Origin of the sequence: Natronococcus roseus (assembly GCF_043677095.1) — an archaeon.
GTDB lineage: Archaea > Halobacteriota > Halobacteria > Halobacteriales > Natrialbaceae > Natronococcus > Natronococcus roseus.
The window spans coordinates 828280-883221 of the sequence record NZ_JBHLJR010000001.1; the positions used below are offsets into that span (position 1 = coordinate 828280).

Annotated in this window: 57 protein-coding genes (1 of these 57 only partly in view); 18 read left to right on the forward strand and 39 right to left on the reverse strand. The window is 66.5% G+C overall.

What is annotated here, in order from left to right:
- The 4 genes from ACFEMD_RS04280 to ACFEMD_RS04295 all read left to right on the forward strand — a co-directional run.
- Window positions 1–745: the 3' portion of an amidohydrolase gene (locus tag ACFEMD_RS04280; protein ID WP_394739666.1), read on the forward strand. The gene continues 536 nt to the left of window position 1, outside the view; 745 of the gene's 1281 nt are visible here — the last part of the coding sequence; its start codon lies off the left edge, out of view; it ends in the stop codon at window positions 743–745.
- 87 nt (window positions 746–832) lie between these two features.
- Complete coding sequence (locus tag ACFEMD_RS04285; protein WP_394739667.1) at window positions 833–1480, forward strand: hypothetical protein; 648 nt, start codon at window positions 833–835, stop codon at window positions 1478–1480.
- Window positions 1481–1889: 409 nt separating this feature from the next.
- Complete coding sequence (locus ACFEMD_RS04290; protein ID WP_394739774.1) at window positions 1890–3503, forward strand: BCCT family transporter; 1614 nt, start codon at window positions 1890–1892, stop codon at window positions 3501–3503.
- Window positions 3504–3631: 128 nt separating this feature from the next.
- Window positions 3632–4993: an aminotransferase class III-fold pyridoxal phosphate-dependent enzyme gene (locus ACFEMD_RS04295; protein ID WP_394739668.1), complete on the forward strand. Its 1362-nt coding sequence runs from the start codon at window positions 3632–3634 to the stop codon at window positions 4991–4993.
- 217 nt (window positions 4994–5210) lie between these two features.
- On the opposite strand, the gene ACFEMD_RS04300 is transcribed toward ACFEMD_RS04295, so the two are convergent.
- From ACFEMD_RS04300 to ACFEMD_RS04335, 8 genes are all read right to left on the reverse strand, one after another.
- Window positions 5211–7550 carry a PAS domain S-box protein gene (locus ACFEMD_RS04300; protein ID WP_394739669.1) on the reverse strand — a complete coding sequence of 780 codons (2340 nt, stop codon included), beginning with the start codon at window positions 7548–7550 and terminating at the stop codon, window positions 5211–5213.
- 131 nt (window positions 7551–7681) lie between these two features.
- The gene (locus ACFEMD_RS04305; protein ID WP_394739670.1) at window positions 7682–8650 is read right to left on the reverse strand and encodes a sugar phosphate isomerase/epimerase family protein; all 969 of its coding nucleotides are present in this window, start codon (window positions 8648–8650) and stop codon (window positions 7682–7684) included.
- Window positions 8651–8812: 162 nt separating this feature from the next.
- Complete coding sequence (locus tag ACFEMD_RS04310; protein ID WP_394739671.1) at window positions 8813–9016, reverse strand: hypothetical protein; 204 nt, start codon at window positions 9014–9016, stop codon at window positions 8813–8815.
- Window positions 9009–10205: an ABC transporter ATP-binding protein gene (locus ACFEMD_RS04315; RefSeq protein ID WP_394739672.1), complete on the reverse strand. Its 1197-nt coding sequence runs from the start codon at window positions 10203–10205 to the stop codon at window positions 9009–9011. The genes ACFEMD_RS04310 and ACFEMD_RS04315 overlap by 8 nt, the downstream gene beginning before the upstream one ends.
- A 1-nt stretch (window position 10206) precedes the next feature.
- On the reverse strand, window positions 10207–11205 hold the full coding sequence (locus ACFEMD_RS04320; protein WP_394739673.1) for a carbohydrate ABC transporter permease: 999 nt from the start codon (window positions 11203–11205) through the stop codon (window positions 10207–10209).
- A 1-nt stretch (window position 11206) separates the two neighbouring features.
- Window positions 11207–12226 carry a carbohydrate ABC transporter permease gene (locus tag ACFEMD_RS04325; RefSeq protein WP_394739674.1) on the reverse strand — a complete coding sequence of 340 codons (1020 nt, stop codon included), beginning with the start codon at window positions 12224–12226 and terminating at the stop codon, window positions 11207–11209.
- Between the two features lie 2 nt (window positions 12227–12228).
- Window positions 12229–13707: an extracellular solute-binding protein gene (locus tag ACFEMD_RS04330; protein WP_394739675.1), complete on the reverse strand. Its 1479-nt coding sequence runs from the start codon at window positions 13705–13707 to the stop codon at window positions 12229–12231.
- A 144-nt stretch (window positions 13708–13851) separates the two neighbouring features.
- Complete coding sequence (locus ACFEMD_RS04335; RefSeq protein WP_394739676.1) at window positions 13852–14928, reverse strand: TrmB family transcriptional regulator sugar-binding domain-containing protein; 1077 nt, start codon at window positions 14926–14928, stop codon at window positions 13852–13854.
- 208 nt (window positions 14929–15136) lie between these two features.
- On the opposite strand from ACFEMD_RS04335, the gene ACFEMD_RS04340 reads away from it, so the two are divergent.
- Window positions 15137–15958 (forward strand): hypothetical protein, encoded by an 822-nt coding sequence (locus ACFEMD_RS04340; RefSeq protein WP_394739677.1) that lies wholly within the window; start codon window positions 15137–15139, stop codon window positions 15956–15958.
- A gap of 2 nt (window positions 15959–15960) precedes the next feature.
- On the opposite strand, the gene ACFEMD_RS04345 is transcribed toward ACFEMD_RS04340, so the two are convergent.
- The 8 genes from ACFEMD_RS04345 to ACFEMD_RS04380 form a co-directional block, all read right to left on the reverse strand.
- Window positions 15961–16920: a carbohydrate kinase family protein gene (locus ACFEMD_RS04345; RefSeq protein WP_394739678.1), complete on the reverse strand. Its 960-nt coding sequence runs from the start codon at window positions 16918–16920 to the stop codon at window positions 15961–15963.
- A gap of 52 nt (window positions 16921–16972) precedes the next feature.
- Window positions 16973–18397, reverse strand: coding sequence for a TIGR00366 family protein (locus ACFEMD_RS04350; protein WP_394739679.1), 1425 nt, complete (start codon window positions 18395–18397; stop codon window positions 16973–16975).
- Between the two features lie 5 nt (window positions 18398–18402).
- Window positions 18403–19818, reverse strand: coding sequence for a short-chain fatty acid transporter (locus ACFEMD_RS04355; RefSeq protein ID WP_394739680.1), 1416 nt, complete (start codon window positions 19816–19818; stop codon window positions 18403–18405).
- Between the two features lie 172 nt (window positions 19819–19990).
- On the reverse strand, window positions 19991–20605 hold the full coding sequence (locus ACFEMD_RS04360) for a nitroreductase family protein (RefSeq protein WP_394739681.1): 615 nt from the start codon (window positions 20603–20605) through the stop codon (window positions 19991–19993).
- Between the two features lie 122 nt (window positions 20606–20727).
- Window positions 20728–21555 (reverse strand): ZIP family metal transporter, encoded by an 828-nt coding sequence (locus tag ACFEMD_RS04365; protein ID WP_394739683.1) that lies wholly within the window; start codon window positions 21553–21555, stop codon window positions 20728–20730.
- 163 nt (window positions 21556–21718) lie between these two features.
- Window positions 21719–22747: a hypothetical protein gene (locus ACFEMD_RS04370; protein ID WP_394739684.1), complete on the reverse strand. Its 1029-nt coding sequence runs from the start codon at window positions 22745–22747 to the stop codon at window positions 21719–21721.
- Window positions 22748–22860: 113 nt separating this feature from the next.
- Complete coding sequence (locus ACFEMD_RS04375) at window positions 22861–23934, reverse strand: methionine synthase (protein WP_394739686.1); 1074 nt, start codon at window positions 23932–23934, stop codon at window positions 22861–22863.
- Complete coding sequence (locus tag ACFEMD_RS04380; RefSeq protein WP_394739687.1) at window positions 23931–24935, reverse strand: 5-methyltetrahydropteroyltriglutamate--homocysteine methyltransferase; 1005 nt, start codon at window positions 24933–24935, stop codon at window positions 23931–23933. The genes ACFEMD_RS04375 and ACFEMD_RS04380 overlap by 4 nt, the downstream gene beginning before the upstream one ends.
- 155 nt (window positions 24936–25090) lie before the next feature.
- Here ACFEMD_RS04380 and ACFEMD_RS04385 point away from each other — a divergent pair, with 155 nt between their 5' ends.
- The gene (locus tag ACFEMD_RS04385) at window positions 25091–25918 is read left to right on the forward strand and encodes a VOC family protein (RefSeq protein ID WP_394739688.1); all 828 of its coding nucleotides are present in this window, start codon (window positions 25091–25093) and stop codon (window positions 25916–25918) included.
- A 27-nt stretch (window positions 25919–25945) separates the two neighbouring features.
- Here the strand turns inward: ACFEMD_RS04385 and ACFEMD_RS04390 are convergent, their stop codons facing one another.
- From ACFEMD_RS04390 to ACFEMD_RS04425, 8 genes are all read right to left on the reverse strand, one after another.
- Window positions 25946–27169 (reverse strand): outer membrane protein assembly factor BamB family protein, encoded by a 1224-nt coding sequence (locus ACFEMD_RS04390; RefSeq protein WP_394739689.1) that lies wholly within the window; start codon window positions 27167–27169, stop codon window positions 25946–25948.
- Between the two features lie 53 nt (window positions 27170–27222).
- Entirely contained in the window at window positions 27223–27825 is a 603-nt protein-coding gene (locus ACFEMD_RS04395) for a HemK2/MTQ2 family protein methyltransferase (RefSeq protein WP_394739690.1), read from the reverse strand.
- Window positions 27826–28992, reverse strand: coding sequence for a mechanosensitive ion channel family protein (locus ACFEMD_RS04400; RefSeq protein ID WP_394739691.1), 1167 nt, complete (start codon window positions 28990–28992; stop codon window positions 27826–27828).
- A 79-nt stretch (window positions 28993–29071) separates the two neighbouring features.
- Window positions 29072–29911 carry a 16S ribosomal RNA methyltransferase A gene (locus ACFEMD_RS04405; RefSeq protein WP_394739693.1) on the reverse strand — a complete coding sequence of 280 codons (840 nt, stop codon included), beginning with the start codon at window positions 29909–29911 and terminating at the stop codon, window positions 29072–29074.
- A gap of 50 nt (window positions 29912–29961) precedes the next feature.
- Window positions 29962–30435 (reverse strand): universal stress protein, encoded by a 474-nt coding sequence (locus ACFEMD_RS04410; protein WP_394739694.1) that lies wholly within the window; start codon window positions 30433–30435, stop codon window positions 29962–29964.
- Window positions 30436–30559: 124 nt separating this feature from the next.
- A complete protein-coding gene (locus ACFEMD_RS04415; RefSeq protein ID WP_394739695.1) occupies window positions 30560–31150 on the reverse strand; it encodes a DUF655 domain-containing protein in 591 nt (196 codons plus the stop codon).
- Window positions 31151–31195: 45 nt separating this feature from the next.
- A complete protein-coding gene (locus ACFEMD_RS04420; protein WP_394739696.1) occupies window positions 31196–31552 on the reverse strand; it encodes an RNA polymerase Rpb4 family protein in 357 nt (118 codons plus the stop codon).
- A 6-nt stretch (window positions 31553–31558) separates the two neighbouring features.
- Complete coding sequence (locus ACFEMD_RS04425; RefSeq protein WP_394739697.1) at window positions 31559–31867, reverse strand: 50S ribosomal protein L21e; 309 nt, start codon at window positions 31865–31867, stop codon at window positions 31559–31561.
- Between the two features lie 120 nt (window positions 31868–31987).
- On the opposite strand from ACFEMD_RS04425, the gene ACFEMD_RS04430 reads away from it, so the two are divergent.
- The 3 genes from ACFEMD_RS04430 to ACFEMD_RS04440 all read left to right on the forward strand — a co-directional run bounded on the left by ACFEMD_RS04430 (window position 31988) and on the right by ACFEMD_RS04440 (window position 34967).
- Window positions 31988–33175, forward strand: coding sequence for a cystathionine gamma-synthase (locus tag ACFEMD_RS04430; protein ID WP_394739698.1), 1188 nt, complete (start codon window positions 31988–31990; stop codon window positions 33173–33175).
- Window positions 33176–33656: 481 nt separating this feature from the next.
- Window positions 33657–34343, forward strand: coding sequence for an MBL fold metallo-hydrolase (locus ACFEMD_RS04435; RefSeq protein WP_394739699.1), 687 nt, complete (start codon window positions 33657–33659; stop codon window positions 34341–34343).
- A 132-nt stretch (window positions 34344–34475) separates the two neighbouring features.
- Entirely contained in the window at window positions 34476–34967 is a 492-nt protein-coding gene (locus ACFEMD_RS04440) for a DUF3995 domain-containing protein (RefSeq protein ID WP_394739700.1), read from the forward strand.
- 13 nt (window positions 34968–34980) lie between these two features.
- On the opposite strand, the gene ACFEMD_RS04445 is transcribed toward ACFEMD_RS04440, so the two are convergent.
- Both ACFEMD_RS04445 and ACFEMD_RS04450 read right to left on the reverse strand, forming a co-directional pair.
- A complete protein-coding gene (locus tag ACFEMD_RS04445; protein WP_394739701.1) occupies window positions 34981–36099 on the reverse strand; it encodes an RNA ligase in 1119 nt (372 codons plus the stop codon).
- A gap of 68 nt (window positions 36100–36167) precedes the next feature.
- Complete coding sequence (locus ACFEMD_RS04450) at window positions 36168–36557, reverse strand: zinc ribbon domain-containing protein (protein WP_394739702.1); 390 nt, start codon at window positions 36555–36557, stop codon at window positions 36168–36170.
- A gap of 92 nt (window positions 36558–36649) precedes the next feature.
- Here ACFEMD_RS04450 and ACFEMD_RS04455 point away from each other — a divergent pair, with 92 nt between their 5' ends.
- The 3 genes from ACFEMD_RS04455 (at window position 36650) to ACFEMD_RS04465 (ending at window position 39000) form a co-directional block, all read left to right on the forward strand.
- On the forward strand, window positions 36650–37090 hold the full coding sequence (locus tag ACFEMD_RS04455; RefSeq protein ID WP_394739703.1) for a hypothetical protein: 441 nt from the start codon (window positions 36650–36652) through the stop codon (window positions 37088–37090).
- A gap of 48 nt (window positions 37091–37138) precedes the next feature.
- On the forward strand, window positions 37139–37813 hold the full coding sequence (locus ACFEMD_RS04460) for an RNA ligase partner protein (RefSeq protein ID WP_394739705.1): 675 nt from the start codon (window positions 37139–37141) through the stop codon (window positions 37811–37813).
- A 176-nt stretch (window positions 37814–37989) separates the two neighbouring features.
- A complete protein-coding gene (locus ACFEMD_RS04465; protein ID WP_394739706.1) occupies window positions 37990–39000 on the forward strand; it encodes a Bug family tripartite tricarboxylate transporter substrate binding protein in 1011 nt (336 codons plus the stop codon).
- 41 nt (window positions 39001–39041) lie between these two features.
- On the opposite strand, the gene ACFEMD_RS04470 is transcribed toward ACFEMD_RS04465, so the two are convergent.
- From ACFEMD_RS04470 to ACFEMD_RS04480, 3 genes are all read right to left on the reverse strand, one after another.
- Window positions 39042–40325 (reverse strand): MFS transporter, encoded by a 1284-nt coding sequence (locus ACFEMD_RS04470; RefSeq protein WP_394739707.1) that lies wholly within the window; start codon window positions 40323–40325, stop codon window positions 39042–39044.
- 117 nt (window positions 40326–40442) lie between these two features.
- On the reverse strand, window positions 40443–40709 hold the full coding sequence (locus tag ACFEMD_RS04475) for an elongation factor 1-beta (protein ID WP_005560032.1): 267 nt from the start codon (window positions 40707–40709) through the stop codon (window positions 40443–40445).
- Window positions 40710–40721: 12 nt separating this feature from the next.
- A complete protein-coding gene (locus tag ACFEMD_RS04480) occupies window positions 40722–40901 on the reverse strand; it encodes an HVO_2753 family zinc finger protein (protein WP_394739708.1) in 180 nt (59 codons plus the stop codon).
- Window positions 40902–41051: 150 nt separating this feature from the next.
- Here ACFEMD_RS04480 and nreA point away from each other — a divergent pair, with 150 nt between their 5' ends.
- Window positions 41052–42410 (forward strand): DNA repair protein NreA, encoded by a 1359-nt coding sequence (nreA, locus tag ACFEMD_RS04485; protein ID WP_394739709.1) that lies wholly within the window; start codon window positions 41052–41054, stop codon window positions 42408–42410.
- Window positions 42411–42547: 137 nt separating this feature from the next.
- The gene (locus tag ACFEMD_RS04490) at window positions 42548–42703 is read left to right on the forward strand and encodes a hypothetical protein (protein WP_394739711.1); all 156 of its coding nucleotides are present in this window, start codon (window positions 42548–42550) and stop codon (window positions 42701–42703) included.
- 77 nt (window positions 42704–42780) lie between these two features.
- Here ACFEMD_RS04490 and ACFEMD_RS04495 read toward each other — a convergent pair whose 3' ends face one another.
- From ACFEMD_RS04495 to ACFEMD_RS04510, 4 genes are all read right to left on the reverse strand, one after another.
- Window positions 42781–43863, reverse strand: a complete 1083-nt coding sequence (locus tag ACFEMD_RS04495) for an AI-2E family transporter (RefSeq protein ID WP_394739713.1) — start codon at window positions 43861–43863, stop codon at window positions 42781–42783.
- A gap of 109 nt (window positions 43864–43972) precedes the next feature.
- Window positions 43973–44437, reverse strand: coding sequence for a DUF302 domain-containing protein (locus tag ACFEMD_RS04500; RefSeq protein WP_394739714.1), 465 nt, complete (start codon window positions 44435–44437; stop codon window positions 43973–43975).
- A 57-nt stretch (window positions 44438–44494) separates the two neighbouring features.
- Window positions 44495–45193 (reverse strand): CPBP family glutamic-type intramembrane protease, encoded by a 699-nt coding sequence (locus tag ACFEMD_RS04505; protein ID WP_394739716.1) that lies wholly within the window; start codon window positions 45191–45193, stop codon window positions 44495–44497.
- Window positions 45194–45199: 6 nt separating this feature from the next.
- Entirely contained in the window at window positions 45200–45487 is a 288-nt protein-coding gene (locus tag ACFEMD_RS04510; RefSeq protein ID WP_394739717.1) for a DUF5789 family protein, read from the reverse strand.
- Between the two features lie 118 nt (window positions 45488–45605).
- Between ACFEMD_RS04510 and ACFEMD_RS04515 the strand changes: the two genes are divergently transcribed.
- Entirely contained in the window at window positions 45606–46469 is an 864-nt protein-coding gene (locus ACFEMD_RS04515; RefSeq protein WP_394739718.1) for a DUF7139 domain-containing protein, read from the forward strand.
- A 3-nt stretch (window positions 46470–46472) separates the two neighbouring features.
- On the opposite strand, the gene ACFEMD_RS04520 is transcribed toward ACFEMD_RS04515, so the two are convergent.
- The gene (locus ACFEMD_RS04520; RefSeq protein WP_394739719.1) at window positions 46473–46958 is read right to left on the reverse strand and encodes a metal-dependent hydrolase; all 486 of its coding nucleotides are present in this window, start codon (window positions 46956–46958) and stop codon (window positions 46473–46475) included.
- 102 nt (window positions 46959–47060) lie between these two features.
- Complete coding sequence (locus ACFEMD_RS04525) at window positions 47061–47579, reverse strand: CinA family protein (RefSeq protein WP_394739720.1); 519 nt, start codon at window positions 47577–47579, stop codon at window positions 47061–47063.
- A gap of 118 nt (window positions 47580–47697) precedes the next feature.
- Here ACFEMD_RS04525 and ACFEMD_RS04530 point away from each other — a divergent pair, with 118 nt between their 5' ends.
- Window positions 47698–48798: a pyridoxal phosphate-dependent aminotransferase gene (locus ACFEMD_RS04530; protein WP_394739721.1), complete on the forward strand. Its 1101-nt coding sequence runs from the start codon at window positions 47698–47700 to the stop codon at window positions 48796–48798.
- A gap of 102 nt (window positions 48799–48900) precedes the next feature.
- Here the strand turns inward: ACFEMD_RS04530 and ACFEMD_RS04535 are convergent, their stop codons facing one another.
- Window positions 48901–49152 (reverse strand): hypothetical protein, encoded by a 252-nt coding sequence (locus ACFEMD_RS04535; RefSeq protein WP_394739722.1) that lies wholly within the window; start codon window positions 49150–49152, stop codon window positions 48901–48903.
- A gap of 216 nt (window positions 49153–49368) precedes the next feature.
- Here ACFEMD_RS04535 and ACFEMD_RS04540 point away from each other — a divergent pair, with 216 nt between their 5' ends.
- A complete protein-coding gene (locus ACFEMD_RS04540) occupies window positions 49369–50517 on the forward strand; it encodes an ArsA family ATPase (RefSeq protein WP_394739723.1) in 1149 nt (382 codons plus the stop codon).
- Here ACFEMD_RS04540 and ACFEMD_RS04545 read toward each other — a convergent pair whose 3' ends face one another.
- The 3 genes from ACFEMD_RS04545 to ACFEMD_RS04555 all read right to left on the reverse strand — a co-directional run bounded on the left by ACFEMD_RS04545 (window position 50518) and on the right by ACFEMD_RS04555 (window position 52819).
- Entirely contained in the window at window positions 50518–50991 is a 474-nt protein-coding gene (locus ACFEMD_RS04545; RefSeq protein WP_394739724.1) for a universal stress protein, read from the reverse strand.
- Window positions 50992–51125: 134 nt separating this feature from the next.
- Entirely contained in the window at window positions 51126–52322 is a 1197-nt protein-coding gene (locus tag ACFEMD_RS04550; protein WP_394739726.1) for an MFS transporter, read from the reverse strand.
- A gap of 101 nt (window positions 52323–52423) precedes the next feature.
- Window positions 52424–52819, reverse strand: a complete 396-nt coding sequence (locus ACFEMD_RS04555) for a tautomerase family protein (protein WP_394739728.1) — start codon at window positions 52817–52819, stop codon at window positions 52424–52426.
- Between the two features lie 157 nt (window positions 52820–52976).
- Between ACFEMD_RS04555 and ACFEMD_RS04560 the strand changes: the two genes are divergently transcribed.
- Window positions 52977–54776, forward strand: a complete 1800-nt coding sequence (locus tag ACFEMD_RS04560; RefSeq protein ID WP_394739729.1) for an SLC13 family permease — start codon at window positions 52977–52979, stop codon at window positions 54774–54776.
- Window positions 54777–54942 lie beyond the last annotated feature (166 nt).

Below are 54942 nucleotides of genomic sequence, written 5' to 3' on the forward strand. Positions count from 1 at the left end.
TGGCGGGAAGGCGATGGCCCAGGGGGGCTACCTCGAGGACGTCGACTACCTGCTGGCGCTCCACATCGGCCTCGACCATCCGACGGGTGAGATCGTTGCCGGCGTCGAGAAACCGCTGGCGATGGCCCACCTGACGGCGACGTTCGAGGGGGCGAGCGCCCACGCGGGGAAGGCGCCCAACGAGGGCGGGAACGCGATGCAGGCCGCGGCGACCGCGATCCAGAACGCGTACGCGATACCCCGCCACAGCGACGGCCAGACCCGCGTCAACGTCGGTCGGATCGAGGGCGGGACGGCGAGCAACGTCATCGCCGAGGAGATCACGATCGACGCGGAGGTCCGCGGCGAGACGACGGGACTGATGGAGTACATGCGCACCGAACTCGAGCGGGTGCTGTACGCGGCCGCGGAGATGCACGATTGTGACGTCACGCCGCGGGTCATCAGCGAGTCGCCCCGCGCCGACAGCCACCCCGCCTTGCGCGACCTGATCGGATCGGTCGCCAGGGAGGTCGAGGGCGTCGAACGGGTGGTCCCCTCGACGGAGTTCGGCGTCAGCGAGGACGTCACCTACCTGATGAACCGCGTTCAGGATCACGGCGGGCTCGCCTCGTATCTGCTCGTCGGAACCGACCACCCGACCAACCACCACACGCCGACGTTCGACGTCGACGAACGGAGCCTCGAGATCGGCGTAGGAGTGCTCTCGGAGACGATCACCGAACTCTCCCGCCGACCGGTCTGACGCGCTCGCGGCCTGTCGAAGCTGTCCGATCGTCGTCACGTTGCCCCGATCAGAAACGTTAATTCGCGCGCTCCACCAGTAGCCAGTATGAGCCAGGATGACGTCCCGCAGTCGCTTCGAACCGCGGCCGACTCGGATCGACCCCGCGGGATCCTCACTCCCTCCGACCGCGACTTCTTGCTCGGCCGGAAGACGGACTACACCGACCACTCGAAAAAACAGAAGCGAAACCGGATCCGGCGCCGGGTCCGGAACGCGGTGCTCGACTTCAGTATCCTCTTCGAGTACTTAGAGGAGCGCGACCGGGAGACGGTGTTCGACCCCGACGACGAGGACCGAGACGCCTACACCCAAGGGATCACGGACATGCTCGCCTTCCTCCACCTCGGCACGATGGGGTACCACACGCCGTTCAAGGACATGCTCTCGGAGGGCGTCGGCAAGGCCGAACAGCGCCTCGCAGGCTCGAACTACCGAATGGTCAACGTCGAGTTCAGCGTCGAACCGGTCGGGCAGATCGACGTCGACGAGGTCGTCGAGAAGCTCGAGAACGAGGAGTTCGCCCAGCTCACCGACGAGGAGCTGCGGGCGTTCGTCCGACTGTTGACGATGTCCGACTCCTTCTCCCCGGAGGCGACCCGCGAGGAGATCAAGGACCGCGTCGATGAGTTCGCCGAGCGCGCTGCGGAGAGCGCGGCGGCTCGCGAGCGGAACCTCGAGGAACTCACGAACTAGCGCGCCGCCGTCTCGGTCGCGGCTCGGACGGGAACGCCGGGGCGAAATCGAATACAGTTCGTGAGTACGACGATTTGTAATTCGGACACCGGTTAATTCGGCGAGAGACGGTTCTGGCCGACAGATTTGATTATCAAACGTTATATCGTGAAGGAATGAAGATATATCTATATAATCTGCACGAGTGTTAGATTATAGATACTGTTGAGAGACTTTGTGCGGGATCCGTTCAATAAACGCAATCTGTGTATGGTGGGTACGAAAAGGAAATGTTTATGCAAGATACTGGCAATTGGTTCGGTATGCCATCGCAGCGCACGGCGAGCGGGTGGGAGGATCGACGCGGATCGAACCGGCTACTCGGCTCGAGAGCCGGAGGTGAGATCTCGTGAGTAACGGCGAGCGGGGGATGGTCGGTCGGTTCCTCGACGAGCTCGATCCGGTCGTCTTCGTCTTCGGCGCGTTGCTCACGGTCGGCGTTATCGTCGCCTTCTTCGTCGATCGAAGCTTTGTCGCCGGCGGAATCGAGACCGTTCACGGGGAGATGCTCAGCTACATGAGCTGGGCGTTGCTGGTGATCGTGTTCCTGATCGTCGTCTTCCTGTTGTACCTGATCGTCGGCCCCTGGGGGAAGCTCAAACTCGGTGACCAGGATCCGGAGTACAGCTTCCTCTCGTTTTTCGCGATGCTGTACTCGGCGGGCTTCGCCGCGGGCGTCGTGTTCTGGGGACCGACCGAGGGGCTGTTCTACTACGACGATCCGAATCCGCTGTTCGGAGTCGAGGGCGGAAGCAGTGAGGCGATTCCGCTCGCGATCCAGCAGACGCTGTTTCACTGGGCCTTACCCCAGCTCGCGGTGTTTACGATCATGGGGATCGCGATCGGCTACTTCGCGTACAACTACGACAAGGTCCCGCTGCGGGCCTCGTCGGCGCTGACGCCGATCATCGGGAAGGAGAACCTCGACGGACCGGTCGCCAAGGTCGTCGACATCCTTGCCGTCTTCGCGACGATCGGCGGCGTCGCGACCTCGCTCGGGTTCATCGGCAGCCAGTTCGTCAGCGGCCTCGAGTACCAGTGGGGGCTGAGCTTCGGCGACACCGGCATCCTGCTCGTCGTGACGACGATGACGATCCTGTTTACGATCTCGATGGTGCTGGGGATCGACAAGGGGATCCGCCGGCTCTCGAACTTCAACATGGGGCTGTTCGTTGTGATTATGCTCGCGACGTTTATCCTCGGGCCGTCGATGTTCCTGCTGTTGCTCGGCTCGCAGGCGATCGGCGGGATGATCAGCGACTTCGTCGCGATGAGTCTCTACACCGGCGCCGGCGACGGCGGCACCGGCTGGGTCGAGAGCTGGACCGTCTTCTACTGGGCGTGGGCGCTCTCGTGGTCCCCCTTCGCCGGACTGTTTATCGCCCGGATCTCGAAGGGCCGAACGATTCGCGAGGTCGCCTTCACCGGGATCGTCGCGACCTCCGCCGCGACGGTTCCGTGGTTTACGTTCGTCGGCGGTACCGCCGTCTTCCTGCAGGACACCGGTGGTGCGGACTTCAGCGAGGTTATCGCGGGTGAAGTCGGAGCGGAGGTCTCCGGGTTCATCCTGTTCGACGCCCTCCCGCTCGGCGCGATCTTCATGGTCGCGTTCCTCGTGCTCGTGACGACGTTCTTCATTACGTCGGCGGACTCCTCGACGCTCGCGGTCTCGATGATGACCACGGGCGGCAAGGAGTCCCCGTCGACGATCAACCGGGTCTTCTGGGGGGTCGTCCTCGGACTGACCGCCGCGATCCTGATGATCCTCGGCGGCGAGGGCGGCGCCGGCGCGCTCGAGCAGGCCGTCGTCATCACCGGCGCGCCGTTCGCGATCGTCTGTTTCCTCGCGATGCTGTCGCTGATCAAAAACCTGAGCGGCACCAACGGCCGCGTGTTGCTCCAGGAGGAGACGGTGATCGTCGGCTCGACGGAGCGTCGATCGGACGATCCGACGACGACCGCGGAACCGGGCGACGACGACTGACGGAGCCGCTCGAGCCGTTTCTTCGATTGATTGCGCTCCTTCGTTCGGTGTGCCGATTCGATTCTCATTTCTCGACTCCCGCCCCATCTATAACAACATTTAATGTACGACGTACACATTATCTGTGTATGGATAGGGACACTGCCGAACCGAACGTGGACGCGTTCCCCGGCCCCAACGCCCAAGAGTGGGTCGAGTTCCACGGGGAGAACGCGGCACCCAGCGAGTACTCCCACGAGTTCGTCTGGGACGTAACCCGCGAGGCCGACGGACCGTTCGTCACCGACGTCGACGGCAACGTCTTGCTCGATTTCACGTGCCATATCGGCGCCGCGCCGCTCGGGTACAACAACGAAAAGATTACTGACAAGCTCCGGGAGTTCGACCTCGTCGAACCGATGAAGATCGCCGGCCAGGACATGTACTTCGGCGCGGGTCCGACTCCCGAGAAGTCAGACGTTCCGGGCTCGAGCCACCTGATGGAGAAGCTGGTCGACGTCTCGAGCCAGTACGGGATGGATACGGTCTTCCTCTCGAACTCCGGCGCGGAGTCGATGGAGAACGCGATGAAGATCGCCCACGACCACCGGGCGCCCGCGAAGTACGGCGTCGCCTTCGCCGGCAGCTTCCACGGGCGCACCTTCGGGACTCTCTCCATCACCAAATCGAAGGAGGTCTACACGCGTCACTACCCCGAGATAAGCGGGATCGAGACAGTGCCGTTCTGCGCCGATCGTGGCTGTGACGCCGCCAGCTGCGACTGTGGCTTCTTCGCGAACGAAGGCTCGCAGCTTCGGAACTCGCTGTCCCCCGAGGGCGGCCACATCAACCCCGACGAGATCGCGTTCCTGACCCTCGAGCCGATCCAGGGCGTCGGCGGTTACCGGTTCCCCAGCGAGGCGTTCATGCAGGAGGTGGCCGACGTCACCGACGAGTACGACATTCCGCTGATCGTCGACGAGATCCAGGCCGGGATCGGCCGTACCGGAAAGATCTGGGCTTCCGATCACTACCCGATCGAGCCCGACGTCATCTCTGCCGCGAAGGCGCTGCGCGTCGGCGCGACCGTTTCCCGGTCGGAGATCTTCCCGTCCGAAAAGAACCGTCTGGGCTCGACGTTCGGCGGCGGTGACCTGCTCGGTTCGATGATGGGCGCGTTCACCCTCGAGGCGATCGACGAGTACGATCTGCTCGAGAACGCCACCGAGCGCGGCGAGCAGGCAAAGGAGTTGCTCCGGGACGAGTCGCCCGACCACGTCGTCGACGTGCGCGGGAAGGGTCTGATGCTCGCCGTCGAGTTCGACACCCCCGAGCGCCGGAGCGCGGTCGTCGAGGAATCCCTGCGCCGCGGACTGTTGACCCTCGGCTGCGGGAAGAAGACGATCAGACTACTTCCGCCGCTCGACTCCAGCGTGCGCGAGATCGACCTCGGGATCGGGATCTTCCTCGAGGCGATCGAGGCCGCGGGGCGGAGCGCGACGGTCGCGTAACGGAGCCGATCGGGTTCCTTGCCGTCCGATCGGCGGCCCCGATCCGGAGGTGTTGCTCGCAGTTCTCCACGGAGAAGAGCAGGTCGAGCGGCTCGAGGCCGTCCGGAAGACGAAGCCTCCCCTGATCGAGCTTTGTTCGGCGACGTCCGCGAGACCGACGGTTTCGCTCGATGACGAGACGCCGAAGGCGTCTCGAACCGCTCGGCCCCGAGGCGGTTTACGCCGCCGGAAGCGTGAACGTAAACGTCGTCCCCTCGCCGGGTTCGGACGTCACCCGGATCTCGCCGCCGTGGCGCTCGACGATCCGCTCGCAGAGCGCGAGTCCGATCCCGGTTCCGGGGTGTTCCTCGTGACCGTGGAGCCGTTCGAACACGTCGAAGATACGATCCTGCTCGTCGACCTCGATGCCGATCCCCTCGTCGCGGACCGCCACCGTCCAGGTTTCGCCGGCGCGCTCGGCCTCGACGCGGACTCGCGGGGGCCCGTCGCCGGAGTACTCGATCGCGTTGCTCAGAAGGTTCTGGAAGAGCTGTCGAAGTTGGGCTTCGTCGCCCCGCACGCGGGGAAGCGATTCCGCCGCGATTTCGGCTCCGCTCTCGTCGATTTTCATCCGGAGGGTATCGAGCGTCTCCTCGAGCACGCCGTCCAGTTCGACGGGCTCGAACGGCTCGCCTCTCGTGTCGACGCGCGCGAACTCGAGCAGCCCGTCGACCATCTCTCGCATCCGATCCGCGCCGTCGACGGCGAACTCGATGAACTCCTCGGCATCCTCGTCGAGTTCGTCGCCGTACCGACGCTCGAGCAACTCGAGATAACTTGTGATCATTCGCAGCGGCTCCTGGAGGTCGTGGGAGGCCGCGTAGGCGAACTGCTCGAGGCGCTCGTTCGACTCTTTGAGCTTCCGCTCGTACTCTTTTCGCTCGGTGATATCGGTGAGCGTCACGATCGCTCGAATCACGTCGCCGTCGGCGTCTCTCACCGGCTTGCCGTGCTCCATGATAATCCGACTATCGCCGTCGAACGTACTGATCTCGTATACGTTGGGGTCCATGACTGATTCGCCACGAAGCACCTGGGCCATCGTCCACTCCTCGGGGTCGACGGACTCGCCCGTGTCGGTCCACACCGCCGAGTACTTGTCGTACTCGTCGACGGACTCCGCGTCGAACACGTCGCCGCCCCAGATCTCCTTGGCGACGTCGTTAGCCTTGAGCAACGAGCCGCCTCCGTCGGCGACGACGGCGCCGACGGGCAGGACCTGAAACAGCGTCTCGAGCTGCCGGGATTGGCTTTCGGCCTCGAGCTCGGCTCGCTTTCGCTCGGTGATATCGGTGAGCGTCCCGGGGAACGTCAGCGGGTTCCCGTCCTCGTCGCACTCGACGTGGCCGCGAGCGACCACCCATCGGAGTTCGCCGTCCGCGTTTCGAACGCGGTACTCCGCCTCGTACTCCCCACAGGTCTCGACCGCGGTCTCGATTTTCTCCCTGACGCGGTCGCGGTCGGCCTCGTGGATCGAGGAGACGAAGTTCTCGAGCGGAACGCCCTCGCGGGCGGCGTCGGGATCGACCCCGAACTGATCGGCGAACGACGCGCCGACGATCATCCGATCCTCGGGGACGTGCCATTCCCACGTGCCGACGGCGCCGGCTTCGGTCGCGGCCTCGAGCCGCGATTTCGCGTCCTCGAGGTACTTCGCGTTCTCCTTTTGCTCGGTGACGTCCTCTACGACCCCGATCGCACGAACCGGCTCGCCGTCGGTGTCGTAGTAGAACTCGCCCTGGGCCGCGATCCACCGCCGCTCGCCGTCGGTTCGGAGGATTCGACAGTCGAACTCCCACGTCCCCGTCTCGAAGGCGTCCTCGAAGCTACGCTCGACGAACTCCCGATCGTCCGGGTGGACGTGCTCGAGAAAGGTCTCGAAGCTCCAGTCCTCGCGGGGATCCTCGTAGCCGAAGATCCGATCGTGCTGGGGCGAACGGACGGGCGACTCCCGGGTCTGGAGATCGAGCTCCCACATGCCCAGCTCGCCGGCCTGGAGCGCGAGCCGCAGCCGTTCCTCGCTCTCCTGTAGATCCCGCGTTATCTCGTAGCTCTCTCCCTCGTACTCGAACTCGCGGTGCTGTTGGCGCCAGTCCAGCTCCGTTCGGTTTCGGCCGGCGATCTCACGAACGGTCCCGACGGCACCCCGCAGGGACTCGTCCTCGCCGAACGGGTTTACTCGAACGTCACAGAGCACCAGGGTCTCGTCGACGGTCCGGATGGGAACCTCGAGGAGCGCGCTCTGTTCGGCGGGGTTCCTCCGGAGTCGCTCTATTTCGCGCTCGATCGCCGACCCGTCGGTGCCGAGGACCTCGGCGATCTGCTCCCCCAGAAGGTCGTCGTACGCGTACCCCGTTAACTCGCCGAGAACGTCGTTCACCGCGACGAAGCGGCCCTCGACGTCGAGCTGAAAGATCCCGTCGCCGATCGTGTGAAGAAGCGTCCGGTACCGCTGATGGGCCCCGTCTTCGGCCGCATCGTCCCAGAACGCCATCCTGGATCCGCTCCGCTTACTCATATGGTCTCAAACCCTGCGCGGCAGATAAGCCCTGTGCGCGAGCGAGAAGGCTCGACCTTCGGCCGTAGACCGTGTCTGCGTCGAACGGGGCGCTCTCCGGCGGCCGAGCCGCCGATCGAGCGGCGGGGCGTCTACTCGGCCCAGTACGCCTCGCCGGGCTGTTCGCGGAAGACGGCCCGCTCGAGGATCTCGACCGCCTTCTCGAGCCCCTCGCGGGAGCTGGTCAGCGAGTCCTCGTGTTCGATGCTCAGGGTGCCGTCGTAGCCGACCATCCGCAGCGTCGAGACGACGTCCTTCCAGTGGCTCTCGCCGTGGCCGTAGCCGACCGACCGGAACAGCCACGAGCGGTTGGGTTCGTCGTCGTAGGCCGTCGTGTCGAGGACGCCCTTCTCGCGGGCCTGCTCCTCGTAGACCTTCGTGTCCTTGGCGTGGAAGTGGTGGATCGCGTCGCGTTCGCCGAGGTAGCGGATCGCGTCGGTGATCGAGATGTCCTGCCAGTACAGGTGCGAGGGGTCGAAGTTCGCGCCGACGCGCTCGTTCGTTGCCTCGCGCAGGCGGGCCATCCCGTGTGGTTCGTAGACCAGCATGTTCGGGTGCATCTCGATCGCGATGTCGACGCCGTGATCGTCGGCGTACGCGGCGAGGTCGGACCAGTAGTCGACGGCGACCTCCCACTGGTAGTCGTGGGCGTCGGCGTGCTCGGTCGGCCACGGCGCGGTGATCCAGTTCGGCACCTCGTCGTCGGGGCCGCCCGCGGGGAGCCCGGAGAAACAGGTCACGACCCCGACGTCGAGCTGGTCGGCGAGCTCGATCGCCTCGCGGAGCTCGGTGTCGGCCTCCGCCGCTTGGGAGTCTTCGGGGTGCAGCGGGTTGTTGTGGGTCGCGAGCGCGCTAATGTGCATCCCGAACTCGGAGAGCAGCTCCTCGAGCTCGAGCTGGGCGTCCTCGTCGTCCAGGTACTCCTCGCGAGCGAGGTGGTCGTCCCCCGGGAAGCCGCCGACGCCGGGTTCGATTGCGTCGACGCCGATATCCGAGAGGTACGCCAGGGCGCCCTCGAGCGATTCGTCCGCGAGCGGTGGGGTGTGTACGCCGATATCCATACGGGCAGACCGTCGTGACGAGAGTCAATAAATCCGGGTGGAGTAAGATCCGCGGATAGCGGATAGACGGCCTATGAAACGGCGTTTCCGGGAAAATGCAGCTAGACGTTCGGTCTTCGCACATCGCTCGAACCGGGGTCGAAAACGGGTCCGGTCAGCCGTTCAGTACAGCTGCTGTTCCTGCTCGTTTTGCTCTTGCTCGCGTTCCTGTTTTGCCTGCTGGCGCTTGCGTCCCCGCCGATACTGTCTGATGCCGGGGATGACCTTGTTCTTGACGTCCAGACCGAACGAGACGATCCCGTAGATCCAGAAGAAGAACAACACGAGAAAGCCCCCGTAGTAGACGACGGGGACGAGGCTACTCATGTTGTCCCCGCGATTCGGCCGCCGCCCTCGTTCGCTCGGCCTCCGAAAGATCGACGATGCCGTGTGCGAGCGCGTCGCCCGACGCGGTGTCGAACAGGTGAATCTTCGAGCGATCGAGCACGATCGAGACCGACTCGTCCTCGCCGATCTCGGTGTCGGGGTCGACGCTCATCAACAGCTGGTTCGAAGCGCCGGCGGCCTCGTCGCTGGTCATCGAGGAGCCGCTGGTGCCGTCCAGCGTGAGGTAGACGAAGATCTCGTCGCCCATCGGCTCGAGCACGTCGGTCGTCGCCTCGATCACTTCGGAGGGTGAGCCGACCTCGTCCTCGTTTCTGGTGAGGTAGATGTCCTCCGGACGGACGCCGGCCGTGATCTCGTCGCCGGGACTGATTCCGAGCTCGGTCGTGTCGAACTCGAGATCGTAGTGTTCGGTCGTCAGCCCACCGTCGACGAGTTCGCCGTCGGTGAAGTTCATCGACGGCGAGCCGATGAAGCCGGCGACGAACAGGTTCGCGGGCTGGTTGTAACAGACCAGCGGCGGATCGATCTGCTGGAGCTGGCCCGCGTTGAGGACGGCGATCCGATCGGACATCGTCATCGCCTCGGCCTGGTCGTGGGTGACGTAGATGATGGTCGTATCCAGCTGCTTGTGCAGGCGCTGGAGTTCGGTCCGCATGTGAACCCGGAGCTTGGCGTCCAGGTTCGCGAGCGGCTCGTCCATCAGGAAGACGTCCGGGTTGCGGACGATCGCCCGCGCGATCGCGACGCGCTGTTGCTGGCCGCCCGAGAGCTCGTTGGGCTCGCGGTCGAGCATCCCCTCGAGCTGGACGATTTCCGAGGCGTTGTCGACTCGTCGATCGATCTCGTCCTGGTCGTACTTGCGCAGCCGAAGTCCGAACGAGATGTTCTCGTAGACGTCCATGTGAGGGAACAGGGCGATGTTCTGGAAGACCATCGACACCCCGCGGTCTTTCGGCGGGAGCTTGGTGACGTCGGTCTCGCCGATCCGGATCGTTCCCTCGCTCGGTTTGGTGAGGCCGGCGATCGTCTCCATCGTCGTCGACTTCCCGCAGCCCGAGGGACCGACGAAACAGACGAACTCCCCGTCCTTGATATCGAGATTCATCTCGTCGACCGCGACGACGTCTTCGTACCGCTTCGTAACGTTGCTGAGTGATACGCGTGCCATGTTATTCCTTGAGTCCTCCCGCAGTTAGTCCGCTAACGATTCGTTCCTGTGCGACGATCACGAGGATCAGGATCGGGATGACCCCGACGATGCTCGCCGCCGCCATGAGGTTGAAGTCAGTTGTGTACTGGTCCTGGTAGCTCAGGATCCCGCCGACGAGCGGCGACCAGTTCTCGGGGACGTTCTCCAGGGCCATGATCGAGCTGAAGAAGTACTCGTTGTACACCGCGATGAACGTCAACACGGCCGCCGTCGCGACGCCGGGTGCCGACAGGGGCATGATGACCCGGAATAGCGCGCCGAGGCGCGTGGTTCCTTCGACCCTCGCGGCGTCCTCGAGCCCGTCGGGAATCTGGGCGTAGAACGTGGTGAGGATGAAGATCGCCAGCGGCAGGAACAGCGCGCTGAAGGGCATGATCATCGACCCCGGCGTGTTTACGAGCCGCGGCGGCTCGAACAGCTCGATCCCGAGGAACGGAACCACGATGGCGTTCCCGAGAAACGCGTCGAACAGCGGGATCAGAAACGCCGCCGGTGGGAAGTACGACACCATCAACACGCCGAGCATGAGCGGCCCCTTCCCGGGGAAGTCGAGCCGCCCGAAGACGTAGCCGGCGAGGCTCGCGACCAGCAGGACGATGATCGTCGTGACCGTCGCGAGCACGAAGCTGTTGAACACGTAGAGGTGGAACGGGATCTGCTGGAACACCTCGACGAACGCCTGCGGGTTGAACCCCTGTGGATGGGGGAACTCGATCCCGATAACCGGAAGCGACCAGTCACCGGTCAGAATCTGGCTGTTCGGCGTCAGCGCCAGCACCAGTAGCCAGTAGAACGGGAACAGCGTCGTCACGAGGAAGAAGCCACACGCCACGTAGAACAGCGCCCGATAGAGGCGAGCGCGCTTCTCGTCGTCTCCGATAACGCCTTTGGTCCACTTCGCGATAACGCCGTCTTCGGCGTCCTCGGAGTCAGACCGTTGTTCGGTTGTCGTAGCCATGTCAGAATCCCTCCTTGTACTGTCTGTAGATCACGATCATCGCGAGGATGCCGATGATCCCCGCCGTTACGAACGCGATCGCCGACGCGAGTCCGCGATGCGTGTTGAACGTCTCGACGACCATACACGACAGCGACGGCACGACCGTACAGCTCGAGGTGATGTCGATCAGGCCGTAGATTCGCATCGCGTCGATCGTCCGGAAGAGGACGGCGATGGCGACGGCGGGCAGAACCAGCGGCAGCGTGATCAGCTTGAACTGCTGCCAGCGGCTCGCGCCGGCGACCCTCGCGACGTCGTAGAGGCTGCGGTCGACGCTCTGGAGGCCGGCCAGGATCAGCAGGGCCATGAACGCCGTCGTCTTCCAGATGTCGGCGATGGTAACGATGATCAGGGCGCTCAGCGGATCGTTGAGCGTGTTCGTCGGCGCGAGGATCCCGACGTTTGCGAGATACTCCGTCAGGAACCCGGTGCTCGGGTGGAACATCAGGTAGAAGATCATCCCCTGGATGACCAGCGGGATCGCCCACGGGATGATGATGGCGACGCGGACGAGGCGTCGGCCGCGGAACTCCTGATCGAGGATCAGCGCCTGCCCGAACCCGATGACCGTCTCGAAGAAGACGCTCACGATGGTAAACACGAGCGTCACGACCAGGGCGCTACGGAACCAGCCGCCGACGTGGACGAACGGGAAGCTCGAGGACGTGCTCACGTCGGGCAGGAACATCGTCGACCCGGGGAAGTCGGGGTCGCGGGCGCCGGTGAACATGTCGACGTAGTTCTGGAGGCCGACGAACTCCGGGTCGCCGGTTCCCAGCACGTTGACGTACATCGACAGCTCGAACGTCCGCAGGAGCGGATAGAGCGCGATCGCACCCAGGATGACGAATACGGGCGTCAACAGCAGGTACGCGAACGCGGTTTCGCCGAGATTCTCGAGCCACCGGGTGACCGCGACCAGCGGTCCCGAGCGCCGAGATTCTCGGTTTGCGGTATCCGCCTCTTGTTCCGTACTCATGCTTACGACTCGCTTTCTTCGAGCGCTTCCTGAAGATCAGCAGCGGCGTCTTCGGGGCTTACGTCGCCGGCAACGGCCTGATTGAGCTGCTCTGCGATGATCTCCGCCTGCGACGGCCACTGCTCGGTGACGGGACGAGGCATCGCGTTCTCGCCGGCGACGCGCAGCGTCTCCATGTAGTGACCGATCGGTCCGACCTCGTCGGCGTCGGTCGCCTCCTCGTCGTCGAACAGGTCCGGCTTCGGCGGCAGCCAGGCGACGACCTCGAGCATCCCGAGGTTGAAGTCGTCCTCGGTCATCGCCTGCATGACCTGCACGGCCTCCTCGGTGCGTTCGGAGTTCGGGTTGAGTCCGATGTGCCAGCCACCCTGTGCGGACGTGGTGCCGCCCGCGCCAGGCTGGGCGGCCTCGTCCTCTTCGACCGCGTAGGGGATCGGCATCGCGCCGAGGTCGTCCTCGTCGTCGAAGGGGTAGTCGTCGTCCTCGAGCGTCCCGGGAACGATGTACGGCCAGTTGCGCAACATCGCGGCCTGGCCCGACGAGAACGGCTCGCGGGCGCCCTCCTCGTCCCAGGAGGTGATGTCGGTCGGGGCGATCCCGGTCGGGTACTCCTCAAGCGTGTCGTCGTCCTGTTCGTCCGCGACGAACGTCCGCATCATCGCGAGGGAGTCGATGAACTCCTCCTCGTCGATGGTTACAGGACGGTCGCCGACGGGACCGCCGAGGTTGTCCTCGCCGCCGAAGTACGCGCCGCCCCAGGAGGTCATGACCTCGTTGAAGCTACAGCAGGAGGTTCCCTCGTAGATGTCGAACTGGGTCGCCAGTCCGACCTCCGCGTCCGAGGAGTCGACCATCTCTTCGGTGATCTCGGCCCACTCCTCCCAGCTCATCGGCTCGGTCTCCCACTCGTCGAAGTCGTCGTCGTCGTAGCCGGCGTCGCGGGCGTAGTTCTTGTTGTAGTACAGGCAGCCGTAGTCCGGGAACAGCGGCAGCGCCATGAGATCGTCCGTCTCGGGATCGCGGGCCGTGTCGACGAACGCCTCGAAGTACTCCTCGTCGATGAGTTCCAGCGTTTCGTCGTCGAGCTCCTCCGAGAGGTTCGCGAGGTAGCCGTTCTCGATGAGCACGTTCGTCCAGCCGGTGTCACACATCATGAGGTCCGGCTCGCTCTCGCCGGCCTCGATCAGCTGCGAGTAGGTGTCTCGCTGGTCGCCGGTGTCGTCCGACTGGGAACTGAAGCTGATCTCGATGTCCTCGTCTAACCCGTTCTCGTAGAGCAGGTCGGGCATCCCGTCTTCGACGTCGTCGATGGTAGTCGATCCCATCGCGATGACGACGCCCTCGCCGTCGTCGCCGCTGTCGCCGTAGATACAGCCGGCGAGGCTGACCGTCGCGCCGGTCGCACCGGCCGCGGCGACGAACGTCCGCCGCGAGACGCTGGATTCGGATTCGGTACTCCCCCGTGAATATCTACCACTCATGAACGAGAATATTGAATTGTACCTATTTATAATTGCTGGGTTAGTACAACGGCTGTAGTTAACTTCTCTCGGCCGCGCCGAGGAACAAGGCCGAATCGATCCTCGAGCCGCCGCGATGCGGGCGATCGGTCGTGCCGATCGCGGTTACACTGATGGATCGATCCCGATTCGGACCGCCTCGACGTCCTCGATTATCGCTCCCCAACCGCCGACGGTGTAGCTTTCGGTCCCGCTTTCGAGCGTGAAGCCGGCTTTCCCCGCGAACTGCGTGATCGGTATCGACCCTCCATCGTCGCCGGACGTTCCGGAGTAGGCGATGTCGGTGATCGTGCCGGAAACGGTGATCTCGCGACCGGTGTCCGTCTCGAACCCCTCGACGGTGGCCTCGACGCGCCGATCGTCCTCGAGCAGCGGTTCGATCCGACGCAGACACTCGCGGATGTCGACGTAGGTGGTCGGGGGTCGATCGTCCCGCGCCGAGTAGACGGGCTCGTAGACGTCCCAGAGACAGGTGCTAAAGTACCAGTAGAAGACGTAGGTGTGGGTGCGGTCGTTGACGAGAACGCCGTACTCGTTCGCCGAGTGTCTGTTCGGGGCGAAACACGTCCAGGCTCGATCGACGAGCGCCACGAACGGTGCAGGGATCCGACGGTACCGAGCCTCGGTACACGTACTGGCGAGGCGTTCGGTCGACGGCAGCGACGACTCCTCGGCCGTTTCGGGGAACAGACACACCTTGACGTCGGCGCCGTTCTCGCGGGCGGCCTCGAGTGCACCCTCGAGCGCGTCGAACTGGGCGGGAGTGAGTCCGATCTGCACCTGGTGGTCGGCCGACCGGACGAGTTCGTTCGCCCTGGCCAGGACGGTGTCGAACCGTTTGACGATGCTGACGGCGTGGTCCTCGATGTCGGGACGGGTCCATCGGGTTTCGATCTCGTCGGCCGCGCTCTCGAGACGGGTCGCCCGCGACCGGAGGTCCTCGAGGACCTCCGTGGGGTCACGCGCCCGCGCCTGAAGGCTCTCCTGTTCGTACGTTTCGACGTAGCCGCGTTCCTCGAGCCCCCGGAGCACGTCGTAGATCCGCGGGTCCGGCACCGAACTCGCCTGGGCGACGTCCGTTGCGGACGCCGAGCCCCGTTCGAGGAGGGTCACGAAGGCGTCGGCCTGGTACGGGGAGAGTCCCGCCTCCTCGAGGGTCGCCACGAGCTCGTCGGGATTCATCCGGCGACCACCGGACGGGCCACTCGTCGAACGAATCGATCGGCCGGGAATCCGCGTCGAATGCTCCGCGAGCAGCCATTAGCCCCCCATCGAACGCGCCCCCTGTATCGTGTGACCGATCGTCGCATAGCAGTGATATACAACAGTAATTGTAAAAAAGACTCTCGTTGTCGCTACACTGAAGACGATCGGGTCGGAACGCGACCGTATGACCTCTCTCCTCGAGCGGATTCGACGGCCCGAGTACACCGGTTCGAACCGGTGTTGGCCCTGTACGATCACCAACGGCGCGCTGGTCGCGGTCGCCGCTACCGCACTCGCTCTGATCCGCCGCCGCCGACTGGCCGCCGCGGTCGGGATCGCCGGACTCGCCTCGATCGGGCTTCGGGGCTACGTCATCCCGTACACGCCCCGCTTCGCGCCGCAGCTCGCGGCCGCGCTCTCGCTGGACCCCCACGACGCCGACGAGCCCGGCTCGCTCTCGGGAGTTTCCGACGGCGACGAGGCCGGCGACGACGCGGTCTCCGGCGAGGGGGTTCTCGCCGCGCTGGTCGAGGCGAACGTCGTCGTTCCCGACGGCGAGGAGCTGCGTCTCGAGCCCGCGTTCAGATCGGCCTGGCGCGACGAGATGCGGTCGCTTCGCGACGACGACCTCGAGGCACTCGCCCGGCTCGCCGATCGACACACGGCGCCCGAAACCGACGTGTGGGTCGGGAGCAGCTTCGGTCGGTCCTACCTCGTCCTGCAGGGCGAGGCCGGCGGCATCGTCACCCTCCGTCGAGAGATCGCGGTCGCCGAACTCGGCGCTGCACGCGCCCTCGAGTCGCGGGCCGACGACCCCGCGATCCGGCGCGCGGCCGGCCGACCGCTGCGCTCGCTGCTCGAGACGTGTCCGCTCTGTGAGGGTACCCTGGAGATCACGCAGGCTGCCTGCTGCGGCGAGGTTACGCCGATCGGATCGCTACCCTCGGAGAAGCTGTACTGCCCGGACTGTAACGTCCGGCTGTTTACGTTCGATCGGGAGCAGTAGCGCTACTCGGCGTCTCTGATCGCCCGAACCGCCTCGCGATCCGGCAGCGCCGTCATCGCGCCCGCGGCCGTCGTTGCCGTCGCGCCGACGGCGTTGGCGAACGCGAGCGTCTCCTCGAGATCGTCCCCGTCGGAGAGCGACGCGATCGCGCCGGCGACGAAGGCGTCGCCCGCTCCCGTCGTGTCGACGACGTCCGCTTCGTACCCGGGGTGGCTGGCAGTTCCGGACCACGGCGCGTCCTCGTCGGCGACGGCGAGCGCGCCCTCGCCGCCGCGAGTCGCGAGAACCGTCGACGGTCCCGCCTCGAGAGCCAGGACGTCCCGGGCCATCCCTTCGACGTCGTCGCCGGCGAACCCGAGCGCCTCGAGCTCCTCCTCGGCGGCCTTCAGCACGTCGACGTGTGCGAGGGCCTCGCGAACGACCTCGCAAAACTCGTCGTCGTCGGGCCACAGCTCCGGTCTGGCGTTGGGATCGAACGAGACCGTACAGTCGTTGGCGGCGGCCCGCTCGAGCAGGTCAAGCGTCGCCTCCCGCGAGGAGCCACTGGAGAGGGCGACCCCGCCGGCGTGGACCCACTCGAGTTCTTCGAGTACCGCGTCGTCGATTCGGCCGGGCTCGAGGCGGGTGTCGGCGGTGTCGTCCCGGTAGAACGAGAACTCCCGATCTCCCGTCTCGTCGTGGGTGACGAACGCGAGCGTCGTCTTCGCGTCGGGATCGCGATCGAGAAAGCGATCCGGGAGGCCGTGTTCGTCGAGGGTTTCGACGAGGTAGCGGCCGAACGGGTCCTCGCCGACGCGGGTCCAGAACAGCGGCGTCCGCTCGAGGCGCTCGAGCGCGACGGCGACGTTCGCGGGCGCGCCGCCGGCCCGTCGGTCGAAGCGCTCGACGCTCGAGATCGGCCCCGGATGCTCGGGGAGAAAGTCGATCAGCGTCTCGCCGGCGACCAGAATGTCGCGAGTCATGTGCCCCCGTTCGTCCGCCGGGTGATAATGTGTTGCGAAGCGGGGCGCCCGGTCAGAAGATCAGTAGCAGGCCGATCACGACGACCGAGACGTACGCCGTGACGACGGCGGCGTAGGTCGCGAACTCCCGCCAGTCGAAGCCGTAGATCGAGAGCACGCTGGCGAAGAGGAACGCGAGCCAGAGGTTCGAGACGCCGGCGCCGTACATCGTCGCGACCAGCGCGGGCACGCCGTCGATTCCCGCCGCCGCCACCGCGGGCCCCTGGAGCAGCCAGAGCGAACCGGGGTCGGGCACCAGCAGGCCGAGCGCGAACGCGGCGACGTAGGAGCCGACGTACGGCAGCCCGGTCGCCGCCAACGCGTCGCCAAGTGGCGCGTACAGCGCCGCCTCCGTCAACAGCGCGAACGTCGCCGCGTACAGCAGGAACGGGATCGCCATGTGGTTGGCCCACCGCGTCGCGTCCTCGGTCTTCTCGCGAAACGCCATCGGCGGCCCCTGCACGGCGAGTCCGACCACGACCAGGCCGAACGCCAGCCAGGGCAGGGTCAACGCGCCGCCGGTACCGAAGTGCCACCCCAGCGAGGCGATCCCGATCGCGACGATGATCCACGTGAGCGACTCGGCGTTCTCGAGGCGGTCCCCGGGCTCCCAGTCGACGGGATCGCGAACGGGCGCGTAGTGGTCGAAGGTCTCGCTGATCGAGCCCTCGAGGATCCGATCCCGGTCCTCAAGCGGTTCGATCTCGCCGTCGTCGTCGGGCGCTAGCCACACCAGCAAGAGCGGCAGCGTCAGGACGAACAGTATCGTTGGAGCGAGGTTCGCCGGGTGGAGGAGGAACTCGCTCATCCCGATCGTCCCGGCGTCGTCGACCATGAAGTTCGCCAGTCCGGTGTCGTCGGCCGCGATCAGGGCGCCGGGGCTCGAGGGCCCCTGGTTGGCGACGACCAGCGCCAGCAGCCCGCCGGTCAGCACCGACGGGTAGTGAACCGCGGTGCCGCTCTCGCGGGCGCGCCGACAGAGCCGCTGGCCCAGCAGGATGCCGCCGATCAGGCCCAGCGCCCAGTTGAGCCAGCCGAGCGCGAGCGAGACGGTCGCCGTCGCGTAGATCACGCCCGCCTGACTCGTCGGCAGCGAGGCCGCGAGCCGGTCGAAGGCGGCGCCGACCCGCGGCGACTCGACGGCCGAGGCGCTGAGGATCCAGTAGAGGAGCAACAGCATGTGCAACGCGAACAGGTCGTAGACGTAGAACCCGCCGCCGAGCAGCTCGAGCTGGGTCGTCGCCTCGAGTTCGGGGACAGTGACGACGATCGCGAGGACGGCCAGCAACAGCGCGCCGACCAGCGACTCGGGGAAGTACTTCCCGAACGTCGGAACGAACGCGGTCCGGAGGTCGGTCTCGCTTTCGCGGTCGGCCTCGGCAGTGTCGGCCCCGTCGGCGGGCAGTTCGTTCTCCGCCGAGGTTGGCTCTCCCGCCATCGGGATCACCCGAGCACCCCGATCATGAGCGCACCGGTCCCCATCACGACCCCCGAGAAGACGAACAGCACGGCGACGTAGCCCATCATATCACGGATGGTGAGTCCGGCGATCCCGAGCACCGGGATCGCCCAGAACGGCTGGATCATGTTCGTCCACTGGTCGCCCATCGCGAACGCGATCATCATGTGGTTCATCTCGGTGCCCTCGATCGACTGGGTCGCCGAGGCGTAGATCTCGCCCATGACGACCCACTGCCCGCCCCCGGAGGGGACAAAGAAGTTGACGATCCCGCCGGAGACGAACACGAGCGCGTACCACGTCGTGTCGGTGGCGTACTGGGCGGCCGTGTTCGCGATCAGTTCGACAAGCCCCGAGAACACCATGATCCCCATGATCCCGCCGTAGAACTGGAACTGGATGATGATCTGGCTGGCCCCGCGAATCGCCTCGTGGAAGACGTCGATGTAGCTTCGCAGCGACATGTGTGCAAGAAAACCCAGCCCGAACATCGCCGTGATGAGGACGTTGATGTCGAGGACGTCCATGAACGGCTGGGTCGAGAACAGATAGAGGAGGTAGGCCCAGATAGCGGCGCCGACGCCGACACAGACCAGCGTGCTGTCGAGCACGGCCGCCTTGAGCCGCGAGTCCCGCAGCCGGTGGGGGCGCTCGCCGACGTCGCCGCCCTGCGCGCCCTCGCCGCGGGCGGCCCGCAGCTTCTCCTCGGGGACGGTCGTGACGTTCTCCCGATCGGGCGCCATCAGCGGCATGAGGACGACGACGACCGCGACGATGGCGGCGATCATCACGAGATTGATCGGGTGGAAGATCGTCTCAGAGACCGGGATGACGCCCATCGTCTCCTCGGCGAAGTGGCCGTCGGTCGCGACGAGCAACAGCGCGGCGCCGGACAGCCCCTGGTGCCAGGGCAACAGCCCCGCGTAAGCCGTCGCGACCAGTAGCGGGTAGTGGACGTCCGTTCCCTGTTCGGCCATCGCGATCCCGACCTCCCGGGCCAGGATCGCACCGGCGACGAGGACGACCCCCCAGTGGAAGAGTCCGAACAGCTGACCACAGAGCGCGACGACGAAGATTGCCTGGGTCTGACTGTTCGGGACCGAGGCGATCCGCCGGAGCCCACGCTTGATCGGCGGCGAGTCGGCGAGTGCCCATCCCGTTAACAGGGCGAGGGAGGCCTGCGTCGAGAACGTGATGACCTCCCAGAACCCCTCTCCCCAGTGGGTCGCGACGCCGACCGGCCCCTCGTCGGTGACGACCACCGCGATGACCATCGTCAGCAGCGTCAACAGTAGCGCGAAGATGAACGCGTCGGGTAGAAACCGCTTGATCAATCTGCTCGAGACGTCGCCCAATTGCGTGAAAAAGCGCCCGACGACGCCGGACCCTATTGTACTCATCGTTCGCTCCGGACGGCCGCCTTCCGAGTCCACCACGCGGAACCGGCTCGACGATAGCGATCGTGATTCGGCACTGTCATCTGTTTGCTACCGTCTCACGGAGCCGGAAAAAGGTGCAGCCTGATTCGGAGTGTTGCCGGCTCTCCGATCCGAAATTGGCGGGACGTCCGACCTACTCGAACCCGCCTCGGTGGGTGATCTCCTCGAGCCGTTTGCGACCGCTCGGCTCCTCGCGCTCCCGGAGCTTCTCGGGCAGCGTCTCGGGCGACGCGCGCTCGCCGATCGCACACATCGCCTCGACCTCGTACTCCTCGGGGACGTCGAGTTCCTCGGCCGCGCGCTCGTAGTCGAAGCCCGCCAGCCCGTGGACGGCCAGCCCGCGGCGAGCGCCCTCGAGCGCGAGGTTCTGCCAGGCGGCGCCGGTGTCGAAGGAGTGGACGGGCGCGGGCTCGCCGTTGTGGTCGAAGGTGGTCTTCGAGACGATCACGACGAGGACGGCCGCGTCGGTCGCCCACTCTTCGTTGCCGCCCAGCAGCAGGTCGGCGAAGGTGTCCCACTCCTCGTCCTCGCGGCTCGCGTAGCAAAAGCGCCAGTGCTGGTTGTTGTATGCCGAGGGCGCCCACCGGGCGGCCTCGAACAGCGGCAGGTACTCCGCTTCCTCGAGCGGTTCGCCGGTCATCGCGCGCGGCGACCAGCGGTTGACGAACAGCGGGTCGATCTCGTGGTCGGGCTCGCGGTGGTCGGCGACCTCGTCTCGGATCTCGCGTTTCTCGACGAACTCCTGCATACTCGAGGGAAGACGCTCGCGACACATGACCGTTCCCGGACGCTCGAGTCACCCGGTGACGGTCACGTCGTCGGAACGCGTTCACGGTTGTCTCGCCACCTGTTACCGCTGGTCGAGCCGCCTCACCCCAGCGAGATATCGAGGTACAGCATCACGATCACGCCGAGGATCGTCCCGAAGGTCGCGACCCGTTCGTACCCCGTCGCGTGCGTCTCGGGGATGATCTCGTCGCTGATGACGAACAGCATCGCGCCCGCGGCAAACCCCATCGCGTAGGGGAGCAGGGCGCCGACCGAGTAGACCGCGTAGGCGCCGAGCACGGCCATCGGAATCTCGACGATGCCCGCCCGAATCCCGGCGAGGACGGCGTAGAACCGCCTGTCCAGCCCGGCGTTGACGGCCGCCAGCGACACCGCGAACCCTTCCGGGACGTTCTGGATCCCGATCGCGAGCATCAGCGGGATCGCCGTCTCGAGGTCGCCGCTGCCGAACCCGACGCCGACGGCCAGCCCCTCGGGCATGTTGTGCAGCGTGATCGCGAGGATGAACAGAACGACGGCCGCGAGTCGCTCGTCGTCGACCGGCAGGTCGGTCCCCGGATCGGCGGCGTCGCGTCGCCGTCGGCCGGTGAGCAGGAAGTGGGCGTGGGGGACGAGCAGATCCGACCGATCCAGAAACAGCGCCCCGAGTGCGACGCCGACGAGGACGGGAATCGGGTTTCCGTCCGAGTAAGTCTCGATACCGGGGATAATGAGGCTCGTGAAGCTCGCGGCGAGCATAATCCCCGCGGCGAAGCCGAGCGCGGCGTTCATCGCCCGCTGCGAGGGGTTTCGCCAGATGAAGATCAGCGACGCGCCCAGCAGGTTGAGCGAGGCGATGACGAGGCCGCCGACGAGCCCGTGGACGATCGGGTCGGTGCCGAACAGCCCCGTGAACGAGTCGACGACCACGCGCTACCGCCCTCGTTTCGTGTCCTCGTCGACGGATCGGCGACAGCGAGCGCCCGATCCCCATCGTTGCTTTCGGCGAGCCATGGCGAACACGCTACACCCTCGAGCGGAAAGAAACCATAGGCACGTCGCACCACACGCGAACGGCGTGCCGCGCGGCGCGCTACTTCTCCCAGTCGATCGCGTCCGTTCGTTCCGCCTGTCGGAGGATGAACGGCCCGAGCGAACCGGTTCGCTTCGAGATGGTCGCGATTCGCAGCACGTAGGCCGCGAGGAGGAAGAAAGGGACGAGCGTGATCGTCGTGCTGGCGCTGACGACCCACACCATGTTATCGACGCCGAGGAACGTCCCGGGGACGGAGTCCGGCTCGAGGTACAGCACCGTCGCCGTCGCGACGACGACGCCCGGCAGCCCGGCGTACAGTATCGAGCGCGTGAGGTGGACGAGCTCCCACTGGAAGTACAGCGACTTGAAGTGCTCGAGCGCCGGACCGAACAGCCGCAGCACGTCGATCAGCTCGTCGAAGGTCTCCAGTTCGTCGTCCGCGAGACTGCCCTCGTGCTCGTGTCGGAGCCGCCGCACCGCGTAAATCTTCCAGGAGTAGTTGTAGTTCAGTCCCGACCGTAAGACACTGAACTCGCCGAACTCGGACGTCTCGAGCTGGGAGTCGATCTCCTCGGAGTTCCGGCAGACGTTCTCGACGAGCCGATCGGTTCGGTTGCGAAGCGTCTCGTCGGCGTTGTCGGCGACGGCCTCTTGAAGCGCCTCGGCCCGTTCGCTACTCGTCTGGACGAGCGCCTGCAGGAACTGGGAGGGGTCGGGCGGACCGACCGTTCCGAACAGCTCCTCGACGCTACGCCGGTACTCCATCGCCTCGTTCATCCACGCCTGCTGATCGCCCAGCCGGCCGAGCTCCTGAGAGAGCACCAGCTGATTGATCGAGACGACGAGCGTTACGCCGGTGAGGAGAGCGGCGATCAGCGCCTGAAACGCCGTATCTACCGGCGACCCGTTCGCCATCATCTCCCGAAGCGGCAGGGCGACTGCTCCGAGTCCAACGAGGGTTGCGAAGGTCGCGGCCGAGAGGAATCCCGCGAGCAGCCACCGGTTCGCGTCAAGCAGGATCCAGTGGGCGATCCGGCTCTCGCCGGTTCGTCCCCTGAGCGTGTCCGTCGACAGCGGATTTTCCATATCGACCGTTCGCTCTCCGACGGAAAAGCGGTTGAGCTTGGAAGCGGAACCCGTCGGGTGTCGAAACGGTTCGATTCAGTCGACGAAAAGACGGATTCGAACGGACCGCGTCGTCAGTCGTCGGCGGGCGCCGGCTCGCCGCGTTCGACGTCGATCTCGCCCGCGTCGAGGGCGGCCTCGACGTTGCGGGCGGCCTCGACCATGTTCGCCATCTTGCCGTAGGCGACCTCGCGCGGAAGGAGCTTCACGCCGCAGTCCGGCGAGACGACGAGCTGTTCGGGCGGGACGACCTCGAGTCCCTTCTTGATGTTCTCCTCGATCTGCTCGACGGACTCGACCTCGCCGACGTGGACGTCGGTGACGCCGAGCGCGAGATCCGCGGTGAACTCGGGGTCTTTGAACACGTCGAGCTGGTCGTAGTCGCCGTTGGCGAGCTCGAGGTCGAACTCGTCGACGGGGAACTCCAGAATTTCGGGGTAGATGCGGGAGTAGTCGCCGTAACAGACGTGCAGTCCGATGCGGACCTCATCGGGGACGTCGGCGACGATGTGCTCGAGGGCCTCGCCCACGATCGCGTGGTCGTCCGGCGTCGTCGCCAGCGCGGGCTCGTCGATCTGGATGTAGCGGGCGCCGGCGTCGACGAGCTTTTCGATCTCCTCGTTGACGAGGTCGGCGAGCGCCAGCGTGAGCTCGTCGTCGTCGTCGTAGGCCTCGTTAAAGGACCAGTTCGCCAGCGTGTAGGGGCCCGTGATCGGGACCTTGACTGGACGGTCGCTCGCCTCGGCGACGAACTTGTACTCGTCGACGAGCCAGCTCTCCGTGTACTCGACCTCGCTCACGACGGAGGGTTTGTCGAAGTAGTTGTGCCCCCACACCTTGACGGGACCGTTGAATTCGTAGCCCTCGATGCGGTGGGCGAAGAACTCGACCATCTCGTTGCGGCGCATCTCGCCGTCGACGACGACGTCGAGGCCCGCGCGCTCGTGTTCGTTCGTGATGAGCCGCGAGGCGTCGTCGAGCGCCTCCTGGTAGTCGTCGTCGTCGAAGCTGTGATCGGGGTCCTGGTAGAGCTCCTTCGCGCGGTTGAGCCACTTGGGCTTCGGGTAGGAGCCGACGACGGTCGACAGTAGGAAGTGGTCGTTTTCGTGATTCTCCGGTCGGAACTGGTCCTTGTTCTCGTTGCTCATGCTGCTTTCACCTCCGCGAGGTCCGCGGCTTCGGCGAGGACGGCGAGTTTCTCCTCGAACTTGGCGTAGGGGAGGTAGAACGTTTCCGTGTTCGTCGTCAGGTACACCGTCTCGAACTCCGAGACGGGAACCTGGTCGTACACCCAGTCGACGCGGTCACGGATCGCCTCCGCGTCCTCGACGAGCGTGTTCTGGCCGTCGGCCAGCCCGAGCGAGAGCTGGTCGGTCGCGCCGTACTCCTGGAGGTTGTAGACGTTGTCGTCCTGGTTCGCGACGAAGTCGAAGCCGACCGCGTCGATGTCGGCGTCGAGCAGGTGAGCGTATACCTTCTCCTCGAGCGCCCCCCAGTAGGGCTGGACGACGACGTCGGCGTCGGTCGCGCTCGCGACCCGATCGATCGCCTCGCTGGCGCGCTCGTCGACGCCGTCCTCGGGGGCGTTCTCGACGAGCGACGGCTCGAGCAGGAACAGCGTCTCGTGGTCGGGGAAGGCGTCGACCTCGCCGGCGAGGAACTCGCCGACCGCGGCGAGGAAGTCGGCGTCGTCGCCGTAGTGCTCGTCCGTCGCGAGGTCAGCCAGGGAGTAGGGGCCCGGCAGGACGGCCTGCAGGTCGTCGTCGCCCGCAAGCTCCGCGGTGGCCTCGAGTTCCTGGGCGACGTCACCCGAGAAGTCGAGGTCGCCCTGTACGACGGGGTCGCGGTAGAAGTTGTTGTTGTCGTAGTAGCGGACGATTCCCTGGGTGTCGACGGCGTCGTGGACGGCCAGCGGGTGAGCGAGCATGTCGTCCCAGCGAAGCTGGCCCTCGCTGACTCGGTCGAGGCCGGCCTCCTGCTGTACCTCGATCACTTCCTCGCGCCCCTCGTCGTAGGCCGCGGTGATCTCCTCGCCCTCGTCGCCGCTGACGAGGTCGCCCTTCTGGTGACCCTTCAGGTCCGAAAGGTCGTCTTTCGCCCAGTCCGGGAGCGGGAAGAGCCCCGGTGTGGTCGAGACGTATTCGGTCATCGTGGACGCGGCTAGGCTATGCCGGGGCTTAATATTTTCCATCCGACCTAATACGCCAGAGTAATTTCACACGTTCTCGGGAATGACTGCATTCCCACTGCGGAACTCTCGAGGCCCGAACGAGGAACTATACTCCCGGCTTGCGGACAGTCAGTATGGCTCTCACCGTCGATCACGTCCCCTTCGCGTTCGCGGACCTCGAGGCGATCACCGCGGAGTTCGAGCGACTCGGCCTCGCGCCCGACTACGGCGGCGCCCACGACAACGGCGTCACCCACATGTCCTTCCTCGGCTTCGACGACCGCTCGTACGTCGAACTCATCGCCGAGCGCGACGAGGGCGACCACGACTTCTGGCCCGAGCATATCCGCGCCGACGCGGGGCCCGCGGCGTGGTGTGTTCGGGTTCCCGACGTCACCGAGGAGTGCAAGCGACTGCTCGAGCGCGGCGTCCCGGTTCGCGGCCCCCTGCCTGGCGCTCGCGAGCGCGAGGACGGCACCCTCGTCGAGTGGGACCGCGCGGAGTTCGGCCGACCCGATCGACGGCTCCTGTTCCCGTTCGCCATCGCGGATCGAACGCCCCTCTCGTACCGAGTCGAGCCCTCGCCGAGCGTTGCCGACGGGCCGCTCTCGGGGATCGGTCAGGTCGTCCTCGCCGTCTCGGACCTCGAGGACGCGATCAAGATGTTCGAGGCCGCCTACCGGTTCCCGACGCCCGTTCGCGACACGGTTCCGGGACTGGGGACCGTCGCCTCCGTCCCCAGCCAGCCGGTCGCGTTCGTCGCAGGTGCAGAGGACTGGCTCGCCGAGCGACTCGAGCGCTTTCCCGACGGCCCCTGTAGCTGTCTCCTCGCGACGGACGACATCGCGGCCGCACGCGAGACGTATCCGCTGGGCGACCCCCTCGAGTGGCCCGACGGTCGCGTCGCCTTCTTCGACTCCGAGCTACTGGGCCGACGGCTGGGGGTCGTCGAACGGGTCTGAGAACGCCGAGCCGCACTCGAGTCGGCGCTACTCGAGCGCCAGCAACGCGACCTCGCCGTCGACGTCCGCAACGACGTAGAGCACGCCGTCGTCGAGTACCGGTCCGCGACCGACGGCGCCCTCGAACTCGCGTTCGAACCGAACCGCAGGGCCGTCGCTCGGATCTCCGGTCGGCGCGGGGTCGAGCGCCCAGAGGCGGTCGCCGCCGACGAACACCGTCTCGCGGCCGACAGCCGGCGCCGTCCGGCTCGAGTCGCCGATCCCGAACTCCCAGCGCTGCTGCCCGGAGTCCGCATCGATCGCGCGCAGCGTGCGTCCGGCGACGGCGAGGACGAGGTCGTCCGCGACCGCGAGTCCCGTCGAGACCTGTCCCGTTTCTGCGGACCAGGCCGTCTCCGAGACGGTATCGCCGGCGTCGTCGACCGTCAGCGCGTACGTCTCGCCGTCGTGACACGGGACGTAGACGACGTCCTTGTCCGCCGTCGGCGGACCGCTCGGGCGGGCGGGCAGCTCCCACCGGGCGTACGCGACGCCGCGTTCGCCGATCGCGTCGACCTTCCCGGGCTCCGTCGCGACGGCAAAGCCGTGAACGCCGAGAGCGGCCGGGTGATCGAGGAGCTGCCCGAACACGTCGCGTCGCCAGCGTTCGGATCCGTCCTCGGGATCGAGCGCCAGAATCCGTTCACCGATCCCACAGAGCACCCGGTGACCGCTAATCGTCGCCGGCGCCGTCACGTTACCCGGCGCGTCCAGCTCTCGGCTCCAGATTTCGTCGCCGGTGTCGGCTTCGATGGCCGAGACGCCCTCGTACGTCGAGACGTAGGCGGTTCCCTCCAGAATCAGCGGCGGTTTCTCCACGTCCTCGAGCGTCCACAGCTCGGTTCCGTCGTCGGCGTCGAAGACGCGCAGTCCCCGGTTTCCGACGAAGTAGACGCGCCCGTCGGCGACGATCGGTTCGGCGAAGCCGATCTCCGGGACGTCGACGCGCCAGCGCTCCGAAACGCCGTCGACCGGCGCCTCGCCGTCCCCGACGGCTCGCGTGTTGGCTGCGTTACAACCGAAACTCGACCACGAGCCGTCAGCTCCGTGGACGTGGCTGGTCGGGTCGGGGAGTCCGTCGACGCCCGACTCGGGCGGCTCTCGTGGCTCGGGCGATTCGCCAGTCTCGTCGCTCGCAAACTGCGAACAGCCGGCAAAGAGCGCACTGCCGGAGCCGGCAGTCACGAGAAACGCGCGTCGCGAGGGAGTCATCGTGTCCCCCTGCTGACGTAGGGAGCAAGTGTCTTCTGCTCGCCCGAGAACTGTTACCGAAACAGCTCGAGCACCGTCAGCGTCTCGAAGGGAAAGGAGTGATCGGCGACGGCGGCGGCGCTGAACCCTTCCTGGCCCGCGCGCTCGACGACCGCGTCGACGTCGGTGAGGCTGCTGACGAGCAGGTAGACGGAGCCACCCGGAGCGAGCACGCGGGCGACGCTCGAGAGGAACGGGTCGATGATCGCCCGGCCGTCCTCGCCCCCCGACAGCGCCCGTTCCATCCAGTCGTCCCACTCGGTGTCGGGCTCGGTCGGCAGGTACGGCGGGTTGAACGCGACGACGTCGAACGCGTCGTCGACGAACGGCGAGACCAGGTCGGCGCGAACCGCCTCGAGTCCCTTCTCTCGCTCTCGAGCCTGGCGAACCGCGTAGGGATTGAGGTCGGAGGCGATTACCCGCGCATCGGTCTCCTCGGCGATTCGGTCGGCGACGTAGCCCGAGCCCGTGCCGACCTCGAGGACGGTCCGTCCGCTTTCGTCGCCGCTGTACGAATCGCTCGAGAGCCGCTCGCAGACCGACTCGGCGAGCAACTCGGAGTCCTCCGCCGGTTGATACACGTCCGTCTCGAGTCCGCGTCGTTCTCCGAGCTCCATCTACTTGCCCTCCTGTGGTGAGGTCCGCTGTCGATCGTCGGTCGACTCCCGATCCGTCTGCGCCGCCGCCTCCGGGTCGTCCTCGTTGGCGACCCGGAAACCGCCGGTTTCGGCCCGTCCCGTGAGTTCGCGCTGCGGGTACGGGATCTTGATCCCCTCGCGCTCGAACGTCGCCTTGATCGCGTGAATCGCGGCCGTTCGGGCTTCGGCGTGGCGCCTCGCGCTCGGCTTGTCGATCCAGAAGCGGACGCCGAAGACTACCGACGAGTCGCCGAACGACTTCGTGACGACCTGTGGCGAGGGCGCATCGATCGACTTCTCGAGGTCGGCGACCGTCTCCACCGCGAGCTCGCTCGCGCGCTCGACGTCGGCCGCGTAGTCGACGCCGACGTCGATCTCGACCCTGAGTCGTCCCTGCTTCGAGCGGTTCGTGACGACCTCGCTCGCGATCACGTCGTTGGGGATCATGATGAACTCACCGTCGAACGACCGAATGTGGGTGTTGATGATCGAGATGTCGGTGACGATTCCCTGATCGCCCTCGACCTCGATCCAGTCGCCGATCTCGAACGGTCGGGCGAACATCAGGACGAACCCGGCGAGGATCGTCCCCAGCACCTGCTGGGCGGCCATCCCGATGATGATCCCGAGGAAGCCGGCACCGACGAGCAGCCCACCCAAATCGTCGATCCAGAGCGCGAGGATCACGATCACCGACACGGAGAGGATGATCACCTGCGAGAGCCGGTGGGTGACCTCGCGCTGATGGTCCGTCACCGCCGACGCCGAACCGAGTACCTCGTCGATCAGGCGGTGGACGACCCGCGTGACGATCAGCGCGGAGACGGCGATGACGAACGTGACGACCGCGCGAGCGACGGCGTCGCCGCCGATATCGTACTCCGTGGCGATAAACCGGAGCTGGTCGGTCTGTCCCCAGACGCCGACGATCGTCGCGAGCGCGAGCAGGAAGGTCCCGACCAGCACCGCCGTCGAGACGATATCGCTGTACAGCGGTCGTATGCGCTCCTCGAGCCGTTCCTGAAGCCGCTGGAAGGAGAGCACGACGGCGACGAGCGCACCGATCGCTACGAGCGTCACCGCGATTCGGAGCGGCGTCGCCTGGAAGACGTCGGCCAGCCAGTCGAGTCCCGTCGTCTCGGTCATCGTTCCGTTCTCGAGCGAGTCGGCGATCCAGCTACCTGTATCCGTCGGTCAGTTCGTTGCGTGAGCCGTTCCGATTGGATTAGCCGTCCGCCGGTTCGCCGACCTCGAGGGCGAGCGTCGCCAGTTCGGCGAACTCCGACGGCGTCATGGCGTCGGCACGCTTCTGCAGGAGGTCGTCGTCGGCCGCCTCGACGACCGCGTCGGGCGCACCGAGGTTCGTGATGTGGGCCGTGTTCCGGATCGCGTTCCGGATCGTCTTCCGGCGCTGGGTGAACATCGCCTTCACGAACCGCAGGAAGAAGGCCTCGTCGTCGACCGCGTAGTCGGGCTCGCGGGGCTCGAGCCGAACCACGGCGCTTCGGACCGCCGGCGGCGGCGAGAACGCTTCTTTGGGAATGGACTCGACGAGTTCGGGCTCGGCGTAGTGCTGGGTCGATACCGAGAGCCGCCCGTACTCCGACGTCCCCGGATCGGCGACCATCCGCTCGGCGAACTCCTGTTGAAACATCAGGACGAGCGGGCGCTTCTCGGGCAGCAGCCGGAACGTGATCTCGCTCGAGACGCCGTAAGGGAGGTTCGACACCGATGCCGAGAAGTCGGGCAGATCGACCTCGAGGGCGTCGCCCTCGAGCACGGTCAGTCGCCCGTCGTCGATCTCCTCGGCGAACTCCTCGCGGAGGAAGGCAGCGAGCTCGCGGTCGCGCTCGACGACGGTCACCGCGTCGGCGACGGCGAGCAACCGATCGGTCAACGCCCCCGTTCCGCCGCCGATCTCGAGGAGGTGGCTCGTCTCGGCGTCGATCTCGGCGAGGTAGGTCGGCAGGCGATCGAGCACGCGGTCGTCGACGAGGAAGTGCTGGTCGCGGTCGGGATCGCCGCGAACGCCCGCGCGCGCGATCAGCCCGTCTGGATCTCTCATTGCCAAGGCTAGTGTCGGGCTCGGTGTAAACGCACCGTCTCGAGCCGCGTTCAGGAGCGGTCGCGGACGTAGGTAACCGGACAGGGCGCGTTGAGCATGATCTTCTGTGCGGTGCTGCCGAACACGGCCTTCCCCGCCGGCGAGCGCTTCCGGCCGCCGACGACGATGTTGTCGGCGCCGGTCTCCTCGGCGATCCGGAGGATCTCCGACTGACGGTTGCCGACCGAGGCCCTGATCTCGACGTCGATCCCGGCCTCCTCGAGTCGATCGACGATCTCGCCGACCGGCTGGGTCTCCTGTGCTACCTTCTCCGCGGGCAGATCCCGGCTCTGGATGTCGAACCCGATCTGTGCGACGGCGTCGGGGTAGCTCTGTACGTCGTCGTCGTACTCGTCGGAGCCGACGACGTGTGCGACCACGACCGTCGCCCCTGCCGGCTTGGCGACGTCGATTACGTGCGTGACGAGGTCGTCGACTCGGTCGCTGTCACCCGTTCCGACTGGAAGCAGAATCGTCGAGAGCATTGGTACTGGTTGACTCGGTTATCTCTTAAAGATGGGGGTATCGGATACGGAGGGTACAGCGCGGTGGAGCCCGTATTTCGCTCCGTTTGCCGTCGGGTGCAAAACTCGTCCCAGCGCCCGGTGATTACTCCTGTTCCTGCTGGCGGCCGACGAACGTGCGGTACTTCAGATCGTCGTCGCGGAGCTCCTCGAGGATGCGCTCGACGAGGATATCGCTGGGGTCGTGGAGACCCGAGACGCGTTCGGAGAGCTCCTCGAAGCTCTCGAAGGGCTTTCGCTTCCGTTCGTCGAGGATGCCGTTTCGAAGCTTCTTGCCGATCCCCGGCAGCAGGTTCAGCTGGTGGAGCCGCAGCGTGATCGGCTGGGCGTCGTTGTAGAAGTCGACGAATCGCTCCTCGTCCTCCTCGACGAGGTCCTCAACGACGTACTCGAGTTCGGTCTGTGCACCCGATGAGAGCGCTCCGTACTCGACCTCCTGGCAGTCGACGACGACGTCCCGTTCGTCGGATGGTTCGATCACGACTTCGCTCCCGATGGTGAGTCGGGTGTCCTCGTCGAACGCGACCTGGTAGAGTCCGAAGTCCTCGACGTCCAGTGCGTACCCCGCCGGCGACTTCGCGTACTGCGGTCGGCCGTCGCCGGAGAGCCCGTGTGCGAGGTAGTCCAACACGACTGCGCGTCGAACGTCCGTCTCGTCGCTATCGACTTCGCTCATTGGCCGAGGGTACGGCGACGTTACACTTAAAGAATCGGCCCGCCGTCAGGCGTACTTCGCGACGACGTCGAGGATCTCGTCGAGTTCGTCGCCCGACAGCGAGTAGCGCTGCTGGGCGTACACCGATCGGAGCTCGTCCCGGTTGCGGGGCAGGAGGTCGGTGATCTTGTAGGCCGTCGGCTCGTCGACGTACTCGAGTTCCTGTAAGTCCGCGACGAGTTCGCGAGACTCCTCGGGCTCGAGGACCGCAAAGCGGTTGGCGTGTTCGATCGCTCGCGCGAGCTCGTAGCGCAGCTCGCGGTCCTCGTCCATCGCGCGCTCGGTCTCGATGTCGGCGAGCAGTTCCTTCGTTTCCGAGACGGTCAGGAACTCCTCGTCGACGATCTCTTTGAAGATCGTCATCGGTTCTCAGACCTGAACTTCGTCCTGGTCCTGTGCGCGGAGGTGGGCGGCGGTGACGATCACGGTCTTGTCCTTGCCGCCGTCGGTGATCTGCACCTTGAAGGCGTTGCCCTGTTTCCCGACGACTTCGCCGGTGAGACCGTCGAAGCGCGGGTGGAAGCGCCCGTTCTGGATGCTCGGGTCGATCTTCAGGTGGACTTTCTGTCCCTCATCGTACTGCTGAATCGCTCGCTGCGGCGGGGAGGCGCCGCGGCTTCGCGGATCGTTCGAAAGCTTGTCCCGGGTTCCCTGGCGAGGTCCATTAGAGTTCGGCATAGTCGTACGGCTCCCTTACCTCGTGACAGTTATAAAACGCACGTTTGTTCCTCGAGCGGGGCCGTCGCCGACCGAGAGCGAACGGCAAGAGTAACCCTCCCCGACCTCGTTGGGCCGGATATGGACGACGACCCCGCAAGCGACGAGCACGACCGCTTCCGGTTCGAGACCCGATCGATCCACGCCGGACAGGAACCCGACGCGGATACCGGTGCGCTGATGACGCCGATCCACGCCAACTCGACCTACCAGCAGGACGCGCCCGGCGAGCACCGCGGCTACGAGTACTCCCGGACCGGCAATCCTACGCGTACGGATCTCGAGGCGAACCTCGCCTCCCTCGAGAACGCCGACTACGGCCGGGCCTTCGCCAGCGGGATGGCCTCGATCAACACGGTCCTCAACCTGCTCGAGGCCGGCGACCACGTCGTGACGGGCAACGACGTCTACGGCGGCACCCACCGGATCTTCACGCAGGTGTACGAGGACTACGATATCGACTTTTCGTTCGTCGACATGACCGATCTCGACGCCATCGAGTCGGCGTTCCGCGAGGAGACGGAACTGCTGTGGCTCGAGACCCCGACCAATCCGCTCATGTCGATCGTCGACGTCGAGGGCGCTTCCGAGATCGCCCACGCCCACGACGCGCTGTGTGCGATCGACAACACGTTCGCGACGCCGTACCTCCAGCGCCCGCTCGAGCTGGGCGCCGACATCGTCTCGCACTCGCTGACGAAGTACCTCGGCGGCCACTCCGACGTCGTCGGGGGCGCCCTGCTGACCGACGACGCCGATCTCGACGAACGGTTCGGCTTCTACCAGAACGCCGTGGGCGCGACGCCGGGTCCCTTCGAGTCGTTTCTCGTCCTCCGGGGGACCAAGACCCTGCCCGTCCGGATGGATCGCCACTGCGAGAACGCCCGCGCCATCGCGGAGTGGCTCGAGGACCACCCGGACGTCGATCGGGTCTACTACCCCGGGCTCGACTCTCACCCCGGCCACGAGATCGCCCGCGAGCAGATGGACGACTTCGGCGGGATGCTGAGCTTCGAACTCGACGCGAGCCTCGAGGAGACGAGCGAGGTCGTCTCGGGTACGGAAATTTTCACCCTCGCGGAGAGCCTCGGCGGCGTCGAGAGCCTGATCGAACAGCCCGCGCCGATGACCCACGCCGCAATTCCACGCGAAGAACGGCTCGAGGCCGGACTCACCGACGGCCTCGTTCGCGTCTCGGTGGGGATCGAGCATGCCGACGACCTGATCGCCGACCTCGAGACGGCCATCGAGTCGGCACTACACTCATAGCAGAGAGTCGGACGCGTTCGTTGTCGTACGAATCGTTGTTAGGAGCAGGGGAATCACGTCTCGAACGAATCGGCCACTCCGCGTCGCGGCGGCGCACGCTGGGCGACGGCGAACGAACTGTGAGCCGTCGCTCACACCCGTGCGAGGGATGAACGAGGGAACGAAGTGACCGAGTGAATCGGCTGGGGAGGACGTGGGAACCCCTGTGTTCGTGCGAGGTGGACTGTTGTCGTCGTGCGTATCGTGAGCGCCTTGCCTTTTCGGTCCCGCTCGGTGGTGGGTTAACCAGGGCTGCAGACTTGCGATCGGACGCTCCGCTCGCAGTTCGTAACAACGAATCCGATAATCCGGTTTCGAACCAGGTTCGAACGACGAGATCGCACTCCCAGCCGCCGTTTCCCTCGAGCCGACGTCCGTCTTCGCAGACCGAGACGCCTCGGCGGACACAACGCTTTCCTATCGTCTCGTCGAACCGCGAGCCATGAGTGCCGACAGCGAGGACCCCGGCGTTTACCTCCTGCCGATCACCGTCGACTACGGCGGGCGCGAGCTGACGATCACCCCGACGGCCGTCGAGACCGACCGCGGCCCAGTCCTGATCGACGTCGGCCCGCCTGGCGCCGTCGACGGGCTTCGAACACACCTCCGCGGGCTGGGGTTCGAGCTCGAGGACGTTTGGCTCGTGCTCCTCACGCATCACGACGGCGACCACGTCGGCGGGCTCGGGGAGCTGCTCGAGCGGGTCGATCCGATCGTCGCGACCCACCGCGAGGAGGCGCCCTACGTCACCGGCGACCGGGACCCGATCAAGGGCGACCTGGACGTGTACCGACCGGCTCCGGTCGATCTGGAACTCGGCGGCGGCGCCCGGGTACCGACGGTCGCGGGGCCGATGGAGATCGTCGAGACGCCCGGCCACGCCCCGGGTCACGTCTCCCTGCACTTCTCCGATCACGACCTGCTGCTGGCCGGCGACGCGCTCGTCGCGGATGGCGAGGAACCGCTGTCGGGCCCGAAACCGGAGTTTACGCCCGATATGGAGCGCGCAGCGGAGTCGGTCGGCCGGCTCGCCGACCTCGAGGTCGAGCAGGTCGTCTGCTTCCACGGCGGCCACGTCGAGGCCGGGAGCGAGCGACTCGCGGAGATCCACGAGGAACTGCGCGGTTAATCGAGACCACGGAGCACCGGGGTTCGCCCGAAACGCCCGTCGAGCGCAGCGACGTCGTCGGCTCGGCGTGACCGTCGAACACGCCGCCGACTGATAGCGCTATGCTCCTCGCTCGAGTAGCGGGACGACGACGTGGCGTCTCACCGCTCGTCGACGGTGCGGATCGCGTACGCGGTGGCCGGGTGGTGGGTCGCGTTCGCGGCGCTCAGCTTCTACTGGGCGGCCGGCGGAACGATCGGGGTCTCGACGCTCGGCGAGGGTACCGGGGCGCTCGCGGCGGAGCGAGAGCCCTGGTTCGTCGCGACGGTCGCGGCGACGGGCGTCCTGAAACTCGTCCCCGCCGTGCTGGCGCTCCCGCTGGTCCGACCGTGGGGAGATCGGATTTCGCGCCGGGTCCGCGTCGTCGCGGTCGGCGGACTGGGCGCGCTCTCAGTGCTGTACGGTACGGTCGGGATCGCGGCGAAACTGCTCGTGCTCGTCGGCGTCGTCACTCCCGCCGGAATCGACGCTCGAGAGTTCTGGGGCCACCTCCTCGTCTGGGATCCGATCCGGGTGCTCGGCGGCGCGTTGCTGTGCGCCGTGGCGGTGCGCTCACGCCGAGAGCCGAGCGACGAACTGCACTAACGTCGCCTCGCCGTTACTCCGTGACGACGTGGCCCTCGAGGTAGTTTTCGATTTTGTCGTTGCTCGACTGGACCCGCTTGCGGAAGGTGAGGACCCGATCGCCGTCCTCCCGGCGGTCGGCCTCGATCTCGAGGGTCAGTCCCTGCTTGCGGAGGTGCTCGAGCAGCGCCTCGACCGTTTCGGAACTCGCGCGGACGGTGTGGCGCTCGCCGACCGTCCCGCCGTCGTTGACGGTGTCGATGGCCTCGCGCATCGACAGTAGGATCGCCTCGCCCAGTTCGTGAGCTCGCTCGCGGGCGTCCTCGTCGCTCCCGTCTACCTCGATCGTTCGGAACCCCTCCCGCAACAGCCGTCGGAACATGAACGGCTGTCCGTAGTCGAACGGCAGCGAGAACGCGTACGCGAGGTCGCTGCGGGTCGAGGCCGACGTCGTGTACTTCAGCAGCGTCGTCGCGTCGGGCGAGCGCATCACGACGCCCTCCCGGCTCTCGGTCTCGAGGTCCTCGACGATCCGTAACACCTCGTCCGCGGCCTCGTCGGCGTCGTAGCTGCCGAACAGCCGAGTCTGGGGGACGCCGTACCGATCGTAGCGCTCGCGGCGCGCTTCGACGGGGAGGGGGTCGCCGGACTGCCGATCCCGCCAGTCGAACGCCCGAAACGCGAGCGAGTCGACCTCGGGGTAGTCGTGGGCGGTGTAGGGATTCTCCGGGCCGATCATCTCGCCGCAGACCATCGCCTCCGGGTGGTCGTCGAAGAGGTCCTCGAGGTCGACCAGCCGCCCTATGATCCGCGTAGTAAAGGGACAGACCATCCCGCTGCGGGTAAACGCCAGTCGCTCGCCCTCGATGCGGACGACCCGGACGTTGTAGCCGTTGAGCTTCTCCTCGACGACGACTCGATCCTCGAACTGGGTCGGGATTCCCGTCTCGAGGACGAGGGTGCGGGGCACCTTCGGGAACCCGCGGACGACCTCGCCCCCGATCAGGACGGTCCCTCGCTCGATCCCGCGGCGGTAGTCCGGGACGTGGCGGTACTCCCGGCCCTCGTAGCTGCGGTCCTCGAGATGCTCCTCGAGGCCCTCGAACGCGGATTCGCCGATCCCGAGCGGCCTGTGGTACTCGGCATCACTCATCACGAAGGAGTACTACGGCGAGCGAGATAACTGACGGGGCGGTCGAGGGGAACGGACGATCGGGCCGGCTACAGCTCCAGCCCGCAGTGGGTACACGTCGTTCGGTCCGGATCGTTCGGGGCGCCGCAGTCGGCGCAGTTCACCGTCGCACTGGCGGCTTCGTTCCGCATTTCGGCTCGAACCGGCGCGCCGCACTCGCCGCAGTACCGGACCGACTCCGCGGGCTCGGCTTTGTCGGCGTCGAACTCGAGGGCCGTCCCACAGTGTGTGCAGTAGTTCGGCCAGTCGGCGTCGTCGTTCCCACCTCGCCGTCGCTCCCGATACACCTGTACGACGCCGACGACGAACAGGGTTCCGAACGCGACCCAGCCGATCGGACCCAGCGCGAGAAACGCCGCGAACAGCACGTAGGCGAGCGCGAGGAGGCCGATTGCCTGGAGGGCGGTGTGAACGCTCATACCGATCGTGTCGAGTCGCTCTCAATAAGTTTTCCTTCCGAAGGGGGTCCCGAAGCGGAATTCTCATCGGTGCGCGGCGACAACTCGCGGCCATGCGAATCGAACTCCGCGTCTGCCAGCACTGTCTCGAGGGCGACCACGGCAACGAGCGTCGCACCGAGGTCATCAACGATATGGTCGCCTGCGCGGAGCGAATCCGCGAGCACAAGGAGGTCATCGACCTCGAGGAGGTCGTCATCCGTCGGGTGACCGAGACCGATCCCGGCAAACCCGAGTCGCTGCCGGTCGTCTCGGCGACGATCCAGGACGATCAGATCGTACTCAACGACCTCCAGCTCGTCACCGAGGGCCCCGACGGGAACATGCTCATGTACGTCGATCCGCAGGACATCATGACCGTCCTCGCGGGCAACGTCGACGAGATCAGCAAGGCCGTCCACGAGGACGTTACCGTCGACCTCTCCTCGACCAGCGCCGAGATGATCTCGGAGGCCGATCTCGGGGCCCGGGGGCCGAACACCGACGAACCCTGATCCGGCTGCGAACCCAGCTATTTCTCCCTCGAGGACGTACCCCCGTTCATGTCCGTCGACGCGTTCAAGCAGCGGTTCGTCCTCGACACGTCGCTGTTTCTCACCGAGGAGATCCGCCGGGACGGCGAGTCGCTCGAGGACGCGGTGATCCGGCTGCTCGAGCTGATCGCGAACGCCCGCCTCAACCTCGGCATCTCCTGTTACGTCCCGCCGACGATCCACGACGAGCTGACGACGATGCTCGAGGCCCGCGGCGTGAGCGAGGAGGTCTACTCGAAGTTAAACACCTGGGTGATCCGCAAACACCCCGATCGGTACGCCGTCTCGATCCCCGCTAACGTCGTCTACAGCTTCGTCGACGAGATGAGCGGGCGGGTCGATCGCGGGTTACGGGTCTCCGAGCGGGCGGTCCGTCGCGCCGAGGATAGCGCCGACGAGCTCCTCGAGGACCACGAGCACAAGACCGAGGTCGACGCGGTGATCTCCGAACTGCGCGAAAAGTACCGCGACGCGATGCGTACCGGCGTGCTCGACTCCCGGGAGGACTTCGACCTGCTGATCCTCGCCCGCGAACTCGAGGCCGGCGTCGTCACGGAGGACCGGGGAATCATCGACTGGACGGAGGATTTCGGGCTGCGGTACATCCGCGGACGGGAGTTTCCGGACCTGCTCGAGCAGTACCTCACGGCGGTCGATTCCGACTCGAAGCGGACGATCGACTGACCAGCGGCTTCACGGCTCGGCCGTGTCATACGAGACCGTGGGATATCTACCCTTGGGCAAAACTATCAAACGTTCGTCCGCCTACAACTTCTTCCAATGGTCGTTCGTGTACGAAATAGCTGTAACTCTTGCAGGTGCGATCACCCTTATCACCGCTTCGGCGGCTACGGTCGGTCGTGAACCGACGCAATCTTCTGAAAGGTATCGGTGCAACGTCTGCGATCTCGCTTAGCGGTCTCGCGGGCTGTCTCGACGACGAGTCGGGTGACGGGGAGTTCCCCTCGGACTCGCTTACGTGGATGATCCCGTGGTCGGAGGGGGGCGGGACGGACACCTACGCGCGCCAGCTCGAGCCGCTGATGAGCGAGGAGCTGGGCGAGCCGATCGAGATCGACAACAGGGCCGGCGCGGCGAGCCTGCTGGGCATCGAGTGGCTCCACGGCCAGGACGACGACGGCTACACGTTCGGGACGGCCAACACCCCCAGCTGGCAGTTCGCCTGGCGGATGGAGGACGTCGAGGCCTGGGAGCCGACCGAGTTCGAACCGATCGCGTACTTCGGCGTCTTCGGCTACACGATCATCGTCAACGACGACTACGAGGTCGAGGACTACGCCGACCTGCAGGACGCCTACGCCGACGGCGAACTCGAGAACTTCGCGGTCCAGGGGGTCGGCCACGACAGCCACGTCGCGGCCTACCTGCTCCGGGACGACTACGACCTCGAGTGGGACAACGTCGTCCCCTACGACGGCGGCGGCGAGGTCAACGAGGCGGTCATCTCCGGCGAGGCGCCCGCGGGCATCGCGACGAACACCTCCGCGATTACGGCCGAGGAGTCGGGCAACGTCTCGGCGGTCGTCAACCTGATGGACACCGAGCTCGACGCCTTCCCCGGGATCGACCAGATCACCGACTACGGCGACAGCATGGCCTACCTCACCGAGTTCCGTCAGACCCAGATCGCGCCGCCCGGAACGCCGGAGGACGTCCGGGAGGAACTCGAGGCCGCGACCGAGCACGCCGCGACCCACGAGGAGGCCGAGGAGTGGGCCGAGGAGACGGGGAACATCCTCGAGTTCGGCGACATGGACGACGCCGCCGCTGATATGGAGGGCGCCCTCGAGGAACTCGAGGAGAACATCGACTTCGAGGAGTTCCAGCAGCAGATCGAGGACGACGAGTAGCCCCATCGATCGCGACGGCACGTCCGTCCACGTCGCTTTTCTCACTGCGATCGAGCCCGCTCCCGCACCATGAGCCAGCACGCACAGCAGAAGCCGACGGCGACCGTCGCCGCGAGGATGCCGAAGGCGATCCGGTAGCCGAACTCGGTGTAGGCGACGGTGCCCTCGACGGTCTCGCCGGTCTGGTAGGCGTCGAGGGCTATCCCCATCACTGTCGGCAGGATCGTGCCGCCGACGAACCCCGCAGTGTTGACGGTCGCGGTTGCGATCCCGCTCGCGCTCGGCGGGTAGCGTTCCTTGACGACTGACAGCGACAACATCGCGGCGCCGAAGAGGAACCCGCAGGCCAGATAGGAGACGGCGACGACGGCGAGCGGCGGCTGACCGAAGACGGGGACGGCGGCGAGCGCGACCGCGAACAGCCCGATCCCGACGGTCATCGGCAGCAGCCGTCGTTCGATCCGATCGGAGAACCAGCCGATCGTTGTCGGGCCGAGCAACACGCCGACCGACGCGAGGAGGGTGAAGTAAGACGCCGTCGTCACGTCGAGTTCGTAGACGACGACGATGTAGGGGACGCCCCACATCCCGACGAGGGTCAACATCGCGCCGTTGCCGGCGAAGAAGACGATCGACAGCAGCCACTGGTCGAGATCCCGCGCGAGCGTCCGCAGGTGGTTACCCAGCTCCGCGAGCGTGATGTCGGGCTGTTCGGGGACGCCCTCGATCGGTTCGAGTCCCGCGGCGGCCGGGGACTGGCGCGCGAGAACGAAGACGGCCCCGGCGGCGACGGTGCCGACGACGCCGAGCGCGAGGATCGTCGATCGCCAGCCGAACTGACCGACGGTGACGGCCAGCGGCGTCGTCGCGAGGATCGCCCCGAGGCCGGCGATACTACCGGTCAGCCCGGTCATCGTCGCGAACTCGTCGGGACGGTACCAGTTGGCACAGAATCGCAGGATCGAGACGAAGATGACGCCGCTGCCGAGCCCGATGAGCGCCCGCGAGGCGAACGCCGCGAGGTAGCTCCCGCTCAGGGCGAACCCGACCGCGCCCAGGCTCAGGACGATCCCGCCGATCGAGCCGACGTAGCGGGGGCCGAGCCGGTCGGCGAGGACGCCGGTGGGAATCTGGATGGCCGCGTAGATGAGAAAGAAGGAGGCGTGGAGCGTTCCCAGCTGGGCTGCGCTGGTCTCGAAATCGACCGTCAGCTCCTCGGAGATGACGGCCGTCGAGAGCCGGTGAAGATTGACTAGCAGGAAGACGGTCGCCAGCGCGGCCCACGCCAGCCATCGCCGCTTCGTCGGGTCCGACAGAACGTTCACGCCGGAGGGGTTTCTCGAGGGGTAAAGTAAGCGTTCGGAGACCCGTCGGTCTTGCCGATTCGCGAGCGCGGCGGCTCCCGGGTTTGCGGTCGGAAAACGACTATCGCTCGAGTCGGATTAGATGCGGCCGACGTTCTCGACGCCGACGCTCTCGACGCCGTCGACTTCGGAGAAGTTCTCCTCGACGGCTTCCGTGCCGCCCGAGCCGTCGGGGACGATGACGGTCGGGTAGAGGGCGATGAGGCCGAACGCGACGTCCTCGCGCTCGACGCCGTTGATTTTGGCACCCTCGGGGAGGGCGCTCTCGAGGCGCTCCTGGAGCGCGTCGAGGTCGATATCGGGGCTGTCCGGCATGACCTTGATTTTGGCAGCGACTTTACCCATTGTAGTAGTACCTTATGGTCCCATGAATCCGCAGTCAGGACACTCGTAGAGGTTGCTCTGCTTGCGGCACTTGGCACAGCGGAAGACGCGCGTGCCGCAGTCGGGACACTTGAACGCGGCGGCGTTCGTGCCCGCGATGTTGATTCCACAGGAGACACAGGAGCGTCTGTCCTGCCCGTCCGTCGTACTCATACCCCTCCCTTTTTGCCCGTCGTTTTTAACCCTTGCGAGGTCGTTCTCGCCGGGCGAAACCCCGCTCGAGGCGATCGCCTCGTCCGCTACTGCCGATCGAAGGCGAGTCGAACTCAACATTCAAACCCGTGTAGGACGAACTCTCCTCGAATGCGCCTCGACGACTACATCGAGAGCCTCGAACCCGACGAGGAGGCAGAGCGACGCCGGCTCGCGAAGGAGAAGTCCTACGCGATCACCGACCACCTCGAGGAGTTCGAGCGCAACTTCGAGCGGGCGCTGTCGGGCGACAGCCTCGTGGGGTCGACCGCACCCTCGATCTTCGTCGGGCGCTCGAACTACCCCGACATCCCGATCGGGGTGCTCTCGCCGGTCGGAGACGAGGGCGCGGCCGAGGAGTACGTCACGGACGGCGACTGGTACCGGCAGGGGTACGGGATCGACGACGTGCTCCAGCGCCGGACCGGACTCCTGAACTCGAACAAGCGCGCGAACGTCGACTCCCCGAGCATCGCCAGTCGGCTGGCGCCGACCGTCCACGACAGCTGGGACGGGTTCGTCGGCGTCCAGCGGGAGGTCGCCATCGCCGACCGCCCCGTCGACCTCGAGATCGGGCTGGACGACAAACCGGATCTCGGGCTCGAGCCGGGAACCGACGTCGCGACCCCTCGCGGTCCCCGCGTGAACGCCCGGAACGCCGAACTGCGGGAGAATCCCCACGTTCCGCGCCCGGTCAAGAAGACCCTCGAGGACGACGACTGGCAGGCCCAGGGCGCGATGACCTACCTCTACCGGCGCGGGTTCGACGTCTACGAGATCAACTCGATCCTCTCGGCGGGCGCGCTCGGCGAGCGCGACCAGCGCCGGCTCGTCCCCACGCGGTGGTCGATCACGGCCGTCGACGACACGGTCGGCCAGTTCCTGCGCGGACGCATCCGGAACGAGCCGAGCATCGACGAGGTCCAGGTGCGGGTCAACGAGTACATGGGCAACCGCTACTGGATCGTCCTGGCGCCCGGCACCTGGGAGTTCGAGCTCGTCGAAATGAAGGCCCCGGGCAGCATCTGGAACCCCAATCCGGACGACGAGGTCTGGCTCCAGAGCGCCAGCGAGGGGTATGAGGGACGGACGAGCTACGTCGAGGAGACCGCGGGCGCCTACTACGCCGCTCGCCTGGGGGTCCTCGAGTACCTCGAGTCGATCGGCCGCCAGGCGAAGTGTCTGGTGCTCCGGGAGGTCAGCGACCGCTACTGGGCGCCCGTCGGCGTCTGGCAGGTCCGCGAGAGCGTCCGCAACGCCTTCGACGGCGTCCCGGGCGAGGCCAGCGAACTGTCACTCGAGGGCAGGGAGGGCCTCGCCGGGAAGTACGGCGAGGCCGAAACCTTCCACGATGCGGTCGCCGGCCTCGCGCCCCAGCTACCGATCTCCGCGGCTCGGCTCCGGCGCAAGTCCGAACTCGCCGCGGGGCTGCAGTCGAACCTGAGCGCCTTCTCGAGCACCGACGGCTGATACGGATTGCTGTAACGATGTACCGGCGCAACCGCGACCCGTGCGGCGGTTGCGCCGGTAATGACTTACAGTAAACCGTATGAGTCGCGAGATTCCGAAACCCCTTCCTCTAAGCGGACGCCGAACGTAGACGATCCATGCTTCCGTTCCTCGGTCCCGACCTCGTCCCGATCCTGGCGATGCTCGTTCTTCTCGTCGGGGTTCCCGCCTTCGTCGTCGTCGTTCTGGCGGTGGTTTCGGGGTACATTCGACACGACGCGGAGCAGCGACTGGCCGAACTCGAGGAGGAGTAGTCCGGGTTTTCGTCGACGGCGACCAGCCGGTCAGGAATCGGCGCTCGTACCCGTCGATCCGCTTCACCGATCGGGGGTCAGTCGTCGGCCGTCCCGGGATCGGCACCGGGAACGTCTCGGGAGGTCGACTCGAGGCGGACGTCGTCGGCCGTAAGCGCGGTCTCGTTGAAGACGTTCAGTCCGGCCTTGAACACGGCGAGCAACACGGGTCCGAGGAACAGGCCCATGATTCCGAGCAGGTAGATGCCGCCGATGACGCCGATCAGGACGACGGCGGGGTGGAGGCCGGTACGGCGGTCGACGAAGATCGCCCGCAGGTAGTTGTCGACGACCGAGAGCACGGCGAGCCCGTACAGCAGCAACGCGATCCCAGGAAGCGGGCCCGCCGTCATCAGGAGGTAGGCGACGGCGGGCCCCCAGACGAGCCAGACGCCGATCGCCGGGAGGAAGGAGACGACGACCATGACGATCGTCCAGAAGGCGACGTTGGGGACGCCGAGCAGGTAGAAGCCGAGCCCGCCGAGCAGTCCCTCGACGACGGCGACGAAGACGTGGCTCTTTATCACCGCCCACGTGACGACGTCGACCTCCGTGAACAGCTCGTCGCGCACCTCGTCCTCGAGCGGGGCCACCGCCGCCAGCCAGCCGACGAACGTCCGCCCGTCGGCGAGCAGGTAGTACAGCAGGAAGACGAGGACCAACAGCCCGAGGCTCAGTCGGATGCTCGCGTCCACCAGCCCGACCAGCTCACCCAGCATGACGTCGACCGCGTTGTCGAACAGCCCGTTCACCTCCGCGACCAGCTGCGCGCGGGTCGCCGCGACCAGTTCGGGATCGATCCCGAGTCCGATCGCCCACTCGCTGGCGGTCTCGATGGCGGCCGCCTCGTCGAACCGGTTCAGAAAGGAAAATACCGTCTGTACGGTGACGATCGAGAGATAGAGGATCGGGATGACCGCGGCGACGATGGCGACGCCGGTGAGAGCGAGCGCCGACGGTCGAGAACCGATTCGTCCCTCGAGCCGTTCGTGGGCGGGGTAGAGCACGAACGCGAGCAACGCAGCGGCCAGCACGTACTGTAACAGCGGCGCGAGGATGAGCGTCGTGACCGCCGCGAGGGCGAGAAGGAGGAGGGCGAAGAACGTGGTTCTGACGTCCATACGCTACGCACGTCATGAATGTATGTAAATCTTGACCTTCAAGAATACTAATGTAACGTCCGACGGCCGTCGTACGGTCGTCGGACGTGCGGTACGGTCTCGAGCCGGCTCAGTCCGTCGTCTCGGCGTCGACGGAGTCGAACTTCTCGAAGGCCTCCTCGGTGAGGTCGCCCGTGGTGTCGACGATGTCGGCCCACTCCTCGTTGTCGGGGGCGATGTCGAGCAGGCGCGCGATCTTCATGATCGAGAGGTGGTACACTCGCTGGCGACCCGGTTCCTCCTCCCAGACGATCACGTTACACGGGAAGAGCCCGCCCATCCGCATCGTCTGGTCGAGCGCCCGGTCCGCGATCTCGGGGTTGCAGGCCCCCAGCACGTAGTAGGGATCCCGGTCGGCGTCGACCTTCTCGTTGAGCAGTTCGGAGGGGGAGAACTCGACGGGGATGCCGAAGCCGACCTCCTCGCAGATCTCGCGGACGTGTTCGATCGCCTCCTCGTGATCCATCTCGAGGACGGCCTGTTTCTCGCCGACGTCGTCGGGATCGATCTCGGCCGGATCGATTGGGAGACTCATATCAGGACAGTCGGTCGGGAGCCACAAAAGCTCCACCGTCGCGGCTGCCGTTCGTCCTCAGATCGGGATCGGCAGCCACTCGAGGTACTGGAGAAAGCGCGTCGGGTCGAACAGCGGATCGTGCAGGACCAGCCAGTCCAGCAGGACGAGCCCGGCGCCGTGAGCGATCACCGACGGGAGGATGGAGTTGGACTTGTAGTCGACGGCGCCGAAGAGGATGTCCGTCGGTCCCGACAGCAGGAACTCGAGGGGTGGTTTCGACATGTGGTGGATCATGTAGACGACGGGGCTGATCAGGACGGCCTTGAACCCGATCTCCCGGACCCCGACACAGAGCAGTCCCCGATAGTAGGTCTCGGCGGCCAGCGCGAGCGCGAACAGCTGGATCGCGTGAGGGACGAACTCGCCGGGCGCGGCCGAGGTCTCCCACATCGGATAGAAGGCCCGGATCGTCGGGAGCGTCGACCCCACGAGGTAGAACGGGAGGACGAAAAGCGAGAGCAAGACGGCGTTGCGGACGGCGGTTCGGTTGACGTTCCAGCCGATGTGATTGCCGTGGGTGAGCCCGAGAACGAGCGGACCGCCGATCAGCAGGATCGAGTCGACGACGACGCGACGCTCGAGTTCGCCGGGCACCAGCTGCATCCACAGCAGGGTGAGGACGGCCCCGGTCAGCAGCGACTTCTGGAACCAGCTGAGCCCGTCGAGCCGGTCCGGAAGCCAGTCGACGCCGCTCCGTTCGCCCTCGGCCGACACGGGTGGTTACTCCTCGGCGGTCGGGACCGGGCCGGTGCCGATGACCGAGCGAACGTGGCGCTCGAACTCCTGGTGGCGCTGGAAGTAGGTCTCGTCGACCTCCTCGAGCACCGTCGAGAGCTCCCGCGGGCCGTCGGGCGTTCGGATGACGCTCTCGCCCTCGAGGCGGTCGATCTCGCTCTTTTCTCTGGGCCAGAAGAGCCGCGAACTGATGCGGGCCAGTGGGGCTCCCTCGACGGGCGTTCGGTCGCCGAGTTCGACGGCGGGCTCGTCTTCTCCCTCGTCATCGCTCATGACCGGACGTTTTCGAGCCCGGCGATTCAACCTTTCGTTTCCCCGGGTTACATACCTCTCTAGAATATGACCTATGTCTGACGTTATTGTTTTGTCACTGAAGTTCAAATATACGTTCATGACCAGCTTGACGGAAGTCTACCGAGGCGACGCGCGGGCGGGGCCGGGTCGCCGACGGCGACACGCGGGAACGGCGCTCGTCGCCGTCGGCGCCGCCCTCGCCGTCCTCGGCGTCGTCGTCGCGGCGACCGAACTCCTCGACGGGGCCGTCGCCGCGCTCACGGACTGGGAGATGGCGATCCAGTACGCGACCGTCCGGATCGCGGGCGTCCTCGCCGGGATCGGCGTTCCGGTCGCCCTCGTCGGGCTCTTCCTCGTCCTGCCGGCGAGTCGCCGCGTTCGGGCCACCGGCGCGGTCGGCGCCGGGCTCTGCCTGCTCGGCGTCGCGCTGTTCTGGCTCGCGTACCCCTACCACTGGCGCGGGGTCGGTGCCGACCTAACCCTCGAGGTCGCCGCGATATACCTCCTCGGGCTGTTCGCCGCGGTGTGGTGTCTGTTCGTCGGTGTCGTCAACTTCAAGACCCGCAACGATCCCGGCGGGGCCCTCGAGCTGAACGTCACTCGCCACAATCGGACGATTGTGGAGCGACCCACCGATGACGACGCGGATGGACTCGGCGGGATCGGCGTTCTCGGAGCCCAACCCGACGGGGAGATCGAGCCCCGAACCGATGCACGTCGGGACGGCGGTCCGGCCGAGACCGCCTCGGCGGCGGCCGCTACCGAGGGGACCGACGCCGAACTGATCGATAGCGGGGACGACCGACCCCGGGCGCCGACGGACCGCTACTGTGGGAGCTGCAGCGACTTCGAGTACGCCCGCGCTCGCTCGACGGGAGAGATGGTTCCCTACTGCACCCGCCACGAGCAGGCGATGACGGGCATGGACGCCTGCGAGGAGTGGACGCCGAACCGCCGATAGTTCTCAGAGCCAGAGCCCCAGCTCCGCGACGTCGAACCCGCGACGGGGAAGTTCGTAGAGCAGGAGGACGGCGACCGCGAGCTCGAGTCCCGTCACGAACAGCGTCACCAGATCCGCCCGACTGCTGCTGACCGGGACCCCAGTCGGCAGGTCGAACTCCCGGCTCGAGAGCGGGTAAAACAGCGCGATGCCGCGTCTGCTCCCCGTGACGTCGAGGACGTAGTGGGTCAACACGCCGATCCAGACGTAGTGGAGGTTGCCGAAGACGAACGGGAAGGCGACGAACAGGCCGAGTACGGGAAGGTTGTGTAGCGTCTTGCGGTGGCGGCCGAAGGCGGTGTCGACGTCCGGGAAGAGCGCACCCAGCGTCACCGGGACCGTGATCGCGACGACGGACTCGAGCGTTCCCAGATCCCCCGCCGGCTCGAGCAAAATTCCGAGCCCGACGCTCAATAGGACGGCGTTGAGCACGTGCCCCCGTTTGTTCATGGGGGACGTCGCGGGGGGACCCTCGAATAGTTTTCTCTCGCGGACGGTCAGCAACGGTGAGGAATCATCCCGGTTCGCCGCGCCGCAGTCGCCGCGCGGTCGCTACCCCCGAACGTCCTCGACGGCGGCGAGCAGGTCCTCGAGCGCCCGATCGACGGTCTTGGCTCGTACCGTCGCGCGGTCGCCGTCGAACTCGTAGCGAGAGACCGTCGCGAACGAGGACTCGCTGCCCCACGGGCCGGCGTAGGCGATTCCGACGTAGACCGTGCCGACGGGGTCGTCCTCGGTACCGCCCGTCGGGCCGGCGACGCCGGTCGTCGCGATCCCCCAGGTCGTGTCCGTCGCGTCGCGGACCCCCTGGGCCATCTCGCGGGCGACCGGTTCCGAGACGGCGCCGTGCTCGTCCAGGGCCTCGCGGCTGACCCCGAGGTGGCGCCGTTTGGCGTCGTAGGCGTAAGTCGTCAGCCCCGAATCGAAGTAGTCGCTGGCTCCTGGCACCGCCGTGATCGCGGCGCCGATCAGCCCGCCCGTACAGGACTCGGCGACCGCGAGCGTGTCTCCGGTCTCCCGCATCACGTCGGCGACGTCCATCGGCAGTTCGCGGTTGATGTCGTCGTTCATGGGTGACTCGAGGCGTCCGGCGGGTTTCAAATCCCGGGTTGCGTCGGCGCGGGCCCCCTCGAGGTCGGCTCGAGCGCGCGACGAAAGAACGACGATGTGCGAGCACCCAGTGGGCCGCATGGAGTACGAGACGCCGCTGTTCTTTCGCGTGATGCAGTACGCCGACCGGGCCGACCGGGACGTCATCGACATGGTCAGCGGGAACCCCGACTGGGAGCCCCCGGAGGCGCTGCGGGAGGGACTGCGCGAGTACGCCGACCTCGAGCCCGATCAGTTCCAGTACCCGCCCAGCGAGGGGCTTCGAGAGCTGCGCGAGGAGATCGCCGCCCGGCGGAACGTCGACGTCGAGCAGGTCGTCGTCACCAACGGCGCGGGGGAGGCGAACTACCTCGCGATGGCGCGAGCCCTCGAGCGCGACCGCGGCGACGAAATCGTGCTGACCGACCCCGTCTACCCCTACTATCCCGGGAAAACGACGATGCTCGGCGGCCGTCAGCGGTTCGTCGCCGCCGACGAGGCGGGCCAGCTCGACCCGGCCGACGTCCGCGAAGCGGCCAGCGAGGAGACGGCCGCGATCGTCGTCAACTCGCCGAACAACCCGACTGGGGCGGTCTACCCCGAGGAGACGGTGCGGGAGCTCGTCGAGATCGCCGAGGAGTACGACGCCCTGTTGGTCAGCGACGAGGTGTACGACCACTTCGACCTCTCGGGGCGGTTCGCCTCCGCACTTGGGGTCGACTCCGACCACCGGATCGTCACCAACGCCTTCTCGAAGTCGATGGCGATCACGGGTTTCCGGGTCGGGTACGCGATCTTCCCTCCCCACCTTGTCGGGAACGCCAAGAGTCGTCACATGCTGGTCAACGTCGCCGGCAGCCGCCCCTCGCAGTACGCGGTGCTGCGGGCGCTCAGGGAGACCGAACCGGTGTACTACGAGGAGAGCCGGGAGCTGCTGGCCGAGCGCGTCGAGACGTTCACCGACGCGCTCGAGGCCGCGGGCGCCGACTACACCACGCCCCAGGGGTCGTTCTACGTGATGGCCCGCTTCGGGGGCTACCCGGGAACCCTCGAGAACGTCGAGCGGCTGATCGACGAGGCCGGCGTTGCGGGGATGCCCGGCGAGGCGTTCGGCGACTCGCGATCCGAGTGGCTCCGCTTCGCCCTCGTCACGCCCCGCGTCTCCGAGGCCGCGGAGCGACTCGCGGCGTACTTCGAGTAGCTACCCGTCCGAACTCAACTACCTATTGTAGAATAGCTCTAACAGCTTCACATCGCAACTGTCGCTCCGAGGGCTCGAGTACCGCAGAGAAAACTCGGTCGTCTACCGCAGGGAGCCGCTCCAGTCGCAGTCCGCACACGCGAACAGCCCCGCGCCGTTGACGGTCTCGCCGCCGCAGTCGGGACAGTCCGTCGAACCGGCAGCGCCGACCGCACCGGTCGGGTCCTCGGGTCGGAGGACGCCGCGGGCGTTCGCCTGCGGAAGGGTCAGTCCCCGTTCGTCGCCGTCGTAGGGGAACGGGAGGTCGTTCGTGGTCGATTCGTCGGGTCGTGGTTCGGCGAGTTGTGCGTTCATGATCGGGACGTTCGAAGCGCCACCACCAGCTTCGGACACGTGTCCCGATGCTGTCACCGGCCTTAAATGCTGCTACTAATATGGGCATACAGATAAGGATACCCTCAACACCTTATATCGAAGTAGCCGTGTTAGTATTCTTCATGAGTCATTGACCCGTACGACCCTTCGCTCGAGACCGACGGGTACTCGTGTGCGCACGGGAAACCGGTCCGCATGAGCGGAATCGACGTCGAACCGGTCGACGAGACAGGAGCGGACGACGCGGAGGGGACCGACGACGGGGACCACACGATCGAGGTGACGCCGACGGAGTCGGTCGACGAGCGGGAGACGGTCTCCGTTCGCCCGTCCGACGAGGACATCGAGGGACCGGACTACGTGCTCTACGGCGGAAAGGGCGGGGTCGGGAAGACGACGATGGCGGCCGCGACCGCGCTCGACAGCGCCCGCGGCGGCGTCTCGACGCTCGTCGTTTCGACCGATCCGGCCCACTCGCTGTCGGACACCTACGAGACGGAGATCCCGTCGGAGCCGGGCCGGATTCGAGAGGATATCCCGCTGTACGCCGCCGAGATCGACCCCGAGGCCGCCGTCGAGGACGCCGGCTTCGCCGCCCAGGCGCAGGCACGGGGCGAGGGGGGCGGGATGTTCGGCGGTCTCGAGGGGATGTTCGGCGAGGACTCCCCCATGGAGTCGCTGCTGGGCGGGCCGATGCCGGGTTCCGACGAGGCCGCCGCGATGCAGCTGCTGCTCGAGTACCTGGACGACGATCGGTTCGAACGGGTCGTCGTCGACACGGCGCCGACGGGCCACACGCTGCGCCTGCTCCAGCTGCCCGAACTCATGGACACGATGATGGGCCGCATCATGAAATTCCGCCAGCGAATCGGCGGCATGTTCGACGGGATGAAGGGAATGTTCGGCGGCGAGGAGATGCCCGACGAGGAGCCGGACCTGCAGAACTTGGAGGAGCTGCGCGAGCGCATCGAACGACTGCGGGCCGCGCTGCGGGATCCCGCCCGGACGGACTTCCGGATCGTGCTCGTGCCCGAGGAGATGAGCGTCCTCGAGTCAAAGCGGCTGCGCGAACAGCTCGAGGAGTTCGGAATTCCGGTCGGCACCGTCGTCGTCAACCGCGTGATGGAGCCCCTCTCCGACGTCACCGACGACGTCGAGGGCGACTTCCTCCAGCCCGACCTCGAGCGCTGCGAGTTCTGTCAGCGCCGCTGGGACGTCCAGCAGTCGGCGCTGACGGAGGCCCAGGAGCTGTTCCGCGGCACCGACGTCCGCCGGGTGCCGCTGTTCGCCGACGAGGTCCAGGGCGAGGGGATGCTCGAGGTCGTCGCGGCCTGTCTGCGGTAGCTACTGTTCTTCCTCTTCGGCCGCGGGAACGGTCGTTACTGGCCGATCGCTGTCGAGGATCACGCCCTGGGCGACACTGCCGAACAGCACCTTCCCGACGGGCGAACGCTTCTGGATCCCGATGACGATCGAGTCGCTGTCGCGCTCCGTGGCGGCCGCGAGGATCGTCTCGGCGGGCTCGCCGACCGACTCGTGAACTTCGTAGTCGACGTCGCTCGCCTCGAGCAGCTCGGTCGCGGTATCGACGGCGTTGGGAAGTTTCGTCCGATTCCGGAGGTTTTCATCCATCTGCTCGGCGTACTCCTCGGAGAACCCGCCCGCGGCCCACTCGGCGTCGGGGCTCGACACCCCCTCGTGGACGTGGAGGACGTCGACCGTGATCTCGTCGGTCGCGTGGGGTAACTCGAGGACGGCCTCTGCCTGTGCGCGAGCGCGGGCCTCGCTGTCGTCGATCGGCAACAGAACGCGGTACATGGCCGGGGGTTCGCCCGCCGAGCCCATAGTGGTTCGTTCTTCGACTCGGATCATACGGACTCCCGTCCGTCAGTTCCCGGCGCGACCGCAGGACGGTTCGCGGTCCCGCCGGGAACCCGGCGCGGCAGGCCGTATCAATCGTCCATCGCGGGGTCGTCGATCGGCGGATCGCTCCGGATCGCGACGACCAGCAGTCCCGCGGCGACGACGCAGCCGGCCCCCAGCAGCCACCACGAGGCTCGGTAGCCGACGACGTCGGCGAGGTAGCCGAACGCGGGCGGGGCGACGATCGAGCCGGCGACCAGCGCGAGCTGCCCGCCCGCGGTCGCCCCGCCCATCTCCTCGCTGCCGACCAGCGTCGCCATACAGGAGTAGTAGACGCCCGTGTTCCCGAGGACGAAAAAGCCCAGCGCCGCGAACGCGACCGCGGAGCCGATCGGACTCGAGGTCGCGGCGACGACGGCGAACAGGACGGCGCTGGCGAGCGCCTGCACGATCAGGATCGAGCCGATTCGTCGCTGAGGATCGCCCGGAAGCGCGTCGCTTAGCCACCCCGTCGCGAGGCGGCCCGCGCTGCCGAACAGCTGGACCGTCGCGAGGACGACCCCGCCGAAGGCGACCGAGGCGCCGACCTCCTCCTGGACGAACAGGACGGTGTACCCGGTCGTCGTGAACAGCGCCGCACCGAGGAAAAAGCCCGCCGCGACCAGCCAGCGGTACGGCCGGTTCCGCGAGAGCGACCGGAAGTCGGGGTACTCGGCGGTGCCGCCGCCGCCGGAGCCGTCGTACAGCACCGCGAAGAGGACGGCGACGACGAGGCCGACGCTGGCGGCGACGAGGAAGCCCGCCTGCCAGAACAGCGCGCCGGCCAGCCCGGTCACCAGCAGGGCGCTGATCCCGCTACCGGCGGTGACCCCGACCTGCTTGATCCCGACCGCGAGGTTCTGCCGGCCCGCTTCGACGTTGTCGTAGACGGCCTTGTTCGTCCCCGGGATCGCGCTCGCGTACGTCGAGCCCAGAAAGAACGCGGCGACGAGCAGCAGGGCGACTGACGGCGCGCCAGCGACGAACGTCGCGCCCGCGGCGAGTCCGACGAGCCCGAGCACGAGCGAGCGGTACTCGCCGAAGCGATCGATCAGCGCCCCGACCGGGAGCAAAAAGACCGCGTAGCCCAGCGTCAGGGCGGTGACGACGAACCCGACCTGAAACCGGGAGAGGCCGAACTCCGCGCGGAAAAAGGGCGTCGCCGCGAAGACGGTGTAGTAACAGATACTCGCGGCGACCTGCCAGAGCGCGATCAGCGAGACCGTCCGCCAGTATGACCGATCCATCGACCGCGCCTTTCCGACGGGGCCGCTTTACCGTGACGGAACCGGCGGACGGCGCGGTGTTCTCGAGTCTCGACGCGCCTCGAGCCCTCAGCCATCCTCGCTCAGTCGTCCTCGTCGTCCTCACCGTCCCCGCTCCACTCGCCGCCGACACGATCCACGCCCATCATCGCCTCGCCCTCGTGTTCGGTGAACACCACCTTCATGTTCTCGTCGGGGATCTCGAGGGCGTCGCCGGCGTAGGCCATCGTTTCGAGCGCGAACGCTCGCTTGCGCTCGAAGGAACGGCCGCGGCGAATCTCGGCGTCGAGAAAGAGCAGCGGTCCCTCGACCTCGCGGCCGAGATGCATCGCGGAGGGCTCGTGCTCGCGGATCGTCACCGCGACGTGGCCCGCGGTCGTCGCCATCTCTTCGGTGTAGAGCGCCGTCACCCGTTCTGCGAACGCCGACCGTTCGTCCGCCGACAGCGACCGAGTTGTGTCGAACTGTAACAGGGGCACGACTCGAGTTCCGCCGGCTCGGGGATGTAGGTTTCGACGAGCGCCGACCGACCCGCGAACGGTTATCCGTCCGCGCTCGGCGGGTGTTGTTCGGTGGTAACACTCCGACGGCCGAATCTCGGCGTTTTTTAATCCCTGATTCGAAACGCTCGAGCAGATGGTATCGAACGCTCTCGACAGGTGTCAGCTGGCTATACAGCGGTTCTGGGCGTACCTGTGGTTTCTCAACACGCAGACGAAGGCGTACGTCACGCTCGACGGACGGGCGATCGCCGAGGACTTGGACGCGCTCCCGCCGGAGAAACGCCGCGTCGCGGAGCGGGCGTTTACCGACGGGGGCCGGGATCCGACGGACGACCCGGAGGACGGCAACGGTGGCGAAAGCGGCGGCTCGAGAGGTGGTGACGACGACTCGCCGTTCGACGTCGGCGGCGAGTACAAGCTCCGACAGAAGATCGGCTTCGTCCTCGGACCGGTGCTGTTCGCGCTGATCCTGCTCGGCCCGACGCCGGGCGATCCCGCGGGCTTCGAGGGACAGGCGGCGGGGGCCGTTACGGCCTGGGTCGCCGCCTGGTGGGTCACGGAGGCGATCCCGATCCCCGCCACCTCGTTGCTGCCCATCGTGCTCTTTCCGCTGACCGGGGCGCTCCCGGTCGCGGACACGACGCCGTCGTACGGCGATCCGCTGATCTTCCTCTTCATGGGTGGGTTCTTCCTCGCGATGGCGATGCAGCGCTGGGGACTGCACCGACGGATCGCGCTGCGAACGATCAAACTCGTCGGGACGACCCCGTCCCGGTTGATTCTCGGTTTCATGCTGGCGACCGCGTTCCTTTCGATGTGGGTCTCCAACAGCGCGACGGTGATGATGATGGTGCCGATCGCGCTGGCGGTCATCTACAAGACGGCCGACCTCGTCGACGACACCGAACTCGACATCGACACCACCGAGGGGAACTTCACGTTCGGCGTCGCGCTCATGCTGTGTATCGCCTACGGCGCCTCCGTGGGCGGCGTCGCGACGCTGATCGGCACGCCGCCGAACATCCTCTTTGCGGGACAAGCGGGCGAGCTGTTCGGCGAGAACATCACCTTCGCCCAGTGGATGTTCTACGGGGTTCCGATCGCGCTCATCGGGCTCGCGACGGTCTACCTCTGGGTTACTCGCGTCGCGCTCTCGCCCGAACTTAATCAGCTTCCCGGCGGGACGGAGACGGTCGACGAGGAGCTGCGAAAGCTCGGGGCGATGACCAGACAGGAGAAGATGGTGCTCGTCGTCTTCGTCGGTATGGCGGTCTCCTGGATCAGTGCCAGTCTGATCGGCGAGATCGGGCTGGCGCCGGTGCCCGACGACGCCGACACGATCGTTGCCATCGGCGGCGCGCTGGTGTTGTTCACGCTCCCGACGAAAACTGAGGACGGAGGCCACACGTTCCTGCTCGACTGGAGCAACGCGGTGGATATTCCGTGGGGCGTCATCCTGCTGTTCGGCGGCGGGCTGGCGATCGCCGCGGCGTTCGACCAGACCGGCCTGGCGCTGTGGCTCGGCGAACAGCTCGAGCTGCTCGAGGGCGTCTCGATGGTCATCCTCATCCTCGCCGTCGTCGCGCTGGCCGTCTTCATGACCGAGGTCACCTCGAACACGGGGATGACGGCCATGCTGCTGCCGGTGCTGGCGTCGGTCGCGATCGGGATCGGCGTCCACCCGTTCGGGTTGATGATCGCGGGTGCGACGGCCGCCTCCTTTGCGTTCATGCTGCCGGTGGCGACGCCGCCGAACGCGATCGTCTTCGGCAGCGGTTACATCACCCTCCCGCAGATGGCTCGCGTCGGCGTCGGGCTGAACTTTATCGGAATCGCGCTGATCACAATCTTCGCGCTGCTGTGGCTGCCGGTGGCCTGGGGGATCGACATCACGACGCTGCCGACCGAGTTCGTCGAGGCGTTCGAGGGGTAACCGACGCCGGCGATCGGTTCGAGAGTCGCCGATGGCGACCCCCGAACGAGGGAGGTCGGGTTCGGCGGCCGAACGTCGGCTCGAGCGGACCCGTGAAAACCGTTCTCACCGATTGGGAACCGGAGCGCCATTCATCCGTCAGTTCGCCAATGTGGAGGTAGCTATC

Bases quoted from the DNA above. Each gene is read 5' to 3' on its own strand.
- ACFEMD_RS04510 (WP_394739717.1), bottom strand. From the start codon at position 45,487: ATGAGCGATGACGAGGGAGAAGACGAGCCCGCCGTCGAACTCGGCGAC.
- ACFEMD_RS04420 (WP_394739696.1), bottom strand. From the start codon at position 31,552: ATGACGATCTTCAAAGAGATCGTCGACGAGGAGTTCCTGACCGTCTCG.
- ACFEMD_RS04515 (WP_394739718.1), top strand. From the start codon at position 45,606: ATGACCAGCTTGACGGAAGTCTACCGAGGCGACGCGCGGGCGGGGCCG.
- ACFEMD_RS04435 (WP_394739699.1), top strand. From the start codon at position 33,657: ATGAGTGCCGACAGCGAGGACCCCGGCGTTTACCTCCTGCCGATCACC.
- ACFEMD_RS04385 (WP_394739688.1), top strand. From the start codon at position 25,091: ATGGCTCTCACCGTCGATCACGTCCCCTTCGCGTTCGCGGACCTCGAG.
- ACFEMD_RS04360 (WP_394739681.1), bottom strand. From the start codon at position 20,605: ATGCAGGAGTTCGTCGAGAAACGCGAGATCCGAGACGAGGTCGCCGAC.
- ACFEMD_RS04495 (WP_394739713.1), bottom strand. From the start codon at position 43,863: ATGGACGTCAGAACCACGTTCTTCGCCCTCCTCCTTCTCGCCCTCGCG.
- ACFEMD_RS04305 (WP_394739670.1), bottom strand. From the start codon at position 8,650: ATGGATATCGGCGTACACACCCCACCGCTCGCGGACGAATCGCTCGAG.
- ACFEMD_RS04325 (WP_394739674.1), bottom strand. From the start codon at position 12,226: ATGAGTACGGAACAAGAGGCGGATACCGCAAACCGAGAATCTCGGCGC.
- ACFEMD_RS04345 (WP_394739678.1), bottom strand. From the start codon at position 16,920: ATGACTCGCGACATTCTGGTCGCCGGCGAGACGCTGATCGACTTTCTC.
- ACFEMD_RS04295 (WP_394739668.1), top strand. From the start codon at position 3,632: ATGGATAGGGACACTGCCGAACCGAACGTGGACGCGTTCCCCGGCCCC.
- ACFEMD_RS04285 (WP_394739667.1), top strand. From the start codon at position 833: ATGAGCCAGGATGACGTCCCGCAGTCGCTTCGAACCGCGGCCGACTCG.
- ACFEMD_RS04475 (WP_005560032.1), bottom strand. From the start codon at position 40,709: ATGGGTAAAGTCGCTGCCAAAATCAAGGTCATGCCGGACAGCCCCGAT.
- ACFEMD_RS04340 (WP_394739677.1), top strand. From the start codon at position 15,137: ATGACCTCTCTCCTCGAGCGGATTCGACGGCCCGAGTACACCGGTTCG.
- ACFEMD_RS04460 (WP_394739705.1), top strand. From the start codon at position 37,139: ATGTCCGTCGACGCGTTCAAGCAGCGGTTCGTCCTCGACACGTCGCTG.
- ACFEMD_RS04535 (WP_394739722.1), bottom strand. From the start codon at position 49,152: ATGAACGCACAACTCGCCGAACCACGACCCGACGAATCGACCACGAAC.
- ACFEMD_RS04355 (WP_394739680.1), bottom strand. From the start codon at position 19,818: ATGAGTACAATAGGGTCCGGCGTCGTCGGGCGCTTTTTCACGCAATTG.
- ACFEMD_RS04445 (WP_394739701.1), bottom strand. From the start codon at position 36,099: ATGAGTGATGCCGAGTACCACAGGCCGCTCGGGATCGGCGAATCCGCG.
- ACFEMD_RS04455 (WP_394739703.1), top strand. From the start codon at position 36,650: ATGCGAATCGAACTCCGCGTCTGCCAGCACTGTCTCGAGGGCGACCAC.
- ACFEMD_RS04395 (WP_394739690.1), bottom strand. From the start codon at position 27,825: ATGGAGCTCGGAGAACGACGCGGACTCGAGACGGACGTGTATCAACCG.
- ACFEMD_RS04390 (WP_394739689.1), bottom strand. From the start codon at position 27,169: ATGACTCCCTCGCGACGCGCGTTTCTCGTGACTGCCGGCTCCGGCAGT.
- ACFEMD_RS04320 (WP_394739673.1), bottom strand. From the start codon at position 11,205: ATGGCTACGACAACCGAACAACGGTCTGACTCCGAGGACGCCGAAGAC.
- ACFEMD_RS04425 (WP_394739697.1), bottom strand. From the start codon at position 31,867: ATGCCGAACTCTAATGGACCTCGCCAGGGAACCCGGGACAAGCTTTCG.
- ACFEMD_RS04290 (WP_394739774.1), top strand. From the start codon at position 1,890: ATGGTCGGTCGGTTCCTCGACGAGCTCGATCCGGTCGTCTTCGTCTTC.
- ACFEMD_RS04370 (WP_394739684.1), bottom strand. From the start codon at position 22,747: ATGGAAAATCCGCTGTCGACGGACACGCTCAGGGGACGAACCGGCGAG.
- ACFEMD_RS04560 (WP_394739729.1), top strand. From the start codon at position 52,977: ATGGTATCGAACGCTCTCGACAGGTGTCAGCTGGCTATACAGCGGTTC.
- ACFEMD_RS04530 (WP_394739721.1), top strand. From the start codon at position 47,698: ATGGAGTACGAGACGCCGCTGTTCTTTCGCGTGATGCAGTACGCCGAC.
- ACFEMD_RS04375 (WP_394739686.1), bottom strand. From the start codon at position 23,934: ATGAGCAACGAGAACAAGGACCAGTTCCGACCGGAGAATCACGAAAAC.
- ACFEMD_RS04330 (WP_394739675.1), bottom strand. From the start codon at position 13,707: ATGAGTGGTAGATATTCACGGGGGAGTACCGAATCCGAATCCAGCGTC.
- ACFEMD_RS04405 (WP_394739693.1), bottom strand. From the start codon at position 29,911: ATGAGAGATCCAGACGGGCTGATCGCGCGCGCGGGCGTTCGCGGCGAT.
- ACFEMD_RS04335 (WP_394739676.1), bottom strand. From the start codon at position 14,928: ATGAATCCCGACGAGCTCGTGGCGACCCTCGAGGAGGCGGGACTCTCC.
- ACFEMD_RS04300 (WP_394739669.1), bottom strand. From the start codon at position 7,550: ATGAGTAAGCGGAGCGGATCCAGGATGGCGTTCTGGGACGATGCGGCC.
- ACFEMD_RS04430 (WP_394739698.1), top strand. From the start codon at position 31,988: ATGGACGACGACCCCGCAAGCGACGAGCACGACCGCTTCCGGTTCGAG.
- nreA (WP_394739709.1), top strand. From the start codon at position 41,052: ATGCGCCTCGACGACTACATCGAGAGCCTCGAACCCGACGAGGAGGCA.
- ACFEMD_RS04315 (WP_394739672.1), bottom strand. From the start codon at position 10,205: ATGGCACGCGTATCACTCAGCAACGTTACGAAGCGGTACGAAGACGTC.
- ACFEMD_RS04415 (WP_394739695.1), bottom strand. From the start codon at position 31,150: ATGAGCGAAGTCGATAGCGACGAGACGGACGTTCGACGCGCAGTCGTG.
- ACFEMD_RS04525 (WP_394739720.1), bottom strand. From the start codon at position 47,579: ATGAACGACGACATCAACCGCGAACTGCCGATGGACGTCGCCGACGTG.
- ACFEMD_RS04450 (WP_394739702.1), bottom strand. From the start codon at position 36,557: ATGAGCGTTCACACCGCCCTCCAGGCAATCGGCCTCCTCGCGCTCGCC.
- ACFEMD_RS04545 (WP_394739724.1), bottom strand. From the start codon at position 50,991: ATGTACCGCGTTCTGTTGCCGATCGACGACAGCGAGGCCCGCGCTCGC.
- ACFEMD_RS04380 (WP_394739687.1), bottom strand. From the start codon at position 24,935: ATGACCGAATACGTCTCGACCACACCGGGGCTCTTCCCGCTCCCGGAC.
- ACFEMD_RS04350 (WP_394739679.1), bottom strand. From the start codon at position 18,397: ATGGCGGGAGAGCCAACCTCGGCGGAGAACGAACTGCCCGCCGACGGG.
- ACFEMD_RS04500 (WP_394739714.1), bottom strand. From the start codon at position 44,437: ATGAGTCTCCCAATCGATCCGGCCGAGATCGATCCCGACGACGTCGGC.
- ACFEMD_RS04520 (WP_394739719.1), bottom strand. From the start codon at position 46,958: ATGAACAAACGGGGGCACGTGCTCAACGCCGTCCTATTGAGCGTCGGG.
- ACFEMD_RS04480 (WP_394739708.1), bottom strand. From the start codon at position 40,901: ATGAGTACGACGGACGGGCAGGACAGACGCTCCTGTGTCTCCTGTGGA.
- ACFEMD_RS04310 (WP_394739671.1), bottom strand. From the start codon at position 9,016: ATGAGTAGCCTCGTCCCCGTCGTCTACTACGGGGGCTTTCTCGTGTTG.
- ACFEMD_RS04410 (WP_394739694.1), bottom strand. From the start codon at position 30,435: ATGCTCTCGACGATTCTGCTTCCAGTCGGAACGGGTGACAGCGACCGA.
- ACFEMD_RS04400 (WP_394739691.1), bottom strand. From the start codon at position 28,992: ATGACCGAGACGACGGGACTCGACTGGCTGGCCGACGTCTTCCAGGCG.
- ACFEMD_RS04540 (WP_394739723.1), top strand. From the start codon at position 49,369: ATGAGCGGAATCGACGTCGAACCGGTCGACGAGACAGGAGCGGACGAC.
- ACFEMD_RS04550 (WP_394739726.1), bottom strand. From the start codon at position 52,322: ATGGATCGGTCATACTGGCGGACGGTCTCGCTGATCGCGCTCTGGCAG.
- ACFEMD_RS04490 (WP_394739711.1), top strand. From the start codon at position 42,548: ATGCTTCCGTTCCTCGGTCCCGACCTCGTCCCGATCCTGGCGATGCTC.